The sequence below is a fragment of the Asticcacaulis sp. P2_B1 genome, assembly GCF_056404915.1.
The window spans coordinates 515547-570378 of record NZ_JBFUDD010000002.1; the positions used below are offsets into that span (position 1 = coordinate 515547).

Sequence of the window (54832 nt, forward strand, 5' to 3'; positions counted from 1 at the left end):
GACTTAAACGCGCTATAACAATCCCGAGATCCAGAACAAACATGGATCCGGGGAAACACCAGATTGTCACACACACCGATCGATGCCGCGCGTTCGCGCCGGCGCTTCATGGCGGGCAGCCTTGCCCTAGCCGCCTTGCCCGTGGCCGCTAAGGCCCAGCAAATCACCGCCAATGCCACGCTGCAAACCGCACCGGACCACGACACGGCGAGTCTGGCCGCGCGTACCGATGCCGCCAACCACCTGACGGTGCAAGTCGGGGTCAATGACGCGCTCTACCACTTCGTCGTCGATACCGGCGCGGAACGGTCCGTTATCGCCGACAATGTTGCGGCGGAGCTTGCCCTGCCGCTGGGTCCGATGGTGATGGTCGACGGCATTTCCCGCCGGATCGAAGCCCAGACCGCGAAAATCGCCGACCTTCGCTTCGGTCCTTTCAGCCGCCAAAACCTGACCATCCCGATCCTGCCGCGCACCTCCCTGGTCGCCGACGGCTATCTCGGTCTCGACGCCATCAACGGCAGTCGCGTGACCTTCGATTTTCGCGACCACACCGTAACCATTGAACAACCCAAAAATGCCTTCGTCCCGGACGATCCGGTAGCTGGGTCGGCGCACATCAAGGCGCGCGGCTCGGCCGGCCACCTGCGCGTCGTCGACTGCCTGGTCGACAGCGTCGCCGCTACCGCCTTTATCGACACAGGCGCCGAGGTCTCGGTCGGCAATCCGGCCCTGTACGAGGCGTTAAAGTCACGCAACAAGGGCTTGAAAGAAACAAGCGCCATGGTGCTGACCGGGGTTACCGGCGGCGAAGTCACCGGCCAGGTCGTTCCCGTTACGCGCATCCGGCTTCAGGGCCTGGCGTTCACCAATGGTACGCTGGTCATGGCCGATGTGCCGGACTTCGACAACTGGGGTCTGAGCGAACGTCCGGCTCTGCTGATCGGCATGGATTATCTGCGCCAGTTTTCGCGCGTCTCGATCGATTATCGTGCCAAGATCATTCGCTTCGAGCTCAGCATGGCGCCGCCGAACCCGACACCGGGGGTCGAGATCGGGACGAACGCCTGATTTTGTAAGGATAAGGCCGATGTCGCCAGGTAAGTCATTGCTAGAGGTCACGTATAGGGGATCGCGCCGGCATTTCATGACCATCGCCGCTGCCTTGACCGCCCTGCCCGTCACAGTTCGGGGACAAGAGATCACCGCCAACCCGACACCCCCGACGCCGGACCAGGACGCGGCCAGCCTGGCCGCCCAAACCGACGCCGCCAGCCATCTGACGGTGGCCGTGACCGTCAACGGCAGGTCCTACAACTTCGTGGTCGATACCGGCGCCGAAAAATCCGTCATTGCCGACGACATCGTGGCGGCGCTCGGCTTGCCGCTCGGGCCGTCCGTCGTCGTCGATGGGATTGCACGGCGCATCGTCGCGCCGACCGTCATGGTCGACAGGCTGGGCTTCGGTCCCTTCAGTCTTGAAAACGTCGACATGCCGATCCTGCCGCGGATCTCGCTGGTCGCCGACGGCTATCTCGGCCTCGATGCCGTTAACGCCAGCCGCGTCATTTTCGATTTCAAACACCACACCCTGACGATCGAACAACCGAAACAGGCGTTTGTGCCGGACGAGGATGCCGCCGAATCGACGCGGATCAAGGCACGCGGCTCGGCCGGCCACCTGCGCGTCGTCGATTGCGTGGTCGATGGGGTCGCGGCCAGCGCTTTTATCGATTCCGGCGCCGAGGTGTCGATCGGCAATCCGGCGCTGTACGCCGCCCTGAAAGCGCGCGATCCGGCCTTGCAGGGGCGCGACGGCATGGTGTTGTCCGGCGCGACCGGCGGCGAGATGATCGGCCAGGCCATACCGGTATCGCGCATCCGGCTGCAGAAACTGACCTTTACCGATGGCACGCTGGTCATTGCCGACGTGCCCGATTTCGGCAATTGGGACCTGCACGACCATCCGGCCCTGCTGATCGGCATGGACTACCTACGGCAGTTTTCGCGGGTCTCGATCGACTACCGCGCCAAACTTATTCGCTTCGAACTCGCCCTGGCGCCTCCGAACCCGACGCCGGGTGTGGAGATAGCGACGGCTTAACCCTGAAGGTCGAGCGAATAACCGGCCGAACGCACGGTACGGATCGGGTCGAAGTCCTGGTCTTCGTTGAGCGCCTTGCGCAAGCGGCCGATATGGACGTCGACCGTGCGGGCTTCGACATAGACGTCGTTACCCCAGACGGCGTCGAGCAGTTGCTCGCGGCTGAAGACACGCTTCGGATACTGGATCAGGTAGTCGAGGAGCTTGTATTCCGTCGGCCCCAGATGGATGTCGCGGCCGGCGCGCTGGACGCGGTGGGACATGCGGTCGACGCTGATTTCGCCGAATTCGACGCGGTCATCGCTGAGCGCCGGGCGGATACGGCGCAGGACGGCGCGGATGCGCGCCATCAGCTCGACCATGGAGAACGGTTTGACGACATAATCGTCGGCGCCGGTGTCGAGACCGCGGATACGGTCTGTTTCTTCCGAGCGGGCGGTCAGCATGACGATCGGCAGGTTACGGGTTGTCGACTGCTGGCGCAGGCGGCGGCATACCTCTATGCCCGAGACCTTCGGCATCATCCAGTCGCACACCAAAAGGTCGGGCTGGCGCTCCTTGATCATCATCAAGGCGTCATCGCCATCGGCCGCGGTGCCGACATCATAACCTTCTTTTTCAAGGTTATAGGCCAACAGGGTCGACAGTGCGTCTTCGTCTTCGGCGATAATGATATAGGGCTTCATAAAGTGTCCGTAGATTATCTCCAAATCTCGAAGAGATTTGGCAAGGGCGACCGCCCGCCCGAGCTTTGCGAGGAGCCTCGCGGCGCTTGAGCGCTAAGGCTCAATCGAGCTTAGCGTATTACCCTTCGGGCGATCTTCGACATAGTCTTCGCCCGTCAGTTCGTAATGGATGTGTTCGGCCATATTGGTGGCGTGGTCGCCGATGCGTTCCAGGTTCTTGGCCATGAAAAGCAGATGCGTGCAGGCCGAAATGGTGCGCGGATCGCCCATCATATAGGTCAGGAGTTCGCGGAACAGGGCGTTGTAGTGTTCGTCCACCTCGGTGTCCGAGACCCACACGCTTTGTGCCAAATCCTTCTTGCCGCCCTTATAGGCGTCCAGGACGTCACGCAGACGTGACGATACCAGCTTGCCCATGCGCTCGATCGAACGCGTCAGGACCGACATGGGCTCGGCTTCGGAAATAACGATGGCGCGCTTGGCGATATTTTTGGCGAGGTCGCCGGTCCGCTCCAGCGAGGTCGCCAGCTTCATGGCGGCCACCGTCTTGCGCAGGTCGTCGGCCATGGGTTGGCGCAGCGCGATCAGACGGATGCACTTGCGCTCGATGTCTTTTTCGAGCTCGTCGAGACGGTGATCGCGTTGCACGACGCTTTGGGCGAGGGCGACATCACGGCGGGCGACGGCTTCGACGGCGTCGGCCACCTGGGCTTCCGCCAGGCCACCCATCAGAACGACCTCGGCCGATAACTGGTCGAGTTCATCGCCGTAGGTTTTCACGATGTGGGAGTTCATCTTGTATACCACCTGAAAAATCCTTCTTCCTGACGTCCGTGACATCGCTGCTGATTCGTCCGCGCGATACCGAAGTGTATTCAGGAATTATAGGCCGTGTAGGGGAATTTTGTGACAGTTTTATTTATGAAAGAAAAATAGCTTAGCCGGCGTCTTTCAAAGTGTTTCCATTAACCAAACGGGGCCCTGCCTGACCCGCGCCATAGGCGTGCTTTTGCGGGAAATAGGCGCTGAAGGCGGTAAAGGTCTGCGGCGTCGGCGCCGGTATGGCGGAGACATTGTCGCGTTCCAGGACATCGTCACCCGACGCCGTCACCTGACCCTGGCTTTCGACGACCAGGCCGCCGCGGTGACGATTGACGATGTGCTTGACGATGGCGAGGCCGAGGCCGGTACCGAGACGGTCGCCGCTCTTTTGGCCCTCGACGCGATAGAAGCGCTCGGCCAGGCGCGGCAGGAATTCGCGTCGGATACCCGGGCCGTTGTCGCGCACGGTGACCTTGGCATAAAACTCGTGAACATTGCGGTCGGGCCTAAGCAGGACCAGTTTGGCGGCCTGGGTGTCGGAGGTTGCCAGGGCCTGTTGCAAGGTCAGGTCATAGGCGATGTCGATGGAGACTTCGGAACCCGCCGGCGCGTATTTCAAGGCGTTGTCGGCCAGGTTCTGCACGACCTGGAGGATTTGATCGCGGTCGCCGATAATCGGATAGAGGCCAGGTTTCGGTCCGGTCACCGTCAGGCGAACATTTTTCTGCTGAGCCATCAGGGTCAGACCGTCGACGACATCACGCACAGCCAGGGTCAGGTCAGCCTCGCCCGACGGTGGCACATGTTCGTTGAGTTCGATGCGGCTGAGCGACAGCAAATCGTTGATCAGCCGGCCCATGCGGTCGGCCTGGGCCGCCATGATGGCGAGGAACTTGTCGCGCGCCTTTTCATCGTCTTTAGCCGGGCCACGCAAGGTTTCGACGAAGCCTGTGAGCGAGGCCAGCGGCGTGCGCAACTCATGCGAGGCATTGGCCAGAAAGTCGGCACGCATGCGCTCCATGCGGCGCATATCGGTCTCGTCGCGCACAACCAGCAAGGCCAGGCGTTGGGCGCCGTCATCGACCGGCAAGGGCGAGGAAAAGGCCCGCCAATATTGGTCGCGGGCGCCGCCACTGGTGTCGAAGACGGTCGAAGTGCTGATGCGGCCGAACAAGGCTTCGTCGACGCATTCCAGCACTTCCGGTGTGCGGATGGCGCTGACCAGAAGCGCCCCTTCACGCTCGATCTTGAAGGTGGCCTGGGCGGCGGTATTGGCGAAGACGATCCAGCGGCCGGCGATGTCATTGGGCTCGAAACCGGCAATGATCATGACCGGGTCGGGAATGGCCCGGAGCACTTCCTGAAAGCTCGGACCTTCGGGTTGGACGCGGGCTGGGGCTTCCGGCGCCACGCCTTTCGGCTCGAGATGGAGCAGGCGGCGCCAAGTGTGGAAGACGGTATAACCAAGGACAAGCAGAGCGACGAAGACGACATAAAACTGCAAGGCCGGGACGAACGCCATGGCGATCAGCACAGCTGTACCCAACCAGGTGCCGACGGGGATGATAGCCAGGAGTGAACGGCGGTTGTCCATGGAGGCCAGCTTACCTTATGCGCGTTAATCGTGTGTAACGTAAAGGAACGGCGTCAATAGGCAGTTTTGACGACAGTTGTATGACTGTCCGGGTTAGGAAGATTGTGGAAGCGCTTTTAACGACAGAATATGCGTTTTCTCCAAAGCACACCCCGATTAATGTTGTGTGGTCGTCAGATCCTTCGACAACACGTAACGCTTGTGTTGCAAATTTCCGCCGGTGAAATTCAGCAGCAAACCGGTCGGCAGCCGCGAGACCTTGAGAAAGTTGACAATCTCGGCGTCCTCGGCGGCCGACACCTGAGCCACGGCTTTCACGTCGACGATGACGGAACTGTAACAGACGAAGTCGGCGCGAAACTGGCACGGCAGGACCTCGCCCTTGTACATCACCGATAAGGGCGCATCGCGGACAAAGGGGATATTGCGTACGGCGAATTCGATGCCAAGCGCCTCCTGATAGACCGCTGCGTGAAAGCCGTGACCCAGAACGCGGTAAACCTCCCTGGCGGCCAGGACGATAGCATCGGTTTGCGGATCGCTTTGCTCTAACATGGTTAGGTCCCCGAACTCGGAATACGGCTTGATCTGCGGTTACGGTGACTTTTTTATGACCAGGACTTTAGGGTCGCGCCTGGCCGGAACCGCGGACGATATATTTGAAGGTCGTCAGCTGCTCGGCGCCGACCGGCCCGCGGGCATGCATGCGGTCCGTCGAAATGCCGATCTCCGCGCCCAAACCGAACTCGCCACCATCGGCATATTGTGTCGAGGCGTTCCAGATGACGATCGCGGAATCGACCTCGTTAAGGAAGGTCTCGGCCGCTTCCGGGTTCTCAGTGATGATGGCTTCGGTATGCGAGGTGCCATAGGTCTTGATATGGGCGATGGCCTCGGCCTCGTCCTTTACCACCTTGATTGCGATGATGGGCAACAGGTATTCTGTGCGCCAGTCGTCCTCGGTCGCGGCCGCCATGGGATAGAGACTTTGCGCCGTCGCATCGCCGCGGAGCTCGCAACCGGCATCTTCAAGGGCCCTGGCGATCTGCGGCAGCAAGGTGGGTGCCACAGCCTCATCGATCAGCAGGGTTTCCGTCGCTCCGCATACCGAGACGCGGCGCATCTTGGCGTTCAGCGTAACCTCGACGGCCTTGGCAGGATCCGCGTCCTTATGGATATAGGTGTGGTTGAGACCTTCGAGATGCGCCAGAACCGGGGCGCGGGCCTCAGCCTGGACGCGGGCGACCAGCGACTTGCCACCGCGGGGAATGATCAGGTTGATCGTCTTGTCGAGCCCGCCCAGGATCAGGCCGACGGCGTCGCGGTCCGAGGTCGGCACCAATTGCACGCAATAGGGCGGCAGGCCGGCAGCCTTGAAACCGTCCTCGAACGCCGCATAGATGGCAAGCGCCGAGTTCAAGGCTTCGGAACCGGTGCGCAGAATGGCGGCATTGCTGGAACGCACGCACAGGGCGGCGGCATCGGCGGTGACATTGGGGCGCGATTCATAGATGATGGCGATGACGCCGATCGGGGTCGAGACGCGAGCGATGTCGAGACCGTTGGGGCGGGTCCAGCGCGCCAGTTCACGGCCGACCGGGTCGGGCAAGGCGGCAACCTCTTCCAAACCCTTGGCCATGGCTTCGACACGGGCCGGATTGAGGATCAGGCGCTCGATCATGGCCGGGGTCAGGCCCTTATCGCGGGCAAATTGCTGGTCCTGTTCGTTGGCGGCAAGGATTTGTGCTTCACGCTGGCGGATGGCCTTAGCCGCGGCGAGGATGGCATTCGTGCGCACATCCGGGCCGGCCAGGCGCAGGGCTTCAGCGCCGAGCTTGGCCTTGGCGGCCATGTCGGTCATCAGATCGGTCAGCGAGGTCAGGCGGCTGTGGTCGTCCATGGTCGAAATCCTAAATCACAGCGAGATCATCGCGATGGATGACCTCGTCTCCGGATGTATACCCTAAAATCTGTTCAATGTCGCGGCTACCGCGGCCGCGGATGGCGCGGATAGCGTCGGCCGAATAGGTGACGATGCCACGAGCGATCTCCCCGCCCGACGGCGAGATGATCGAGACGCTGTCGCCTTTTTCGAATTGGCCCAGTACGTCGACAATACCCGATGGCAAAAGCGACTTGCCATTGTGCAGGGCGCGCACGGCGCCGTCGTCGAGCATCAGCTTACCGGCGGGCGCCACGGTGCCGGCGATCCAGGCCTTATAAGCCGCACTGAGCGAGGCCTGAGGCCGGATCAGGGTGAAGCGCTTCAGGTTCGACAGCGGGCGCACGAGCCGGCCGTCGGTGATCAGGGTAGCGCAGCCGGCTGAGCCCGCGATCTTGGCGGCGGCGATCTTGGTCGCCATGCCGCCGGTACCGACGCCAGCCTGGGCATTGGCGCCGCCGGCCATGGCTTCGATGGCGGCGTCCAGCTTGTCGACCAGGGGAATATGATGGGCCTGTGGGTTGCGCCGCGGATCATCCGTGTACAGACCGTCGACATCCGACAGAAGGATCAGGGCTTCGGAGCGCACCAATTGCGCCGTCCGCGCCGCCAGCCGGTCATTGTCGCCATAACGGATTTCTTCGGTCACCACCGTGTCGTTTTCGTTGACGATCGGCACGCAGCCCAGGTCGAACAAGGTCTCGATGGTGGCGCGCGCATTGAGCCAGCGCCGGCGTTTTTCGGTGTCTTCGCGGGTCAGCAGGACCTGAGCTGTCTTCAGCCCGACCGTGGCGAAGGCTTCGTCCCACGCGCTCATCAGACGCGGTTGTCCGGCAGCGGCGGCGGCTTGTTTTTCGTCAAGCTTCAGCTTGGTGCGCTTAAGACCGAGATAGCGGCGACCGAGCGCCACGGCGCCCGACGATACCAGGACGACCGACTTACCGGCCGCGCGAAGTTCGGCGATATCCTGGGCCAGACCCAGCATCCAGCCGGCGTGAGCCGCGCCCGTCGCGGCATCGACAACCAGGGCCGAACCGACCTTGATCGTGACGCGTGTCGCCTGCTCCAGAACGTCGGGCAGTGCAGGTTTTGTGACGGCGGCGGTCATTGGGGGTTTTCTAAAACGGCGGGAAGTGATACGGCGCGCTTTTACGAACTGGCGCCGCCTTCTGCAAGCGGCAAAAATGGTAACAAAATGAACTATGTAGGTACGCGCGGCTTTCGCGAACCCCGCAATTTCGCTGGCGCCCTGCTGGATGGCCTGGCGCCCGACGGCGGTTTGTACGTGCCGGAGGTTTATCCGAAGCCCGATTTCGATCTCGATGCGGCGTCGGCTGGCGATTACGGCGTCCTGACGGAAAAGCTGCTCACCCTGTTCGGCGTCGACGTTCTGGGCTCCGAGGCCGTACAAAAGGCGGCCGCGCGCACCAAGGCTGCCTTCCTCGACAATGGCAAGACACCCCTGGTCCAGGTCGAGGACAATCTGTGGATCCTGGAGCTGTTCCACGGCCCGACCCTGGCCTTCAAGGACATGGCGATGCAGATGATCGCCCCGCTGACCGATGCGGCCCTGGCGCAGAACGGTGAGAAGCTGACCCTGGTCACGGCGACCTCCGGCGATACGGGGGCGGCCGCCGTGCGCGCCTTCGCCGGTTCGGAACATGTGCGGTTGGTGGTGTTCCATCCGCTTGGTCGCGTTTCGCCGGTCCAGCGTCTGCAAATGACAACGGTCGAAGCCGATAATGTGCTCAATGTCGGGGTCGAGGGCGATTTCGACGACTGCCAGCGCATGGTCAAGCGCCTGCTGGGTGAAGAGTCGCTGAAACAAAACGGTCTGGTGTCGAGCGTCAATTCGATCAATTGGGGCCGTTTGCTGGGTCAGGTGCCCTACTATCTCGCCGCGGCCGCCGCTTCGGGGGTCAACCATCCTGACTTCGTTGTGCCGACCGGCAATTTCGGTGACGCCTTCGCCGGCTGGGTAGGGCGCAAGATCGGCGGCAAGGTCGGCCACATCCACGCCGCGGTCAATAGCAACGACGCCCTGGCCCAGGCCATCAATACCGGCCACTATGTCCGCCGTCCGGCCGTTGAAACCGCCTCCGTGTCGATGGACGTCCAGGCACCATCCAACTTCGAACGCCTGGTCTATGAGGCGTCCGGCCGTCAGGGTGAAGGCGTCAAGGGCGTGTTCGACAGCTTCAATGCCACCGGCAAGGTCCATCTGTCCGGCGATTTGCAGGCGGCGCTGAATGCCCAGGTGACGGCGAGCTCGATCTCCGAAGGCGAGACCAAGGCGACGATCAGCTATGCCTATAAGCGCTGGAACCGTGTCATCTGCCCGCATACGGCGGTGGCGGTGGCAGCAGCTTTGAAGCGCGGCGCCGACATGCCGCAGATCGCCCTGGCGACGGCCCATCCGGCCAAGTTCCCGGACTTCGTCGGTAAAGCCCTGGGCTTTGCGCCCGAGGTGCCCGAAGCCATTGCGCGTTTGCACGGCATGAAGGAAACCATCGTTTCGATCCGCAATGACGAGTTCCAAGCGTTGGAAACCGTCAAGGCGTTTGTGCATTAATATCGCCTATACACGTAGGCACCTTACCCCACTCGCGACGAGGTCAAAGTTTTAGTAGGCTGGGATTACCTTATTCTGGCCCTCGACCTACCTCTCGCCTAGAATATGGTGGAAGAGAGACGTGACGTTTCAGCATTCACCATTTTACTTCGGGGCTGGAGGCCATAAGCTGTCAGTGCCATCAACTTCTGTGGTAACGCCGCCTTCTGTCTTAAGAGATCGCATCAATTGTTCATATTGCGCGTTGGTTTGATGCATAGAAACCTGCCGTTGTCGGGCAATAGCTTCCGGATAATAGACACGTCCCAAATCATCAGACCTTAGACTATCGCCCAAACCCAAATCTATCGCCATCGCTTGAAGTAATCGTCTCGTTCGTTCCTCGATAATATAATCAGGCGCACCAGGTCTATAATTTAAAACCTTGAACAGCTCCGCCCAAGCCTCGCGTACAGACACGGATCCATTAAATGCAACATCTATGGAATTAAGCGCACGAACGCAATCCTCTGAAAAAAGGTTAGCCCGCTCCTGCATAATTGCAGCAAATATATTTAACTTAAATCGTCTGGCATCATGGTTGGTTTCAGATTCCTGCCTCATTTTTTCAGCCAATACCGCAATCTTTCTTGGTATAGACCATGCGAAATAAGCAGCCAACATCGTGCCTATTGCAGCAATTGACGATACGGCGATTTCAGGCTTGAGCCAATCTGACATCATGTGGATGCAGACCTTAAATCTCTAATTTTCTTTAATTTCATATTTATTGGCCCCAAAGGAGTCGTCACGGGGATATAGTCCAATTCCCAAAATTTCCGCGGTAACGTCAATAGGACATCATAAGCGATATCGCTATCCTTGGCAGTTACCCCCTGAATGACGGTCCCGCCCTTTGGAACTTTGACGTTCACTGATACACTATAGGAACTTTCCTTTTTTGAAATTTTGTACCAACCATCGAACAACACACCGAGTGGATCAGCACCTGTAATTATTCCGTCCATGAAAAGAACCAAGGCAAATCCTTGGCCTTCTGTTCCGGTCATGTAGGCTGCATAAACACCTTCAATTTTTTCCATAACGACACCCTACCAGACACTCGACATCACGACGAATCGACTCAATCAAAAGAGAGTAATGCCCACAGGTAAGTATAGCTACCGATCAAAAATAAGCGTGGCCCGTCTGGATACCGCGATGAAAATCGAGCCGTCGGTAGAAGGCTTCTGGGTCCTTGGGCTTCACCACCCAGGACGGATCGTGGTTGAGCAGGTCGTAGAGCCGCGTCAGGGTAAAGCGGATGGCCGAGCCGCGCGCAAACAGCGGCAGAGCATTGATCTCCGCCTCGGATAGCGGCCGCGTCTTGTTATAGCCCGTTACAAAGGCGCGAATCATGGCCGGCATGGGCTGGCCGCCCGGCGTAAAGCCCCAGGCATTCAGCGCTACCGCCAGGTCGTAGGCATAGGCGTCGGTACAGGCGTAGTAATAGTCGATGACGCCGGTGACCTGGCCATCGTCGTTCATCAGCACATTATCGGTGAAATAGTCGGCGTGGATGGCGCCGGTCGGCAGGCCTTGCGGCCATTTGGTTTGGAGATAGCCCAGTTCCGTGCGGAAATCTTCCAGGATATCCAACGCCCTTTGCGAGGTCGCGGCCTTGGGGACGCAGCGTTCGATCAGGGCCGGCCACACGGCTATGCCCATGCTGTTGGCGCGAAATTGCGGGAAGTCGCCGCCGACCAGATGCAGCTTGGCGAGATATTCGCCGGCCGAAGCCGCATGGCGTACATCCGGATTGCGCGGCCAGCGACCCGGCAGCCATTTGATCAGGGCGCATGGCTTGCCGCTCAGGCGCCCCAAGCTCTCACCATCGCGTTTCAGGGCCGGGCCCGGAGCGGGATAACCCTTGCGATCGAGATAGAGGGTATAGTCCATGAACCACGGCAAGCCATCTTCCGGGGTCGCCGCTTCGAACAGGGTCAGGGCATAGAGGCCGGTCGTCGTTTCGACCTTGAAATTGGTGTTGGAAACCCCCTCTTCGATGCCTTCGAGGTGCAGCAGGTCGCCGATATCATAAGCGCTGAGATAGGCCCGGGCATCTTCCAGCGAGACCTGCGTAAAGACAGCCATAGTTAAATCAACCCCTGTTCGTCTCCAAATCTTGCCTGCAAGATTTGGCAAGGGCAAGCGCCCGCCCGAGCTTTTGCGAGGAATCCCTTACGCAAAAAGTAAGCCTGCTATAGTGAGACTATAGCAGGCTTACAAGCGAGGATAAGTAAATCCGTGGTTTAGGCGCTTCGGCGTATGGCGCCGAACAGGGCCAGAAGTATAAGTGCCCCGGCCGTCGAGACCAGGATACTGCCGGCAAGGCCATAGAAGGCGATGCCGAAGAAGTTGGCGAGGTAGCCGCCGATGACGGAACCCAACAGACCGACGACCAGGTTGCCGACCAGGCTGCCGCTGCCGCCGGCGATCATGTGGGCCAACCAACCGGCGATCAGGCCGACGATCAGCATAAGCAAAAGTCCTTCAACGTGCATCGTACTTCTCCGGGGTTTGAGGTTTACTGGGTTAAGGTTTTATTAACCGGAACCTTAATCCGATGGTCGTAAGGGGGCGATGTGGGAGTCTGCCGCCATAAATCAGGAAGTACGCCTTGCTCCAGCGTTACAGAATGACTAAATCGCGAGCTTAGAATCCATCGCTTGGTTGAGCTGTACTAATTTGTTAGCAAGCCAGCCGTGATCGCAGGAGCTCTTCCATGTCCAAGACCGTCTCGTCCGTCGTCGATTTGATCGGCGACACGCCGCTGATCCGCCTGAAGGCGGCATCGGAAGCGACCGGCTGCGAGATCTACGGTAAGGCGGAGTTTTTGAACCCAGGTCAATCGATCAAGGACCGCGCCGCCTTGTGGATCATCCGCGCCGCCGAAGCCGACGGCAGCCTGAAGCCCGGCGGCACCATCGTCGAAGGCACCGCCGGCAATACCGGCATCGGGCTGGCCATGGTCGCCAACGCCCTCGGCTACAAGACCAAGATCGTAATCCCGCGCACCCAGGCCCAGGAAAAGAAGGACGCGATACGTGCTTTCGGCGCCGAGCTGATCGAGGTCGACGCCCTGCCCTATGCCAATCCCGGCAACTATGTCCGCTATTCCGGCACCCTGGCGCAGGAGCTGCGTGATGCCGGCGAAAGCGTCATCTGGGCCAATCAATTCGACAATACCGCCAATCGCCAGGCCCATATCGACGCCACAGGTCCGGAAATCTGGGCTCAAACCGACGGCAAGGTCGACGCTTTTATCTGCGCTGTCGGCTCGGGTGGTACCCTGGGCGGTGTCAGCCTCTATCTCAAGTCCAAGAGCCCGGACATCCAGATCGGTCTAGCCGATCCTTACGGCGCTGCGCTTTACAGCTATTACACGACCGGTGAACTGAAGTCGGAAGGCACTTCGATTTCCGAAGGCATCGGTCAGGGCCGCATCACCGCCAATCTCGAAGGTATCGTCGTCGACCGGTCGTACCGCGTCGCCGATGACGAGTGGCTGCCGGTGTTGTATGATTTGATCCAGCAGGAAGGCCTGTGCCTCGGCACTTCGGCGGCGCTCAATATCGTCGGCGCCATGAAAATGGCCAAGGATTTGGGCCCCGGCAAGACCATCGTCACCGTGCTGTGCGACTACGGTAACCGTTACGCATCGAAGATCTTCAATCCGCCGTTCCTGCGCGAAAAGGGCCTGCCCGTCCCGCCCTGGATGTCATAGTGGACGCTTCCCTAAATACCTTCCGCGGCGAAGACCGGGGTCTCGGCAGCGGCCTTGGGCGCGCCGTCGTTACGGGCCGCTTCCAGGCGCAACCACGCCATGAAACGCGCCTGGGCCGGGGTCGGCTCGCGCGTTTGCGGCCACACAAGGTAATAGCCGTATTGCAGCGGCGCGTCCTTTTCGTCGAACAGCACCATCAAACGCCCGGCCAGCAAGTCGGCTTCGGCGATGGTGCGCTTGGCCAGGGCGACGCCGCGGCCGGCGACCGCCGCTTCGATGACCATGGACGATTGGTTGAAACGCGGGCCGCGCGACGCGTCGACGCCTTCAACGCCGTGCGCCTTCAGCCACATCGCCCAATCGGGGCAGCTGGGATCGGTCTCGAAGCCGACATCGTGCAACAGCAGGTGATGGGCCAGATCGGCGGGCTTCTTGATCGGCGCAGCGTCGAACAGGGCCGGCGAGCACACCGGTACCACGGCTTCGGCCAGCAGGTGTTCGACATGCAGGCCGCTATAGTGGCCGTTGCCGTAACGGACGGCCAGGTCGATGTCGGAGACGGCGAAATCGACCGGCGCCATATCGGCGCTGACCCAAACATCGATATCTTCATTAGCGGCGCTAAAGTCATAGAGCCGCGGCATCAGCCACTTGGCGGCGAAGCTGGGGGCGGCCGAGACGGTGACGCGGCCCTTGGTCGTGCCGGCCTTCATCAGGCGCGTTGCCTCGAACATCTTCTCGAACGCTTCACGCAGAATCTGCGCCGACGCCTTGCCGGCATCGCTCAGCACCACGCGGCGGCCATCGCGCACGAACAGCTCGACGCCGACATGTTCCTCCAGCAGACGGATCTGCTGCGACACCGCGCCCGGCGTCACGAACAGCTCTTCGGCCGCCTGCTTGAAGCTTTCATGCCTGGCTGCCGCTTCGAACACCCGAAGCGCCGACAGCGGCGGCAAACGATCACGCGACATAACAATACCTTTAGCCAACCTGTGTTGTGCGCCGTCCTATAGCGCATTTCAGTTTAAATAAACTATCCGGAGAAAAATTTCATGACCCTAGATGCCAATCCGCTACACCACGTGGAAGCGTTGGAATCCGGCCAGACCTGGACGACCGATGTCGTCGTCATCGGCGCCGGCCCGGTCGGGCTGTTCAGCGTCTTCGAACTGGGGCTGCTCGATATCAAATGCCATCTGGTCGACATCCTCGACAAGGTCGGCGGTCAATGCGCCGAGCTCTATCCGGAAAAGCCGATCTACGACATCCCAGCCTGGCCGATCATCTCCGGCGATGATCTGACCAAGCGCTTGCTGGAACAGATCCATCCCTTCGGCGCCAAGTACCATCTCGGCGAAATGGCCGTCGCCGTGCGCAAGATCGAAGAGGGCGAAGAGGGTGCCGGCCTGTGGGAAGTCACCACCGACCAGAAGACCGTCATCCGCGCCAAGGCCATCGTCATCGCCGCCGGCGGCGGCTCTTTCCAACCGAAAAAGCCGCCCATCCCGGGCATCGACGGCTTTGAAAACATCGGGGCCGGCAAGGGCGTTCATTATGCCGTGCGCAAGATGGAAGCCTTCCGCGACAAGACGATCGTTATTTCCGGCGGCGGCGATTCCGCGCTCGACTGGACACTGAACCTGCAACCGATCGCCAAGCGCGTCACCCTGATCCACCGTCGCGACGATTTCCGCGCCGCTCCGCACAGCGTAGCCAAGATGCGCGAGCTGGTCGCCGAGGGCAAGATGGACCTGGTCATTGCCCAGGCGACGTCCTTGAAGGGTGAGACCGGCCATGCGCTGGAAGCCGTCCATATCGAGGACGCCGATGGCAAGGAATCTTACTTGCCGGCCGATGCCTTCCTGCCCTTCTTCGGCCTGACCATGAAGCTGGGTCCGGTGGCGGAGTTCGGCCTCAACCTGCATGAAAACCTGATCCCGGTCGATACCGAGAAGTTCGAGACCTCGACACCGGGCATCTTCGCTATCGGCGATATCAACCACTATCCAGGCAAGCTGAAACTGATCCTCAGCGGCTTCCACGAAGCGGCCCTGATGGCGCAAAAGGCCCACCATTACGTCCACCCGGACCGTAAGCTGCGCTTCCAATATACGACGTCATCGAGCGATCTGCAGAAGAAGCTGGGCGTGAAGTAAGGCTTGGGGCCAGTGCTTTACGTTGTCTGGCCCCAAGCCCCAAAACTGATCCAAATCGTCGCCAATGCTGTACAATGGCAAAAGCTGGGGAGCGGCCATGGCGGCGAAGGATTTTCATCTGGTCACGGAATGGCGTTTGAACGCGCCGGTCGAACGCGTATGGGCCTTGCTCACCGCCGTCGAGCACTGGCCATCGTGGTGGTCGGCGGTCAAATGTGTTGACCTGATCGACGCCGGCGACGAAACCGGCGTCGGGGCCTTGCGGCGCATGACCTGGCGCACCGCCCTGCCCTATGCTTTGACCTTCGATATACGCACGACAAAGGTCGAGCCCATGACTTTGATCGAAGGTCAGGCCAGCGGTGAACTGGACGGCCTGGGCCGCTGGACCATGCGGGCCGAGGGTGAGGTAACCCATGTCCGTTATGACTGGATCGTCGCTGTATCGAAGCCTTGGATGCGATTGTTCGCGCCCGTCCTCAGACCGGTTTTCGCTTGGAACCACGACAAGGTCATGGACTGGGGCCTGACCGGCATCCGCCGTCAGCTCGGCCGATAAAACAGCCCAAGTTTCAGACTTTCGCCGATACGATTGGCGCGGACCATGAAATATTCGACGGCCGCTTCGGTCGGGGCGATGTCGCGCAGAGTCTGTTCGAACAGGTACAGCCATTCGCCAAAATGCGCTGGTTCGATGGCCGGCACGCGCATATGGGCCTGCATCGGCCGGCCGGAATAGGCGCCGGCATTGAGCGCCACCGAGGCCCAGAAGGCCTTCAATTTGTCGAGATGCTCCGGCCAGTCAAACACGGCGCCGTTGAACACAGGTCCGAGATGCGGATGCTCGCGCACCCGGCTGTAGAACTCATCGACCAGTTTTGAAATAAAGGCTTCGTCGATACCGATAGCGGCGGCGTCTTCGCGGATTTTTTGGCGGGCGGCCAAGGCGTGATCTGAACTCATGGCCATAACCTAGGGCTTTTGCCGGGTTTGGCAATGCGACGGATTGTCCGCGATTGTTTTCTTACGATCAGAATGTTTGAATGCGCCAAACAGGAGAGACAACATGTTGCATCAGGGAAGCTGCCATTGCGGCAAGATCGCCTTCGAGGTTGAAGGCGATTTCAACGAAGGCATGGATTGCAATTGCTCTCTATGCCGGCGGCGCGGCGCCTTGTTGGCCTTTGTGCCGGCCGATGCTTTTACGCTGACGACGCCGGAAGAGAACCTGTCGACCTATAATTTCAACAAGCGGGTTTTACACCATCATTTCTGCGCCACCTGTGGGATTGCGCCGTTTTCCGAAGGCAGCGGGCCGGATGGAAAGCCGATGAAGGCCATTAATCTGCGTTGTTTGCCGGATGTTGATCTTGAGAGTTTGAAGATCACAAAGTGGGATGGGAAAAACCACTGATTCCAAGTCGTCTTGACTTGGCAAGGGCGACCGCCCGCCCGAGCCCGTGCGAGGAGCCCAGGGGCGCTTGAGCGGAAACAAAGTAACCATTAGCCGCCCTAAACTCCCGGGCGACAAACCATCGCTTTAAATGGCGGGCGTGAAAGACTACATAAAAGCCTGTCAGGGAGCACCCTTTGTGCGCCCGAATGAGTGATTGCGATGCTGGCACTTCCCTTGTCATGGCCGTTGGCGGACCGTCAGGTGATCCTAATCGGTGCCGGCGCGTGGCTGGTGCGCAAGGTCGCCCTGCTGGCGCGTACGCCGGCCAAATTGGTTGTTTTTGCTCCCTTTGGCGACACTTTCGAAGACATTCAAGTCGAATCCCGTTGGCCGGAAGCCGCCGAACTGACCGAGGCCAGTCTGATGGTCGTGGCTTTCGAAGAACGCCAACTGGCTGAGCGCGGTGCTGCCCTGGCGCGGGCCACCAAGGCGCCGCTCAATGTCGTCGACTATCCCGATATCAGCGATTTCAACTTTCCCGCCATTATCGACCGCGGTCCCTTGAGCATCGGCGTCGCCACCGGCGGCTCGGCCCCGGTTCTGGCGCGCGAGATTCGCCGCAAGATCGAAGCCGCCGTGCCGCCATCGGAAACCCACGTTGCCGAGTTCGCGCAAGCCTTGGGTCCGTATCTGCGTCAGACCTTCGCCAATGTCGACGATCGCCGCCGCGCCTGGGAAGCCGTTCTGGTGTCTCCCGCCGCCGAGCTGGCGCGCGCAGGCAAGATCGAAGAGGCCGTGGCCGCAGCCAAGGCCATGAATTTCGGCGAACGCACGGGTGTCGTCCATCTGGTCGGCGCCGGTCCAGGCGATCCGGAACTGTTGACCCTGAAGGCCCTGCGCCTCCTCAGCGAGGCCGACGTCATCGTCTATGACCGCCTGGTCGGGCAACAGATTATGGACATGGCGCGGCGCGATTGCGAACGCATCTATGTCGGCAAGGAACGCTCGAACCACAGCGTGCCGCAAGAGCAAATCCACGAATTGCTGGTCGAGCAGGCCCGCCTCGGCAAACGCGTGGTGCGCTTGAAGGGCGGCGATCCATTCGTCTTCGGCCGCGGCGGCGAAGAGGTCGAAGCTCTGCGTCAGGCCGGCATCGAAGTCCAGATAACCCCGGGCATCACCGCGGCACTCGGCTGCGCGGCGTCTAGCGGCGTGCCGCTGACCCACCGCGACCATGCCCAAAGCGTTACCTTCGTCACTGGCCACGCCAAAGATGGCGACCACGACAACAATCCTCTGATGCTCGACTGGGCGGCCTTATCGGCGCCGCACCACACCCTGGTCGTCTATATGGGCGTGGCGACCAGCCAGATCATTGCGGACAAGCTGCTGCATCACGGCCGCATGCCCGACACCCCGGCGCTGATCATCGAAAACGGCACGCGTCCGGACGAGAAGCGCACCCTGACCGATCTGCAATCCCTCGCCGACACCGTCGCCGGCGCGCCACCGAAGGGCCCGACCCTGGTCATTATCGGCGAGGTCGCCTCGCTGTACCAGTCCGGCGCCGCCGTCACCGAAATCTATGAGAGACTGAACGCATGAAGTTGCTGACCGCCAACCGGTTAACCGATGGCCTCACGCTGTGGTATGGAGAGGCCGGCTGGGTCGAGGACGCGGCCAAGGCCGTGCGCCTGGATGACGCCGCCGCCGAGGACCTGCTGCTGACCTGGAAAGGCCGCGAGACCGAGGTCGTCGCCCCCTATCTCATCCCCCTGACCGATGCCGGCACGCCGGTGCAGCGCGAGCACGTGCGCGAATTCGTCCGCGCCAACGGCCCGACGATCGGTCAAACCGCCGACGCCCTGTCCCAAGCTTTCGGCCGCGCCGACGTTTTCGAGGCCTGAACCATGTACCAATACGACGCCTTCGACCACGCCTTCGTCCGTGACCGGAACAACGAGTTTTCCGATCAGGTCGCCCGCCGCCTGTCCGGCGAGATCACCGAGGATCAGTTCAAGCCGCTGCGCCTGATGAACGGCCTGTATCTGCAATTGCACGCCTACATGCTGCGCATCGCCATTCCTTACGGCGTGCTGTCGTCGAACCAGGTCCGCCGGCTGGCCCACATCGCCCGCACCTATGACCGCGATTTCGGCCACTTCACCACGCGCCAGAACTTGCAATTCAACTGGATCAAATTGGCCGACGCGCCGAAGATCCTGGAAGAGCTGGCCGAGGTCGAGATGCACGCCCTGCAGACCTCGGGCAACTGCATCCGCAACACCACGACCGACCAGTTCGCCGGCGCCGCCGCCGACGAACATGACGATCCGCGTCCGTGGGCCGAGATTATCCGCCAGTGGTCGAGCAACCATCCGGAATTCACCTTCCTGCCGCGCAAGTTTAAGATCGCCATCACCGGCGCTGCCCGCGACCGTGCCGCCATCCGCGTTCACGATATCGGTTTGCACCTGAAGCCCGAAGGATTCGACGTCTATGTCGGCGGCGGCATGGGCCGCACGCCGTCGCTGGGGCACCTGATCAAGACCGGCCTGCCGGGCGAACAGCTGCTCAGCTATCTCGAAGCCTGTTTGCGCGTCTATAACCGTTACGGCCGGCGCGACAATATCTACAAGGCGCGCATCAAGATCCTGGTCGCCGCGCTGGGCGCCGAAGAGTATAAGCGCCAGGTCGAGGACGAGCTGAGCACCATGGATGCGGCACGTATCGATGCCCCGGTGGCCGAGATCGTCCGTGTCCGGAGTTTCTTCCCCGAACCGGCCTATAAGACCGCCGCTTTCGACCGCGTGGCGTTTGAACGGGCGAAGACCGCCGATGCCGCCTTTGCGCGTTGGGTCAGGAACAACACCCACGCCCACAAGCGCGACGACCATATTTCGGTGACCATTTCGTTGAAGCCGGTCGGCCTGCCGCCGGGCGACGCCTCGTCCGAACAGATGGACGTCATGGCCGACGTCGCCGACGCCTATGCCTATGGCGAGCTGCGCGTGTCACACGAACAGAACATCATCCTGCCCCACGTAGCGAAGGCCGATCTCTATGAGCTGTATCGCCGCCTCGATGCCGTCAATCTCAGCACGGCCAATGGCGGCAAGATCACCGATATGATCGTCTGCCCGGGGCTCGACTATTGCTCCCTGGCCAATGCCCGGTCGATCCCCTTGGCCCAGGACATTTCGCGCCGCTTCGAAGACGCCAACCTGACCGACAAGATCGGTGATTTGCAGATCAAGATTTCAGGCTGCATCAATGCCTGCGGCCACCACCATGTCGGCCATATCGGCATACTGGGTGTCGACAAGCAGGGCATCGAATTCTACCAGATCCTGCTGGGCGGCCGCGCCGACGAAAGCGCCGCGCTTGGCGTTATCACCGGCAAGGGCCTGCCCGCCGAAGCCGTGCCGGCCGCCATCGAGCGCGTCGTCCAGCTTTATCTTGAACTGCGCACCGGCCCGGATGAGCGTTTTATCGACGCCCTGGAACGCCTCGGCCGCAACACTTTCGCGGAGGCCCTGCATGAGCCAGCCTAATTCGAGTTTTGAACCGGCTGTGGTTACCCGCGACGGCGCCGTCATCCCAGACGGCTGGACGTTACTGGCCGACGATGAGACGACTGGCGCCGATGGGCCCTATATCCTCGGTTTCGACCGCGCGCTCAGCGAGCTGGACGGTCTCAACGGCCATTACGGTGTCCGCATCAAGCCGGGCGACGATGTCCGGCTGCTGGAGCCTTATCTAGAGAAACTGACCCTGATCGAGGTCAGCTTTCCGGGCTTTCGTGACGGCCGTGGCTATTCGACCGCCCGCATCCTGCGCGAGGACCTGAAGTTCACCGGCATCATTCGCGCCGTCGGCGACGTCTTGCGCGACCAGCTGTTCTACATGCTGCGCTGCGGTTTCGACGAATTCGCCGTCAAGGACCGCGATCCGTCCGAGGCCATCCTGTCCGCGGCCACGCGCTTCTCGACGACCTATCAGGGCGCCGCCGATGCCGCGCGGCCCACATGGGCATTGAGGCATACTGAGGCTGCGTCATGACCGTCCTGATCGATACACTGCAACGCGCGCCCAGCGAGGGCGCCACCCGTGCCGAAGCCCTGAGCGCGCGTTATGAGACCATGACGGCGCAAGAGATCCTGCGCGACGCCATCCGCAACGAATTCTTCGGCGACATCACCTTGTCGTCGTCGTTCGGCGCCGATTCGGCCGTGCTGCTGCACATGGTGTCGGAGATCGATCCGGCCCTGCCCGTGCTGTTCCTCGACACCGACCGCCACTTCTTTCAGACCCTGCAATATCGCGATGAATTGGCCGCCCGGTTGGGTTTGACCAATATCGTGGTGTTGAAGGCCGATGCCGATGAGGCCGCGATGGAAGATGCCAAGGGCACGCTATGGCGGACCCATCCGGATCAGTGCTGCGACCTGCGCAAGGTGCGGCCACTGAACCGGCTGATGGAAAATTACGGCGCCTGGATTTCCGGCCGCAAGCGCCATCAGAGCGCAACGCGGACACGCCTGCCGATCGTCGAATATGACGGCCAACACTTCAAGGTCAATCCTCTGGCCACGTGGACCCAGGCCGATATCGAAGCCTATTTCGCCGAACACGACCTGCCGCCGCATCCCCTGGTCGAACAGGGCTTTCCGTCGATCGGCTGCTTTACCTGCACCAAGCCGGTGGCCGCCGGAGAAGACGCGCGCTCGGGCCGATGGGCCGGCACCGAAAAGGTCGAATGCGGCATCCACAACCCGATCTATGGCGGCGACGGGATTTAAGTATTGTCCTTTGATGGGGTTTAACGCAGGTTCGGCGGCATGATCAAAGCCGCCGCCCTTTTCCTCGCCATCGCCCTTTCGTCGTGTGCTACGGCGCCGGAAGCCTCCCACGACATCGTCCTGCCGTCAGCCTTTCGCGATGGCGCCGCCTTTATCCAGGTCTCGGTCAACGGCGCGCCGCCGCGCTGGATGGGACTGGATGACGGCACCTCGCCGTCGGTGCTCGATCTCGACTATGCCAAGAGCCTGGGTTTGACACTCAAACCGGGTGCCGGCGCGGGAACCGGTTTCGGCACGCAGAAGATCCAGTTTTTCAACACGGTCGTCGATATCGCCAGCGGTGATGCGACGCGTAGCCATGTCGACTTTTCCGCCGCGCCCTTGACCGGCATGACCGGACCGGATGGTCAGCCTCTGGCCGGTGTTGTCGGCTACAGCCTGCTTAAAGATCGTATTCTGGTCATCGACTATAAGGCAGCCACCATCGCCTTCGTGGCGTCGTCCGAACGCCGCGATAGCGATATCCCAATGGGTATGGACAACCTCATTCCAACCGTGCCGATCACGGTGGCCGGCCATACATTGAGCGCCCTGATCGATACCGGCGGCGCATATGAACTGCTGGTTACGCCCAAGGGTGTCGCCGCGGCGGGTTTGCAGGCCTATGTCGACCAGGCCCAGCGGGTCACCGGTTATGGTTATGCCGGCGCGCAGGCCGTGAGGATCGGCTCCGCGCCGGATGTGACGGTGGGTCCTTTCAGCCATGCCAATCCGGTCACGGTCTATTCGACCTTCGGCACAGCGCCTTTGAAATCCCAGGCGGCCATCGGCTATCAGTTCCTGCGCCATTACAGGGTGACGCTGAACTACCGCGCCCGGACGGTGCGATTGGAACCTTAATTGGCGGACAGAGTCTTGAGCTGTTCGGCCGCCCAGGTATTGCCGCCTGCGGCCGCCTGCTGATACCAAGTACGCGCCTGGGTCAGATCCATTGCTCCGCCCAGGCCGTTTTGGAACATCAGGCCGATATTGGCCATGGCGCCGTTATTGCCGGCCTGGGCGGCCGCCAGGAAAAGCCGCCGCGCCACCACCAAATCCTGGGTCACGCCGTGGCCGTTATAGTAGAGCGTGCCCAAAGACGCCGTTGCCGAAACATCGCCGGCCGCCATGGCCTGTTCGTACCAGTGCCGCGCGGTGCCGTAATCCTGGGTCGTGCCGTAGCCGTTCTCGTACATGAAGCCGGTCGACACCATGGCCGTGACGTCACCCTTTTCGGCGGCCAGCTTGTACCAGACCAGGGCCTGGCCATAGTCTTGGGCACCGCCGATGCCGTGGAAATACATGGCGGCAAGATCGGTCATGGCAGTGGTTTGGCCGGCCGCCGCGGCCTTCAGCGCCAGAGGCCGCGCCTTGGTCGCGTCGGTAAAGCCGGTGTTGGGGGTCAAGTACATTTCCGCCAGAAGGGCCGAGGCGTCGCCATTGCCCATGTCGGAGGCCTTTTGGAACCAGTCGCGCGCCGCGGCATAGCCGGCGGGATCGAGGTTGAGGCGGGCTGTGACCAGGCCCATGCCGACCATCGCTTCGCTATTGCCGGCGGCGGCCGATTTGGCGAACCAGGCACCGGCCTTGTCGAGGACATTGCCAGCCAGATAGGCACGGCCGAGATTGAGCTGGAGGCGGCGGTTATTCGGGTCCTGGTCGACGGCCTTTTGACAGGCTTCGACGGCATCGGGCGAGGAGATGCTGGCCAGGTGAATAAAGGGCGCGCTTGCAGGGCGGTCCTGGTCGAACTCGGAGCCCGCCTTGATATCGCACAGGCCGATGACGCCAGCATTGATGGCAGGCGCCAGGCCGGCGTCGAACGAAGTCGGGTTGTGCGAGATATTGCACAGGGGATCGCCCAGGCGCGCCTGGGCCAGGCCGGCAAAATCGCCATTGGGATATTTGTTGAGATAGGCGCGGTAGTCGCCGCAGTCCTTGGCCGAAGCCCAGAAGGTCTGTTCGACGCTTGGGCCCGCGGTGATATTCGTGGTGTTGATATTGATCGTGCAGCCAGCCAGGCAGATGGTGTCGTAGATGCGGTTGTTGGACCACGGGCGCTGCTTGCGGCCAGTCTGGTTTGCGACCTGGACTTGCACAGAATCGAAGACCTGGGTGACGGTCTTGCCCGGCTTGACCAGTTCGGCCGCGAGGATTGGGGCATAGACGCCTACGCCGGCAATGTCGCCGAGATCGGTCGAATAGGCGACGAGCGTATTGGGGTCGGCAGCGACGGCGACCAGGCCTTTCGACGCGCCCTTGCCCAGACTTGGGGTATTGCGGCAGGCGTCGACGACGATGATCACGGCCTGGGCATTGGTATTGGCCATGCCATCCATCAGGTCGCCCAGCTTGATACCCGACGACGGCAGGTCGGCAGCAACCTGGACGTCGGCATCGATGCTAAGGAGATAGTTGTCGCCCTTTTCGTCGGTCGGATCGGCCATGCCGTGACCGGTATAATAGATGAAGCCGATGGCGCCGGGTGACGCGGCCAGTTTACGGCGGAAGTCCTTGATGACCTGGCGGAGATTGGGGTGACCGCCGGAACCATCGAGCGTGGCGTCGCGCACAGAGGTGACGTCGAAGCCGACCTTGGTCAGGGCGTTTTTCATCTGTGCCGCTTCGCCGTCGGTGTCGGGCAAGGGTGTCAGGGACTGGTAATCGACCTGGTTAATGACCAGGGCCATCTTGGCGCCGTCGGCGGCATGGGCCTGGGTGCTGAAGCACAACAGGGCTGAGACCAGTAGTATCGACCACAGTTTCATTGCCGCCTCCCCGTTTCGCGAACCTTGTTACGATCCTTGCATTTAGGGTGACACAAGCGGAGCCGGTATTCAAGTTACAGCTCTTGTCAGGCAGAGGAGGCAGGGGCCAGCAGGTAGTGGCCGATGCCCCATTCAGAGCCGCCGGCATGACCGAACAGGCCTGCAGTCGCCAGGAAAAACAGGCGCCAGCGTCGGCGCCACAAGCCGGCATCGGCACCATAAACGTCGCGCAGGATCGGATCGATACGGGCGAGATTGTCGTCGAAGTTTTCCAGCCAATCGAGGGCGGTTTGGCGATAGTGGCTGCCCGACCAACGCCATTCCTGCTCGACCGTAAACAGGTGCGGGAAACGGTGCGGCAGGTCATGGGCCGGCATGATACCGCCGGTGAAGAAGTAGCGGCCGATCCAGTCGGCCGGGTCGGTATGGTCGAAACGGTAGGAATGCGATTTGTGGGTGAAGATGTGGAAGAACAGGCGGCCGTCACGCTTCAGCCAGGTGCGGGCGTGCGCCAGCAGGTCGTGCCAGTTTGACATGTGCTCGAACATCTCGACGCTCACGATACGGTCGAAGCTGTTCGTGGTGGCGAAGTCGTTCATGTCGGCAGTGACGACGGTCAGGTTGTCGAGGCCACGCAGCGCCGCCTCGCCCATGATATATTCGCGCTGGGAGTGGGAATTCGACACCGAGGTGATGCGGGCATGAGGATAGGTCTTGGCCATGTGCAGGGACAGCGAGCCCCAGCCGCAGCCGAGTTCGAGGATATCCATGCCGTCCTTCAGGCCGGCGCGGTGGCAGGTTTCCAGCAGGGCGAAAGTTTCGGCTTCGGCAAGCGTCGTATCGGGCGTCGGATAGAGGCAGCACGAATATTTGCGTTGCGGCCCAAGGATCAGGCCGAAAAATTCATCGGGAATTTCATAGTGTTGCGCGTTGGCGGCATCGGCATGGGCGGCGATGGGATAATCGCGCATCTCGGCGAGGAACGCCTCTTCGTCCGATTGCGGGGCGTGGGCCAGTTGCTTGCGCGTGCGGCCGACCAACCAGTCGATACCGGCCAGCGTCAGGCCGTCGGGAAGCGGGGCGCGCTCGGCGGCGCCGATGGTACTGGCGATGAGGTTCATGAGTTTCGCTCCTTGTGTTGGGGACCGGGGAAGAAGGCATTGACCCTGGCCTGATAGGCTTTGAAGGCCTGCGGGCGGGTCGCGAGCATGTGTTTTTCGAGCGGCGGGATGCCGGAGATATAGACCAGCAGGATGTACATCCAGACGGGGGCGATCAGGGCTGCCCAGGCGTAGGGCGCAGGCCCGATGGCGAGGACGGCCCAGGCGCACCAGCCCAGCCATTCGAAGAAATAGTTGGGGTGGCGCGACCATTGCCACAGGCCGATATCGCAGACGGTGGAGCGGCCGGGATTCGACTTGCTGAAACGGGCCAGCTGGGCGTCGGCGGTGGCTTCGCCGGCAAAGGCGATCAGCAGCAGGGCGATGCCGGCAAAGTCCCAGACTTGTGGAAAGGGAGCTGGATTGGTGGCAGCCAGGCGGACGGCAAAGACCAGGACGAAGGCGGCCAGGGCCTGAACCTGCAACATGAAAAAGAGATAGGTCGGCCAGGCCTTTCCCTGTTCCTCTTGCAGGGCGGCGTAGCGCGGATCGTCCCCGCCGCCGTGGGTGCGGCCGGCGATGTGCAGGCCCAGCCGTACCGCCCAGATGGCGACCAGAACCGCGACCGCTATGCGGCGGCTGGGGTTGGCGGCGGCGTCCGGCAGCAGGGCGGAAGCGACGCCACCGGCACCGACGGCAAAGGTCCAGAGCGTGTCGATCCAGCCGCTTTTGCGGGTGATCAGCTGCACGGCCCAGGCCACCATCATGACTAGGCTGACGCCGGCGGCAAGCGAGATGAGAGTGATGGGGTCCATGGGGCGCCTTTGGTTTCCTGATGGGGATTACGGCGCGAAAGGTCTTCCGGTTCATGGGAGGGCGAAAATTCCTGATCCGGATGGATGCGTTGCGCGTATCGCTTATGGGGCCGGCACAGGAGACGAATATGAAACGATATTTATGGACGGCTTTGTTGCTTATGGCGGTCGGTGGCGCCCAGGCGGCGGAGCCGTCACCTCAGGGGCAATGGGCGCGTGGCGACGGCAAGGCCAGGGTCATCGTCGAACCGTGCGGTAGCGACCTGTGCGCTATCAATACCTGGATCAAGCCCGGTACGCCCGATGAGAAGGTCGGGGACAAGCTGGTCATGGCGGTCAGGCGTAGCGGCACGGCGTTGTGGAAGGGCAAGGCCTTCGATCCGCAACGCAACCAGACCTATGGTTTTACCATGAAGGTGCAGGACCGCACCATGACGACGACCGGGTGCATTCTGGGGGTCTTGTGCAAGGATATGGGCTGGACAAGGCTGGAGTAAATCGCCGTCGCTATGCAGTAGTCAAGGCGCTGCATAGAGACCGCGATATCATTGAATTTATTCAGTTTATCAGGATTAATGCAGAGGGTGTCGTTGCGGCAATAGGCTACCGAATCATTTTTGGCCAGAGCAAGAGCGGTGATGAAAAAAACGGCCCCTTGCGGAGCCGTTTTTCGTTAGGCGGTTTTGGCTTCCAGTTTTTGCTGGATGGCCAGGATTTCGTTGGGCATGACCTCGACGAAGGCCTTTAGCGAGTTGTCCCAGTCGTCGAGAATGGCCTGGGCACGTGGCGACAGGGTCTTGTCGAGGTGCGACTGGATCAGCGACTTCAGGTTGGCGACGTTTATCTCCGGCACGTGGCGCAGGGTGACGCCTTCGCCGTTGACGAATTGCGCCGCTTTTTTTGACGGGTCGTAGACATAGGCGATACCGCCGGTCATGCCGGCAGCGAAGTTCGCCCCGATATCACCCAGCACCACGACCTGGCCGCCGGTCATATATTCGCAGCCGTGAGCGCCGACGCCTTCGACGACCGCCGTAGCACCGGAATTGCGCACGGCGAAGCGTTCACCGGCGGTGCCGGCGACATAAAGCTGGCCCGAGGTCGCGCCATAGAGGATGGTGTTGCCGGCCAGGGCCTGATGTTCGGCCCAGGCCTTGGGACGGATGACGATGGTGGCGCCGGACAGGCCCTTGCCGACATAGTCGTTGGATTCGCCGATCAGGTTGATGAACAGGCCCTTGACGGCGAAGGCGCCGAGCGATTGCCCGGCCGAACCGCGCAGTTCCAGGGTCAAATGGCCTTCGTCGAGCGTGTCCTTGAAGGTCTTGACCAGCGCCGACGAGGTGCGGGTACCGACGGCACGCATGGTGTTGCGCACGTCGTAGGTCAGCTGCATCTTTTCGCCGCGTTCGAGCAAGGGCGCTGCGTCCTTGACGATCTGGGCGTCGAGGGTGTCGGCCACCGCATTGCGTTCGTTGGCCGGGGTGATGATGGCGTGCGGGTCCATTTCCACCTTGACCAGCAACGGGTTGAGGTCGAGGTCGTCGAGGTGGACGCCGCCGCGCGACATCTGATGCAGCATGTCCGTACGGCCAACGGCTTCTTCGAGGGTGCGCAGGCCGAGGCTGGCCAGGATCTCGCGCACCTCTTCGGCGATGAAGGTGAACAGGTTGATGACCTTGTCCGGCGTGCCGGTGAACTTGGCGCGCAGGCGCTCGTCCTGGACGCAGACACCGACCGGGCAGGTGTTCGACTGGCACTGACGGACCAGCAGGCAACCCATGGCGATCAGGGACGCCGTGCCGATACCGAACTCTTCGGCGCCGAGCATGGCGGCGATGACGATGTCGCGGCCGGTACGCATGCCGCCGTCGGCGCGCAGACGGATCTGACCGCGCAGGTTGTTGAGCGTCAGGACCTGGTGGGCTTCGGACAGGCCCAGTTCGAACGGCAGGCCGGCGAACTTGATCGAAGACAGGGGCGAGGCGCCGGTGCCGCCGACATTGCCGGCGACCAGGATGGCGTCGGCCTTGGCCTTGGCGACGCCGGCCGCGACCGCGCCGATGCCCGATTGCGACACCAGTTTGACGGTGACGCGGGCGATCGGGTTGATCTGCTTCAGGTCGTAGATCAGCTGGGCCAAGTCTTCGATCGAATAGATGTCGTGGTGCGGCGGCGGGGAGATCAGGCCGACACCCGGCGTCGAGTGACGCATGCGGGCGATGAATTCTGTGACCTTGAAGCCGGGCAATTGCCCGCCCTCACCCGGCTTGGCGCCCTGGGCGACCTTGATTTCGATTTCGCGGCAGTTGTTGAGATATTCCGCCGTGACGCCGAAGCGGCCGGACGCGATCTGCTTGATCGCCGAGTTCGGGTTGTCGCCGTTGGGGCGGCGGACATAGCGTTCCGGATCCTCGCCGCCTTCACCCGACACCGAACGGGCGCCGATACGGTTCATGGCGATGTTCAGGGTCTCGTGGGCTTCGGGGCTCAAGGCGCCGAGCGACATGCCGGGCGTGACGAAACGCTTGCGGATTTCGTTGACGCTTTCGACCTCTTCGATCGGCACGGCGGTCAGTTTGGATTGCCAGTTGAGCAGGTCGCGCGGCGCGGTCGGGTGCTCCTTCGACATCTTCGCGACCAGGTTTGAATAGGTCTTGAAGGTTTCGTAGTCGCGGCGCGTCGTGGCGTCCTGCAGCAGATGGATCAGCTTGGGCTGGTAATAGTGGGTCTCGCCGGCCGAGCGCATCTTGTAGAAGCCGCCGATCGGTAGGGACGGACGCTTGGCCGCCCAGGCGGTCTTGTGTAGGGCGGCGAGCTTTTGCTCGATACCCGACAGGCCGATGCCGGAAATGCGCGAGGTGACGCCCGGGAAATATTCGGCGACCAGGGCGCGCGACAGGCCGAGCGCTTCGAATTCGTAACCGCCGCGATAGGAGGAGATGACGCTGATGCCCTTCTTGGCCAGGATCTTCATCAGGCCGGCTTCGATCGACTTCTTGTAGTTGAGGAAGGCCTTGTGTTCGTTGAGGCCTTCATAGCGGCCCTGTTCGAGTCGTTCCTGCAGCAGTTCGAGCGACAGATAGGGGTTGATCGCCGTGGCGCCGACACCGACGAGGACGGCGAAGGCGTGCGGGTCCATGGTCTCGCTGGAGCGGACGATGATCGAGACGAAGGAGCGCAGGCCCTGTTGCACCAGGCGCGAATGGACGGCGGCAGCCGCCAGGATCATCGGCATGCCGATGCGGGTGGCGCACAGGGCTTCGTCGCTGAGGACGATCATCGAGGCGCCGCCTTCGGCCGCGGCAACGGCCTGGGCACGCAGGTTTTCCAACGCGGCCTTCAGCCCGGCGCCAGCAGTATCGTCCGCAGACGGAACATCGAAGGTGCAATCGAGATGAGCGACCTTGCCGGCGCTGTCGAACGTCACCATGCGTTCGTACATGAGCGTCGTCAGAAACGGGCTTTCGAGCACGAAGACATTGGTCTGGGCTTCGTCTTCGGCCAGGATATTGCCGAGGTTCTTGAAGCGCGTACGCAGGGACATGCCCGAGGCTTCGCGCAGCGGGTCGATCGGCGGGTTGGTGACCTGGGCGAAGTTCTGGCGGAAATAGTGGGCCAGCGGGCGCCATTGATCCGACAGAACGGCGAGCGGGGTGTCGTCGCCCATCGAGCCGATGGCTTCCTTGCCGTCCTTGACCATCGAGTCGAGAACGGTGTCGAGGTCTTCGTGGGTGAAGCCGGCGGCGATCTGGCGGCGGTGCAGGTCTTCGCCGCGATAGGCGCGCGGTTCGGGGCCAGGCGCGATCAGCGGCTCAAGCTCGATCATGTTTTCCAGCCAGCCGCTATAGTCGTGCTTGTTGGCCAGTGAATCGAGGATGTCGCTTTCGCCGTAGAACTTGCCTTCTTCGAGGTCGACGGCGATCATGCGGCCGGGGCCGATGTGCAGGCGGCGGGTGACGCGTTCCTCGGCGACACCGGTCATGCCGGCTTCGGAGCCGACGATGAGCAGACCGTCCTTGGTTTCGGTGACGCGCAAGGGGCGCAGGCCGTTGCGGTCCTTGCCGGCGATAACCCAGCGGCCGTCGGTGGCGCAGATGGCGGCTGGGCCGTCCCACGGCTCCATGACGGCATTGCAATAGGCGTAGAGCGCCTTGTGCTTCGGCGACATGGTGTTGTCGGCGCCGGCGGCTTCGGGGATCAGCAGGGCCTTGGTCATCGGCGCCGAACGGCCGGCGCGGACCAGCAGTTCGAAGACGTTGTCGAGCGCGGCGGAGTCGGAGCCGCGCGGTTGGATGACCGGCTTGACGTCGTGGGCTTCGTCGCCGAAGGTCGCGGCCGCCATGCGAATTTCGTGCGACTTCATCCAGTTGACATTGCCGCGCAGGGTGTTGATTTCACCGTTATGCGCCAGCATGCGGAAGGGCTGGGCCAGGCGCCATTCGGGGAAGGTGTTGGTCGAGAAACGCTGGTGGAAGATGGCCACCGACGAGACGAAACGCGGGTCTTTCAGATCGAGATAGAAGTCGTCGACCAGTTCGGCACGGAACATGCCCTTATAGATCAGGGTCTTGGCCGAGAAGGAACAGAGGTAGCAGTCAAGATTGGCTTCGTCGACGCGCTTTTCGATGCGGCGGCGACAGAGGAACATGGCGCGTTCCAGGGCTTCGCCGGAGAGGCCGTCGGGGGCCGCCATCATGATCTGTTCGATTTCCGGGCGCGTCGAATTGGCGCGCGTGCCCAGTTGCGAGACGTCGACCGGCGCCTGACGCCAGCCATAGAGGAAGAAGCCCGAGCGCAGGATTTCCGATTCGACGATGGTGCGGGCGGCTTCCTGGGCGCCGAGATCGGTGCGCGGCAGGAAGACCTGACCGACGAGGACCGGGCCCGGACGCGGGTTGTGGCCGATATTGCGCACCTGGTCGCGGAAGAAGTCTTGCGGGACATTGACCATGATGCCGGCGCCGTCGCCCGACTTGCCGTCGGCGTCGACCGCACCGCGGTGGAACAGGGCTTTGAGCGCCTTGACGGCCAGTTCGACGACATCGCGGCGGGGTGCGCCGTCGATGGCGCAGACGATACCGACGCCGCAAGCGGAGATTTCCGACTCCGGATCGTAGGCGTGGCCGTCGATCAGGCGCTGGCGTTGGTCCTGGTAGTGCTTATACGAGTCAAATTCGGTCATGATTATTCCGCGGCTCCCAACTGAAGGGCCTGTTCGTCATTGGCGGCGACCGCCAGCAACTGCGTTTGCAGATAGTGGTGAATGTCGGCGGCGGCGTCCTGGCCTTCGCGTACGGCCCAGACAACCAGGGACGCACCACGGACGATGTCGCCGGCGGCGAAGACGCCGTCCAGCATGGTGCGGAACTCGCCGGTATGGACGCGGATCGTGCCCCAGCGCGAGACTTCGAGCTTGGGTTCGTTGAACATGACCGGGATATTTTCCGGCTCGAAGCCGAGGGCTTCGATGACCAGGTCAGCCGGCAGGTCGGCTTCCGAATCGGCGATCTCTTCGATGCCCTGGCGGCCTTGCGCGTCAGGCGTGGTCAGGCGCATGCGCTGGACGCGCAGGCCGGTGACGGCGCTGGCGTCGCCGAGGATGGCCTTTGGGGCGGACAGCCATTCGAAGCGCACGCCTTCTTCTTCGGCATTGGAGACTTCGCGGTCGGAGCCCGGCATGTTGGCGCGGTCGCGGCGGTAGACGCAGGAGACCGACTTGGCGCCCTGACGGACGGCGGTGCGGACGCAGTCCATGGCCGTGTCGCCGCCGCCGATGACCACGACGTTCTTACCCGATGCGTCGAGATGGGATTCGGCGTCGGCCTCGACCTCATAGCCGAAGCCCTTGCGGTTCGACATGGTGAGATAGTCGAGGGCGGCGACGACGCCTGTGGAGCCGCAGCCGGGGACGGTGAGTTCGCGGCTCTTATAGACGCCCGTGGCGATCAGGATGGCGTCGTGCTTACTGCGCAGCTCTTCGAAGGTGATGTCATTACCGATGTCGCAGTTCAGGACATATTCGACGCCGGACGCCGCCAGGCGATCGGTGCGGCGGGCGACGACGTGCTTTTCGAGCTTGAACGACGGGATGCCGTAGACCAGCAGACCACCCGGGCGGTCGTAGCGGTCATAGATGGTGATCTTATATCCGAGCGTACGCAGGCGGTCGGCCGCGGCGATGCCGGCCGGGCCGGCGCCGATGATGGCGACGCTCTGTTCGCGCTCGAATTCGGGGGTGATCGGTTCGATCCAGCCGTTTTCAAACGCCATGTCGCCGAGATAACGTTCCACCGAGCCGATGGTGACGTTTTGCCAGCCCGATTGTTCGAGGACGCAGCTGCCTTCGCACAGGCGGTCCTGGGGGCAGATGCGGCCGCAGATCTCCGGCAGGGTCGAGGTGGCGGCGGACAGCTCCCAGGCTTCCTGGGGGCGGCCTTCGGCGGTCAGGCGCAGCCAGTCGGGGATATTGTTCTGCAAGGGGCAGCCGTGCTGGCAGAAGGGTACGCCGCATTGCGCACAGCGCGACGCCTGATGCGCCGCTTCTGTGGGTTTGAAGTCGGCATAGATTTCATTGAAGTTGCCGGTGCGAGTCTTCGCACCCGACTTCGCCGGCGTCTTTTTGACCTCTATCACGAAACGGTTCGTATCCATGGCTTAACCCTTGTACGCGTTATGTCCTGCGCGCCGGCTTCAAAGCGGAAAAGCCCCGGCAGGAAAAGAAAAATCGTTACTCTTGTCACCTTTGCCCGCCGGTTTTTCCGGTCTATGGCAAAAATGCCGTGATGGTATCGAATGATACCGGTTTAGTCAGCTCAAGACGGCATAAACCGTCGCGAAATTGCCTTTACGCGAAACTTTTAACCGCAAAGGCCAGCTATTGACAGCCTCGACGCTTAAAAACTTCTAATACCAATGGCCATAAGAATGGCCCTTGGTATCCTTTCTTTAGCTCAAGCGCCGCATGGCTCGCCGCATCGACGGCGGCGGGCGGTCGCCCTTGCCAACGGCCTTGGCCGTTGGAATATGCCCTGACATGCAAACCCCCTCGACGGGCGAACCAGCGAGGGGGGAGAAGATCGGCACCGATGTCTGTCTTAGATCATCCGTGCAGGGTCTCCCCGTGCTGTGTCATATCGAGGCCCTCGATCTCATTCTCCTCGCTTACTCGCAGACCTGTTGTGTATTTGCAGACCATGAGAATGAGGAAGGTTACCACCGCGCTCCACGCGATCACGCAACCCAGACCGATCAGCTGATTCAGTACGCTGGCATTGGCGCCGAGCGCATTGATGTCCTTGTTGGCGAATACGGCGGTCAGGATGGCGCCGGTGAAGCCGCCGACACCGTGGACGCCGAAAGCATCGAGGCTGTCGTCATATTTGAACATGTTCTTGACGTAGGTGCTGGCGAAATAGCAGATCGGGCCGGCGATCAGGCCGATCAGGAGGGCTCCGCCCGGCGTCACGAAGCCGGCCGCCGGGGTGATGGCGACGAGGCCCACGACCATGCCCGAAACCATGCCTAGCAGGGTCGGTTGCTTGCGTTCGATCCATTCCGGCACGATCCAGCCAATGGCGCCGGTCATGGTGGCGACGATGGTGTTGAGCATGGCGACCGAGGCGATCGAATCGGCGGCCCATTCCGAGCCGGCATTGAAGCCGATCCAACCGACCAGCAGCATCGAAGCGCCGATCATGGTGTAGCCGAGATTATGCGGCGCCATGTTGTCGCGGCCGAAACCGCGGCGTTTGCCCAAAACCAGGCAGGCAACGAGGCCGGCGACACCGGAATTGACGTGGACGACCGAACCGCCGGCAAAATCGAGCACGCCCAGTTGGCCGAGGAAACCGCCGCCCCATACCCAGTGACAGACCGGAGCATAGACCAGCAGGCTCCACAGGGCGGTAAACAGGCAGAAGGCCGAGAATTTCATGCGTTCGGCGATCGAACCGGCGATCAGGGCCGGCGTGATGATGGCAAAGGTCATCTGATAGGCGACCCAGAGATATTCCGGCAGCTGCGGCGCCGCGCTATAGGCCGTCGCCATGCCGACATGGTCGAGCAGAAGGACGTCGAAGCCGCCCAGGACCTTGTTCCAGCCGCTGGCCGCGGCGCCGCCTCCGACGGTGAAGGACAGGCTGTAACCGACCAGGATCCACAGGACGGTGACGATGACCGTGACGGCGACCGATTGGGCAAGCGTCGCCAGAAGGTTCTTCTTGCGCACCATGCCGCCGTAAAACAGGGCCAGGCCGGGCAAGGTCATGAACAGGACCAGGGCAGTGGCGACGATCATCCAGCCGGCGTCGCCGCTGTTGAGGTCGAGAGTCGCCTGATGGGCCAGCAGGTGCGGTGCACTGTCTGCCGTGGTTGAAACCGCCATCACGCTGCTCGGAGCCACTGTCATTCGTTTTTAAGTCCGTCTTGTTGTTAAGTCCGTTCGGGCACGCAGGTCATCACGCGGATTGCTCCGTGTGCAGATGCGAAATGTCACGCTGTGAATTTTGCATAGCAAGAGATGTCCGACTTTAAAAGTCGAATTTTTCGCGCAGATGCATAATTATTCGGAAAATTTCCGACGAGCTGACAAATTTGCGTCATTTCTTGTTACACCGTGTGAACACAGTGTGTCAACGGGTGTTTTGATGCCAGGCGAATGGTGACCGCAGGGCTTTGCGGTAGCCCACCATCCCCCCTTCCGTCATTTGCTCCGCAAATGCCACCTTCCCCGCAAGCGAGGCAGGAGGAAATTCTTGGAAAATTGTACTATTTAGCCGTTGAAGCTGGTGACGGCCTTGACGATTTCGTCCTGAGTTTCTTCCGACAGGTAGGGGCTGAACGGCAGGGAAATGACGGTCTTCGACTTGGCTTCGGAGACGGCGAGATCGCCCGGGCCGGCATTGAAGGCCGTGTAGCCCGGCTGTTGGTGCAGGGGAATCGGATAATAGACCGCCGAGGGCACGCCCTGGGTGCGCAGGTGGGCCTGCAGGCCGTCGCGATTCGCGTGCTCGATGGTATATTGCGCAAAGGTAGAGATATAGCCGTCCTTGACATAGGGTACGCTGATGACCTTGCCGGAAAGGAGGTCGTTGTAACGCGCGGCGACCTTCTGGCGCAGGGCGATTTCCTCGCCGAAGATGTTGAGCTTTTCGATCAGCACGGCCGCCTGGATGGTGTCGAGGCGCGAATTCATGCCGATGCGGACATTGAGATATTTGGCTTCGTGGTCGAACTTCATGGTGGCGACATCGGTCGCCGTGGCGCCGCCGTGGACGCGGAAGGAGACCATGCGTTCCAGCAGGGCGTCGTCATTGGTGACCACCGCGCCGCCGTCGCCATAGCAGCCCAGCGGCTTGGCGGGATAGAAGCTGGTGGCCGTGGCGACGCACCATTCCAACGGCTGGCGGTTGTCGATGGTGCCGCCGAAGCCTTGCGCCGAGTCGCAGATCAGCGGCAGGCCGTATTTCCTGGCGATGACCGACAGGGCGGGATAGTCGGCCGGTTGGCCGAACAGGTCGACGGCGATGATGGCGGCGGGCTTCAGGCGGCCCTCGGCCTGGACCGCGGCGATGGCGGCGTCGAGCTTCAGCGGATCGAGATTATAGGTGTCGGCCTGGATGTCGACGAAGACCGGTTCGGCGCCGACCATGGGGACGACTTCGGCGGTGGCGACGAAGGTGAAGGACGGGCAGAAGACGGCGTCACCTTTGCCGACACCGAGTCCCAGCAGGATCAGTTCGATGGCGTCGGTGCCGTTGGCGCAGGATAGGCAGTGTTTGGCGCCGGCAAAGGCAGCCATATTGGCCTCAAAAGTTTTGACTTCGGGCCCCATGATATAGGCGCCGTGATGGATCACCTTCAAAACGGCGCTTTCGATGGAGGCGCCGATGCGTTCGCGCTGAATGCCGAGATCGATAAACGGGATAGCCATGGTCAAAGCCTTTACACAGAGGTACCGCAGTGCGGCGTCCTTTGCGCTTTAGCAGCATATGGGATCAATGCATCTCAATTGGCATTTCCCAAAGTTTCAATAAATACCAATAGTAAGGCCGGATTGCACATTGCAGCTGACCTGGGCCCTTCGGTTTGATAGAGAGGGCGAAATAAAAATCCGCCATGGCTTGGCGGGCACCAATTGTCTGACTATATAGTTTGCGTACAACCGCCTTGTGAGCGCTAACATAACAGCCTATACAGCGGGCCAATTCCATAAATGCCAATCTGCCAGGAGAACGACTATGTCGGTTAAGGGTAATCTGATCAACGGTGCGTGGGTCACCACCGAAAAAACTTTCAACGATATCAATCCGTCCGACACCAATGACATTATCGGCGTCTATGCCACGGCCGGCGAGGCCGAGGTCAAGGCCGCCATCGAAGCGGCGCGCGCAGCCTTTGAGACCTGGCAATATTCGACACCGCAACAACGCTTCGACGTTCTGGACGCCGCCGGTACGGAAATCCTGGCCCGCAAGGCCGAGCTCGGCAACCTGCTGTCGCGCGAAGAAGGCAAGAGCCTGCCCGAAGGTATCGGCGAAGCCACCCGCGCCGGCCATATCTTCAAATATTTCGCCGGCGAAGCGCTGCGCGCCCACGGTGAAGTCCTCGATTCGGTCCGTCCGGGCGTCAAGGTCGAAATCACCCGCGAGCCGGTCGGCGTCATCGGTTTGATCTGTCCGTGGAACTTCCCGATCGCCATCCCGACCTGGAAGATCGCCCCGGCCATCGCCTTCGGCAACACGGTCGTGTGCAAGCCGGCCGAGCTGACCCCGGCCTGCGCCTGGGAAATCGCCGACATCCTGAACCGCGCCGGCCTGCCCAAGGGCGTGCTGAACGTGATCTTCGCCCGCGGTTCGGTCGCCGGTCCGCTGATGATCGACGGCTGCGACGCCATCTCGTTCACCGGTTCGGTGCCGACGGGTACGCGCGTGCGTGACCAGGCCGTCGCCAAGGGCAAGCGCGTCCAGTGCGAAATGGGCGGCAAGAACCCGGTCGTCGTGCTGGATGACGCCGACCTCAACATCGCCGTCAATTCGGTAATGAACTCGTCCTTCTTCTCGACCGGCCACCGCTGTACCGCGTCGTCGCGCATCATCGTCACCGAAGGTATCGCCGATACGTTCGTCGCGGCCTTGGCGGCGGCGACCAAGGCGATCAAGGTCGGCGATTCGCGCGCTGACGGCACGCAAATGGGCCCGATCGCGTCGCAGGAACAGCTCGACGTCGCCCGTGACGCCGTGGCCAAGGCCAAGGCCGAAGGCGGCGTCGTTCTGACCGGCGGCGAAGACCTGACGTTCGGCACGCCGGGCTATTATTATGCCCCGACCCTGATCGACAAGACGACGTCGGACATGGCCATCAACCGCGAAGAGGTCTTCGGACCGGTCGCTTCGGTCATCCGCGTCAAGGATCTGGAAGAAGCCATCGCGGTCGCCAACGACACCGAGTTCGGTCTGTCCGCCGGCATCTGCACGACGTCGCTGAAATCGGCCGAGACCTTCAAGCGCCGCATCCAGTCGGGCATGGTGATGGTCAACCTGCCGACCGCCGGCGTCGATTATCACGTGCCGTTCGGCGGCCGTAAGGGCTCATCCTTCGGCCCGCGCGAACAGGGCGCCTATGCGGTGGAGTTCTACACCATCGTCAAGACGGCCTATACCTTGCCGTAACAGGCTGTCCGTGTACGGATAAAAGAAAAGCGGCGCTCGCGGGCGCCGCTTTTTTTATGCCTCGATCGGCTCGCCTTCGGGGGCGCCGCGATGGAGGCGATCGGGCAAGGTGTGGCCTTCGGGCACGAAGTCCATGGCCACCGAATTCATGCAGTAGCGCAGGCCGGTCGGGCGCGGGCCGTCTTCGAAGACGTGGCCGAGGTGGGAATCGCAGCGGGCGCAGCGTATCTCGATGCGGCGCATGCCGTGCGAAGTATCGACGATGTTGCGGATATGATCCTTATCGATGCCCTGATAGAAGCTGGGCCAGCCGGAGCCGGAGTGGAACTTGGCATGGCTGTCGAACAGGGGCAGGCCGCACAGATTGCAGGTATAGGTCCCCTCCTCTTCGTATTCGTCGAACTTGCCGCAGAAGGGGGCTTCGGTGCCGGCATGCAGCAGGATGCGCACCGCGTCGGGATCGAGGCGCGAGGCGAGGTCCTTGATTTGGTCGGCGGTGGGCGGCGTGAGGTCGAAACCGAGGGCAGACTTGGTCATATTGAGCTCCTTATTGCCCCCTATATACGGTGTCCTGGCCCCACCAGTTACGGGTGTCGCGGAATTTTTTGCGGAATTCCGCCCATTCGGCTGCCGATTGCTCGAAAATGTGCAGGTCGTGGCGAACGCCGTCCTTCAGGGTATGGTCTTTGAGTACGCCGACATGGCGGTAACCGTTGAAGGCTTGCGCCCGGACTGTGCGGTCGTTCCAAGCGATGACGTGGTTGACGACCTTGTGCAGGCCCATGGTGAACAGAGCGTGGTTCAAGGTGCCGACGAAATTGTAGACCGTCAGAGCCTTGGGCACTTCCTGGTCGCCGATATAGACGCCGAGTTCGCCGATCTGCGATTGTTTGTCGGTGACGGTGATCGAAGCGTAGCCGACATCCTTGCGTTCGATTTGGATGACGCAGTGGGCGTAATCGTCTCTGGCATTGCTGCGTTCGATCCAGGCTTTCTGCCGCTCGATGTCGTAGGGCACGTCGGTCAGCATGTATTGGCTGATGTGAGGGGCTGTCCGCCAGTCGAGCAGTAACTTGGCGTCGTCGGTCGTAACCGGGCGATAGGACAGGAAACTATACACGGGTCATGGTCTCCACGATGCGACGGGCGCCCTGGCCGTCGATCAGGGCGTGGGCGCCGGCGGCGAGGGATTGACGCAATTCCGGCTCGTCCATCAAGGCGCGGACGCGAGCGCCGAGGTCTTCGGGCAGGCCGTGGCGGGCGTCGATGACGGGATAGGGACAGGCTTTCAGGGCGGCGACCTGGTTATCGACGACGACCAGGACCAGGGCGGCGAGGCCCATGGCGGCGATCTCGCCGACACTGCCGCCGGCTGCGGTGACGACGAGGTCGGAGCCGGCGAGGACTTGGGCGACACTGTCGGGCGCGAGAAAGAGGTGCATGCGGTCGAGGCGCTGCGCGAGTGCGGACAGGGCGTCGCCGTGGACATTGGCCGGGCCGGCAATGACCTTGATCGCAACACCCGGCAAGATGTCGTGGAGGATTTCCGCGCACAGGCCGGTGAAATTCTGAGGATCGCTGCCGCCGAACACGACGGTCACGGATGGTCCGCCGACCAAGGGCAGGTGCGGTTGCAGGAATTCCTGACGGATCTGGGCATAGGCGGCGCCGAGCAAGAGTTTGGCGCGGGTCTTGGCCTTATAAGGCATGGCAAAGGCGGCTTCGGCGGCATTGACGATCAGATCGCAGTCATAGGATTCGAGCAGGCAGAGATCGTCCATAACGGCGACGCGGGCGGCGTTCGACAGGGTACGGATGAAGTTGTCCGTCGCCTGATAGCTGTCGACCAGCAACCAATCGCGGCGCGACAGACCAAGCTCGGCCAGCAGCATGAAGTCGCCTTCATAGCCGAGCGGACCGGCGATTTCGCGGCCGTGGGCGCCGATCGCTTCGATACGGGCAGCGACGGCGTCGCGGATCTCATTGAGCAGGAAGGTGACTTCGATATTTTCAGCCCGGGCGGCTTCTGCAATGGCGAAACAGCGCATGAAATGGCCCATGCCCAGAGCTGTCGAGGCCTCGGTACGGATAAATAGCCTCATGCCGGTAGCCGGACGATATCGTGGCACAGCGGCGCCGGCGTCGTCCACACGGCGGTCGACCACGACCAGCCGACGCCGAAGCCGCACAGCAAGAAGGTGACGGGCGCCGTGGCCGGATGTTGCGTCAGGTGGTCGCAGATGGCCAGAGGGATCGAGGCCGAGGAGGTATTGCCGTAATCGCGGATCGCCTGGACCATCTGGTCGTCGCGCGCCTTGATCTTGTGGCCCAGCGTCTTCAACATCATGGCATTGGCCTGATGCAGGATGACGCGGTCGATATCGCCGATCGTGACACCGGCTGCGTTGAGGGCGCGATCGATCGACGGCGACACCTGTTTCAGCGAGAAGGCCATGACCTGAGTGCCGTCCATGAACAGCTCGGGGGCGCCGGGCTGCGCCAAACCACCGGTTTTGGAGATAAGATAGGGGGCTCCGGAGCCGTCGGTGCCAAGGTCGAAGGCGATTGATCCGTCTTCGGATAGTTCGAGCGCAGAGACCGACACGGCGTCGCCGAACAGGGGCGCCAGGGCGCGGTTGCTGTCGGAAATCATGCGCGTGGTCATGTCGCCGGCGACCAAAAGGGCGCGTTTGATGCCGGCCGTCTGCATCATGGCGGTGGCGATCGACAGGCCATAGACATAGCCCGAGCAACCCAGCGAGATATCGAAGGCGGTGACGTGATGGCCGAGGCCCAGGGCGTTTTGCAAGACAGCGGCGGTCGACGGCAGCGGATAGTCCGGGGTCTGGGTGACGACGATGACCAGGCCGATAGAGTCGCGCGCCCAGTCGAGTTTGGTTAGGAGATGTTCGGCAGCTATGGCGCCGAGCTCGCTGACCGTATGGGCGTCGGCGACGGGGCGGCGTTCGATGCCGGTCGCCTTGATGATCTTGTCCATGACGTCGGCGCCGAAGCCCGAGGCGAGATCGAGATTTTCGGCGATGCGCGGCGGCAGGGCGGTGACGACGCCGCAGAGGACCGGGGCCTGGGTGGTGAAAGTCGTCACGAGGTCAGCCCGCCGTCGACCACCAGGGTTTGACCGGTGATGAAGGCGGCTTCGTCGGACAGGAGGAAGCGCGCCAGGTGGACGATGTCGGTCAGTTCGCACAGCCGGCCCATGGGGGTGCGGCGGACGATTTGGTCCAGCTGTTTGTCGTCGAGGCCGGCGGAGAGGGCGGTTTTCATATAGCCAGGCGCGATCGAATTGACGGTGATGCCAACGCGACCGACTTCGCGGGACAGGGCGCGGGTGAAGCCGTCCATGCCGGCCTTGGAGGCGGCATAAGCGGTCAGGCCGGTATAGCCGCGCAGGCCGGTGATCGAGGAGATGTTGAGGACGCGGCCGGGTTTGCGCACCTTCATCATTTGCCGCAGCGCCGCGCGCGCCAGGACGATGGCACCGGTCAGGTTGACCTGAAGCACCTGTTCGATATCGCCGACCGGCAGGGTCGACAGGATGCCTTCGACCGACATGCCGGCATTGTTGATGACACCCCACAGGCGTTGGCCTTCGAAGGCTTTGACGGCGTCCAGGACGAAGGCGTCGATGGCCTTAGTGTCCGCCATGTCGACAGCGGACCAGAAAAACATGTCGGTGTGGACATCCTTCAGGGCGCTCAGGTCGTCATTGGTCGTGGTGCTGCAACCGGCGACGCCGTAGCCCTGGGCCAGCAGGTCGCGTGCCAGGGCAAGGCCCAGACCGCGCGAGACGCCGCTGACGATCACCCATTTATGCGTTGCATCACTCATGCCGACCTCAACTTCTTTCCGGTCGCGCCGATAGCCAGGCTGTCGACAAACCGCAACGCCGCAGGGCGCGCCGCCCGCGGCAAGGTGGCCATATGTGCCTTGATTTGCGCCGCCGCGTCACCTGAAAAGGGTTTGAGCACGATCTCGGCCACGAGGATGTGACCGGTGATCGGGCTGGGTTTTGGGGTAATGCGCACATCCTGGATGAAAGGGAGTTGCAGGAGGTGGGCTTCGACGGTCTCTGGATAGACTTTGACACCTCCGATATTGACCATGGCATCGAGCCGGCCCTGGAACAGGACCCGGTCGTCGGTGAGCGAGACGACATCGCCGGTGTCGCGGCCTTTGACGGTAAGGGTGTCGTGCGCGGAGACCGACAAATCGTCGTTCAGCCAGGCGCGCGGAAAGCCGGCGCGGCCGTCGCCGACCGAAAAGACGGTGCCGGCCTCGGTGGTGGCATAGATATGGCGCAGGCGGGCATTGGGGAAGCGGACTTTGAGCGCGTCCAATATGCCATGGTCGGGCGCTTCGCCACCGAGGGTCGCGCTTTTGAGGTCGAGGTTTTGCTCGCCGAGCGCCATCAAAAAGGCGCGCCAGAAGGTCGGCGTACCGGAAATATGCGTAGCATTTTGGGCGACAGCAAGATTGGCCATATCGGCGATATCGGCCCCGACCGGCGGGGCAATGAGGGTATGGCCGCCGATCATGGCCGACAGGATGACTTGAAGACCGGCGAAACTACCGGGGTTAAAGGTCAGCAGCCAGCGCGCCGGATCGCCTTTCCCGGCAACGATCTTGGCAGTCAGACCGGCCAGGTCGTGGCGGATCCATTTGGGCTGACCTGTGGTGCCGGAGGTCTGCAACCAGATGGCGGGCGCCGGATCGATGGTTTGCGGCGGTGCGGATGGATCGCGCAGGAGATAGGCGGTCTGACCGGACAGGAGGGCCGCGATCACGCCACGGGCACCCTCCGTAATCACGTCAATGATCGGGCCTGATGGCGCGGCATCGGACTGGCCTTGCGCCCCGTCGATCAGGGTAAATCCGGGCGCGGTCAGGGACATATCATCCATCGAAAGATTTGGCCCCAAACAGCTGGGCGAGTTCGCCGGCGGTATGAAAGAGGACGAAACCGTTGGCGAAGGGCGTCAGGCCCGTCTTTTCTTCCAGGGTCACCACCAGGGTCGCGAGGTCGAGGCTATCGATATCGAGCGGGCCGTTGAGGAGAGCTGTATCGGCCGCGACCTCACCCAAGGGCGAGCCCTTATCGGTCAGGATTTGCGTCAGTTCGGCGCGGATCAGGTCGAGAGCACTCACGATAAAAATTCCTTCAGGGCGGCGACGACTTCGGCCGGCGATTCCATATGCGGCAGGTGGCCGGCGCCGGTGACGACCTGGACCGGCGGCATGGCCTTATGGCTGGACATGGGGATGAGACGGTCGTGATCGCCCCACAGGATCTTGACCGGACAACGGATCTTCGACCAGTCGAAGCCTTCGGGCGACAGGGCCAGACCATAGGCCTTGGCCTGGCCCAGCAGGGCGGACAGGGCGTCGTGGCGCGCGGTATCGGAGGCGGCATCGAGCAGGGACTTGGCGAGGCTGAGGCCGAGGTTTTGCCCTTTGGGACCCAAAAGCGATTGCGCCAGTTGCGTCGCCGAGTCCGGCGTACGGTGACTGAGGAAGGCGTCGAGCGTGTCGTGATGAAATTCCGAGCCGAGGCCGGCGGGACTGATCAGGCCCAGGCTTTGGACGCGTTCGGGATGGGCCAAGGTATAGCCCAAAGCGATCTTGGCGCCCATGGAATGGCCGATGATATGGCCGGCGGGGACGTCGAGGACGTCGAGGGCTTCGTCCAACCATCCGGTCATAAAAGCGAGGTTGGCGGCACCGACATCGGCCGTGGTGCGGCCGTGGCCCGGCAGGTCGATGGCGATGACGCGGTATTTGGCCGCCAAGGGGATCAGGCAGAATTGCCAGGTCAGCAGGTCGGCGCCGAAACCGTGGATCAGTATGACCGGTGGCGCGTCGCCGCGGCCCATTTCGAGATAGTTGAGCGGCCCGTGACTGTGGTCCGGGCTGAGCGTCATGCCGACGCGGCGCGAGGGTTTGATGGCCATCGTCATGCGAGGAACCCGCCGTCGACGTTAAGGATGGAACCGGTGATCCAGCGCGAGGTGTCGGCCAGCAAAAAGGCGATGGCGGCGGCGACGTCGTCGGGGCGGCCGAGGCCGAGCGGGTGCATGTCAACGACGCGCTTGAAATTATCTTCCGACAGGATGGTGCGGAAATGATCCGACATCGGCGTGTCGACCATGGCCGGCGCCACGGCATTGACGCGGACGCCGTCGCGCACCAGTTCGACACCGAGGCCCTTGACGGCGGAAATGATCCCGCCTTTCGACGCCGCATAGACGACATTACCGGGCGCGGTTTTGAGTGCCGCCGAGGATGAGACATAGACCAGCGAGGCCGGGGTGCCGTGACAGGCTTTCAGGCGGAAAGCCTGGGCCAGCATCAGCGAGGCGCCGAGGTTTTGCGTTAGAACATCGGTTACAAAATCGGCGTTGATCGCCTGGATCGGCTTGGTCGCCTGGATGCCGGCGCAATGGGCGATGCCGTTGAGTGGACCCGTTTCCGTACACAGAGCTTTCAGCCAGGGCATGATGGCGGCAAGGTCGGCAAGATCGAAAAGACGGCCGATATGGCCCTCGCCTTCGAGCAGGGCCAGGGTTTCATCTAGGCGGTCCTGATTGCGGCCGGAGGCGATGACGCGGGCGCCGAGTTTCGAGAGATAGACGGCGGTCGCTTTACCGATGCCGCTGGTGGCGCCGGTGACCAGGATGGTGCGGCCGCTCAGATCCATGGGGTTGAAGGTCATGCCGTGGCCTCCATGTATCGGGCATAGGCCTGCTGGAAATGGGTGATGCGGCCTTCCAGCTCGCCGAGCAAGGGCGGGCGCGTGCCAGCCTCGCGCGTGCCTTGTTGGGCGATGGCGCAGATGGCGGCGTCTTCGTTGCGCACCTGGGCGGAGAAGGTTTTCAGGCTATCTATGACCATGTCGCGGGCCATACGGCCATTGTTGCGGGCCAGCCAGGATGTCGAGTTGATACGCAGCGTATCAGGGCCCGTTGGATCGAAGGTTTGGAAGGTCAGGAAGGCACCACTGGAGAAGGTCACGACGATATTGGGGAAGATGAGGAAATTGCCGTATTCGGGATAGCGCGTGCTGGGTTCGAGCTTGATGCTTTTGGCGACATTGGCCCACCATTTCAGCGAGCGCTCCTTGAGCTTGCCGACATAGCGGCTGTGGTCGGCGTCGGTCGAGATGTCGAGATCGATGCTGAGGATCAAGCCGAAACTTTCGGCGTGGACCAGGGGGACGTGGTAGCCTTCGGCGGCATTGTCCATACCGAGCTTCCAATTGGCGGCCCAATCATAGGATTCGCGCTCGAAACGGTCGGGACAGACTTCGCTGACATGGGCAAGGTCGTCGTGGAAACTGCCGAGGAATTCGGCCAGGGTCGGACCGGTTTCGCTCATGCGGACGAAGACGAAATGGCCGACGGTTTCCAGGGCGTAGGCTTGCAGCGACAGGGCGACCTTGTCGGCCTCGGCGAAGCCGAAAGTCTGTTTGTTGAGCGGTATCCCGATCGGCTTGCCGGCGCCATCATAGGTCCAGCCATGATAGGGGCATTGCAGAACCCGGTTGCCGCACGGCGCGGTCTGGATGCGCGAGAAGCGGTGCGAGCAGACATTGCGGAAGGCCTTGAGCTCACCGTTGAAGTTCTGCACGACGATGCTGTGCGGGCCGATCTGGGCGGTGATGAAGTCCTGGTGGTTTTGCAGGTCCTGGGTGAAGCCGACACACAGCCAGGACGGCTTGAAAACCTGCTCGATTTCCCGCGCCAGTATGTCCTCGCGCCAATAATAGTCAGCCGGAATTTGACCGAGGCGGTTTTGGTAGGTCGTGGTGGCGCTTGGGTCATTCACGGCATCGGGCATCAGGCATACTCGACGATCTGAGGCGCCGGCATGGGGCCGATCGTCAGCTTGATGGCGCTCCATGACCAGCCGACGCCGAAGCCCATCATGATCAGGCTTTGCGGTGTGTCGAAGGTGTCGGACAGCTTGGCGGCAATGGTCAAGGGGATCGAGGCCGACGAGGTATTACCGAAGGTTTCCATAGCCACCGGCACCTTGTCTTCGGGCAGACCGGACTTCTTGCGCAGGTGGTTGAGCATGAAGACATTGGCCTGATGGAACAGCACGTAATCGATATCGTCGATCGTCGTGTTGGAGGTCGTGAAGATGGCTTTGACCAGGTTCGGGACGTTTTTCAGGGTGAAATTGAAGACTTCGGTGCCGTTCAGGTGCAGGCGCGATTTGCGGTAAAGCTCTTCGGCCCGCTCAGTGTCGTGAGGCTCTTTCGGCGGCAGGAGTGGATGCTTCAAGCCGCCGGCTTCGACCATGATATGGGGGGCGCCTGAGCCATCGGTCCCGAAGACGCCGTACATATCGTCCGCATCCGGATTCAGTTCCAGGGCCGTGGCCGAACCGGCGTCGCCGAACAACGGAATCGTGCTGCGGTCGCCGTCGAGCAGCTTGGAGGTCGAGACATCGCCGGCGAGGACGAGGCCACGCGCCGGCCGGCCGGCAACCGTCAGGGTCTTCATCAGGGAGGCCGCCGTCCACAGGCCGTAGGCATAGCCGGAACAGCCGAGATTGATATCAAAGGCGAGGCAAGAACCGAGGCCGAGGCGCGATTGCATGGCACAGGCGGTGGCCGGGATGACGAAATCGGCGCTTTGGGTGACCATGATCAGGACGTCGATGCTGTCGCGCGCCCAGCCGAGCTCGTCCAGCAGGCCGTCGGCGGCTTTTTGGCAGAGGTCGGAGGTCAGGATGTCGGGACGGGCAATATGGCGCGAACGCACGCCGATCGAGGCCATCAGGCGTTCGCGTTCGACTTCATCGGGGATCAGGTTTTCAGCTTCGAGGTCGCGCGTTTCCGCCGGCACGCAGGCGCGGATGCCGCGAAGACTGACGCCGCTGAGGATCGCTTCTGTCATGGCCTTGGTCCAGTTGATACGCGCACCGTCGGGTGATTCGTGGTCACGCCGACGTGCGAGACTCGCAGTTAAGCTTTAAGGGAATATTGACGGAATCACGATTGGGTTAACGCTCATGTTTTCAGGAGTTCTCCCCATGGACAAGCCCGCCTTTTTCGCCGCCGTCGCCGAAATTTTGGAAGTCGATTCCGCCGGTTGGACCGGCGATGAAGTCATCAACGATGTCGGCAACTGGGACAGTTTGTCGGTCATTTCCTTCGTCGCCATGGTCGATTCCGACATGGACCAGATCGTCGACGGCGAAAAGCTGAAAGACGCCGAGACCTTGAACGATCTGGCGGCCCTGGTCGGGCTGTAAGCCATGATCGTCTTTAAAGACGCACGGCAGTGTTGGTGACGCGATGAAGAAGGTCGCCATCATTCCGGCGCGCGGCGGGTCGAAGCGCATTCCGCGCAAGAATATCAAGCCGTTCATGGGCCAGCCGATGATCGCCTATTCGATCAAGGCGGCACAAGAGTCGGGCCTGTTCGACAGTATTGTCGTGTCGACCGACGATGAGGAAATCGCCGATGTGGCGCGCGGTTTTGGCGCCGAAGTGCCGTTCATGCGGCCGGCGGATTTGGCCAATGATCACGCCGGCACGGGTGCGGTGATTATCCATGCCTTGCAGTGGTTTAGCGACCAGGGGACGCCGTTCGACGCCGCCTGCTGCATCTATGCGACGGCGCCATTTCTCGATTCAAAACGTTTGGTCGAGGGTTGGAAGAAATTGCAGGCGCCGGGCAAGCGGTTTGCCTTTTCGGTGACGTCCTATGCCTTTCCGATCCAGCGGGCCTTGCGGGCGGCCGGTGACAGCGTCGAGATGTTCTGGCCGGAAAATTTGATGAAGCGGTCGCAGGATCTGGAGCCGGCCTATCATGACGCGGCACAGTTCTACTGGGGCTGGGCGGAGGCGTTTTTGAACGGCGAGGTGACGTTTTCGAAGATCTCGGCGCCGGTGATTTTACCGCGCACCCAAGTGGTCGATATCGACACGCCGGAGGACTGGGAGGTCGCGGAAGTGACCTATCGGGTGTTGAAGGGGCTGTAGGCGGACACGCTTCCGGTGCGATTCGGAGTAGACATGGGTTTGTTCGAGGAAAACCGGCGCTCCGAATGAGGAATAGCCGGTTTCTAAAAGTATTATAATACCCATTTAGCCGTGGTCGGTTTCATGGCCGGCGCCGGGGAAACCTGGCAGGCTCAGATTAAAGACGATGGCGCAAGCGCGTAAGGCAAAGCCCGCTGCGAAGGCGATCAGAGCGGCGGGCCAGAAGTCGAGGCCCAGCAGTTTCAAAACAACGAAGGTGGCGGCGCCCAGCAGGGCCGCTGTGATATAGATTTCGCGGCGGACCAGCAGATTGGGCTCACCGGCCAGAACGTCGCGGATAATGCCGCCGAAGGCCGTCGTCAAAACACCCATGATCATAGCGCTGAACGGGTGGACGCCAAGATTGAGCGCTTTCGCGGTGCCGACGACGGCATAGGCGGCCAGGCCCAGGGCATCGAGCCACAGGAGCGCGCGGAAGCGCCAGCCGCGCTTGCCCAGGCTCCAGACGATGACGGCGGCGATCAGGCAGACAATAATATAGCCGGGCCGCTGTACCCAGAAAACCGGCGCGCCGATCAGCAGGTCGCGCAGGGTGCCGCCACCGACCCCGGTAATGGCGGCGAAGAAGCCGAAGGTGATGATGTCCTGCTTGCGGCGCGCGGCCGCCAGGGCGCCCGATACCGCGAAAACAGCGACGGCGGCGTAGTCGAGCCAATAAAAAGCAGCCAAAAGAGGAGATGAAGAGGCGTCCATGGGCGACGTGCTAGCACAGACCGCGGGACGCGCCTATATGGGCCGTGAAGGAGATTACCATGGCCGTATCCAAACCCGTTGTGCGTCTGCATGAAGCCTATCGCGACGATATCGGCGACCTGGTGACAAGGCGGCCCCTGCCCGGCTTGAAGATCGATCAGTTGGGGGCGTTTCTGTTCCTTAATCATCACGGGCCACAGGTCTATGCGCCCGGGAATAAGGGTTTGCCGTTCGGGCCGCATCCGCACCGCGGTTTCGAGACTGTGACCTTTATTCTTGAGGGTGAGCTGGCGCACCGCGATTCGGCCGGCCACGAGAGCATTATCCGCGAAGGTGGCGTGCAGTGGATGACGGCGGGTTCGGGCCTGGTCCATGCCGAGATATCGCCGGATGGTTTCAAAAAGGTGGGCGGGCCGTTGGAGATCCTGCAATTGTGGGTCAATCTGCCGGCCCGGCTGAAAATGACGGCGCCGCGCTATACCGGCGTGCAGAGGGACGAGATACCGGCGATAGCCGTGGGTAAGGATGTGACCTTAAATCTGGTATCGGGCGAATGGCAGGGCCAGGCGGGCGCGATTACGTCCTTGACCGGTGTGTTTATGACGACCGTGGAGATGAAGGCCGGCGGACGGATTTCTTTCGATGATCTGGCCGGGCGCGATGTGTTTTGTTATGTCGTCAAGGGCGAGGCGGCGATCAACGGCAGCGATATCCGGCACTGGAACCTGGTGGAATTCGGCGCCGGCGATACGGTCGATATCGCAGCTGTCAAGGACACCGTCCTGTTGTTCGGCCACGCTGAGCCGATCTATGAGCCAGTCGTGGCGCACGGGCCGTTTGTCATGAACACGACGGATGAAATTCGCCAAGCCTATGCCGATTATCAGGCCGGGAAGTTTGGTTGATGGCTTCAACATGCCAGTGACGATACGTCACTCAGATAGGGATTGCGGTCGTGACAGAATATGCTTGGTTTGAAATTTGGGTCGATGACACGGCTGAGCCGCCCTATGTCCTCATTCTGCGGTCAGATGCCGAGGAGACCAAATTCGATATCTACGATCCTGGTGAAAAGACCATCCGCGATTCTGTAAGTTCCTATCAGGACGCTATGTTTTGGCTGACCGAGGACGAGTACACGAAAGTCAACGGCAGGATGATGGTGGATTAAGACGAAATGACGTCACATTGAGTTGGCAATCAGAAGAAGTCAGAAAAAAGAACCCCTCACCCGGCAGGCTGAAGCCTGCCACCCTCTCCCCTTGAAAAGGGAGAGGGGGACAAGAACACTCATTTTACAAACAGTTATTCTGTCGGACGCCATAAGTGAGCTTTCCGTCAGCAACAAGCGCGCTGACAGGGCTCAGGCCGCTCCGCTCCCCGTTTCGCCCGCGGGCTGACGAGGGAGGATATCTGGCGTTTTATTCCGTGACGCAGGCGTTAAAGCCGGCGGTCAGGGCGGCTTCGTCAAGATGGCGGCCGATGAAGACGGCGCGCGAGATGCGCTTTTCACCCTCTTTCCATTGGCCTTGCAGGTCGCCTTCGAGGATCATGTGGACGGCCTGGAAGACCAGGCGCTTGTCCTCGCCCTTGACGTCGAGGATGCCCTTGGCGCGCAGGATGTCCTGACCCTTTTCTGCCAGCAGTTTGTCGAGCCAGCGGGTGAATTTGACACCGTCCATGGGGCGGGCGGCGCTCAGTGACACGCTTTTGATCTCTTCGTCGTGGATCGGATTGATGGCGTGGCTGCAATGTTCGTCGTGAACATGGCCCGCTTCGCCGTGGGCCGGGCCATGGTCGTGATGATGATGGTCATGACCGTGATCATGGTCGTGGCCATGGTGGTGATGGTCATGGTCGTGGTCATGATGGTGGTGGTCGTGATGATCATGGTCATGCCCATGATCGTGGTCATGACTGTGATTGTCGATCGATTCCATCTTGCTGAGGTCGAAGCGGTGCTGGTTGAGCAGGCTCTTGATATCGACTCCCGAGCGCGTGGCGCGGGTGATGGTGGCCAGGGGGTTCAGGCCCTTCAGGCGAGCTTCGATCTCATCGAGGCGGGCGGCGTCGACCAGGTCGGTCTTGTTGAGGATGATGTGGTCGGCAAAGGCGACCTGTTCCTTGACGACGCGGTCTTCGCCAAAGGCCTGGTCGAAGAACTTGGCGTCGACCAGGGTGGTGACGGAGTCGAGGTAGGTCTTGGCCTTGATGTCTTCGTCGACGAAGAAGGTCTGGGCTACCGGGCCGGGATCGGCCAGGCCCGTGGTTTCGACGATGATGGCGTCGAAACGGCCCTTGCGCTTCATCAGACCCGACAGGATGCGGATCAGGTCGCCCCGCACCGTGCAGCAGACGCAGCCATTGTTCATTTCGAAGACCTCTTCGTCGGCGCCGACGATCAGGTCGTTGTCGATACCGATCTCGCCGAACTCATTGACGATGACGGCGTATTTCTGACCGTGGTTTTCGCTGAGGATACGGTTGAGCAAGGTCGTCTTGCCGGCGCCGAGATAGCCGGTCAGGACCGTGACGGGAGTTTTCAAAGAGGCGGCAGCGGTATCGGCCATGAGCATGTTACTTTATAAAGGAGAGCGGAATGACGCTTAGTTAAGCCTTCACGCATTGAAATCAAGCCTTGATCTCTATACATCGGCGCAGGCGGTTTGATTTGGTTATAAATTAGACTGGAGCCGTCGTAAAACCCGTTGACTCGTCGGGATATCCTTGTATAAGTCGCCGCCTCTCGCCCGGAGCCTTTGGTTCCCGGGGCGGTTTTCCATTCTCCCGCGCAGAGCTTTCCTTTATAAAGCCCCGTGCCTACGCAAAGGTTCTTGACCATGTACGCGGTCATCAAAACAGGCGGTAAGCAGTACCGTGTATCGGCCGGCGATCTCATCGTGGTCGAAAAGCTCGAAGGCGATGCCGGCGCGGCGTTGAAGTTCAACGAAGTGCTCATGATCGGTGACGAAGCCGGCGCCGTGGTCGGTGCTCCGCTGGTCGACGGCGCTGTCGTCGAAGCCACCCTGATCGAAACCCGCAAGGGCGAAAAGGTTCGCATCTTCAAGAAGACCCGCCGTCAGGGCTATCGCCGTACGCGCGGTCACCGTCAGGTCCAGAGCGTCCTGCGCGTCACCGGTATCACCGGCGCCGGCAAGTCGGCTGCCTGGGAAGGCACCGTGTCGCTGACGACGAAGGCCGAGCTCGATGCCCGCGCCCGTAACCTGGCGCCGCGCAACCTGGCTGCTGCCATGGAAGAGCCCGAAGTCGTGTCGGTCCCGGTCGTCGCTGAAGAAGCCGCGCCCGCGCCGAAGAAGAAGGCCGCTCCCAAGAAGGCCGCTGCTGAAACCACCGCTGACGAAGCGTAAGATCAAAGTTTAAGAGGAGCTCCTCCCATGGCACACAAAAAATCTGGCGGTTCGTCGCGCAACGGTCGCGATTCACAGTCCAAGCGCCTCGGCGTCAAGCGTTTCGGCGGTGAAGCCGTTCTGGCCGGCAACATCCTGGTCCGTCAACGCGGCACCAAGTTCTTCCCCGGTGACAATGTCGGCCTCGGCCGCGACCACACCCTGTTCGCCACGGCGACCGGCAATGTGAAGTTCACCACCAAGCGTGACAATCGCTGTTACGTGTCGATCCTTCCGATGGCGGCAGCCGCCGAATAAGCACGATCGAGATATTCGGATCGTGCTGATACCAGCCGATCCGGACCGAGTTTTGAGCGGGAGTCCGGATTTCACCGGGCTCCCGTTTTCTTTTTTCATGTTGGCATAAACCAAACGTGATCCCGCTCAAAAGCACCATGGTTGAACTGACATAGTTCGACCCTAAATAGGCCCTATCCGTTGGCTTAAGTCGGACCGGGGCAGGAGACCGAGCAATGATCACGCGCATCAATGAAGACTTGACCCATGAAGATTGGGGCCTAAGCCAAAACCGGCCGGATGAAGTCAGCGTCGAAACGACACGCCTCAGCCTCAACGCCTTGCAGCCCGGCGACATCGACGATTTTATCGCCGTCTTCGCCGACAAGAACTCGGCGCGCATGACGCACGCCATCCCGCATCCCTTGAGCCGCGATGAGGCCGAGAAACTGCTGGCCGGCATGGCGGCGGCGAAACTGACCCATTGGGCGATACGCGACGATCATGAGCGATTGATCGGCGTGGTCAGCCTGACCAAGTCGGCCTGTGGCGCGCCCGCCGGAATTCATACCTTCGGGCCGAACCTGAGCGTCTTTATCGCGCCGGCATACCAGGGCCGGGGTTTTGCCCTGGAAGCCGTCGATGGGCTGCTGCGGTGGGTCAAGAAGCGCAAGCTACATCGCATCATCCATGCGGCGCACTTTGCCGACAACGAACCGTCGGGCCGGCTGCTGGTCAATGCCGACTTTCTCTATACGGGGCGGCGGACGATGGAGACATCGCTGGCGCGCGACGGCGAGCATGAAGCCTGGCATATGATACGGATCCTGTAGGGTGGAACTTTTCTAATAGCGACCGGTGGGCGCGGACACCCGGCCCACCCCACCACCCCCGCGCAAAGAGGCGCGGCGGTCCCCCTCCCCGACAAGCGGGGAGGATCAAGATTGGCAACACACTTCAACTTTCAAGCATTCGTGCTTTAAATTTCTACAGGTCCCAACACTTCAACATTCCTTCTGACGCAAGATCATTGATCTTGCGTCCATTTTCGTTCAAGACGTCTTTCGGTAAGACGCGTTTTTTGCGAAAAACCGGTCAACCACTTTTTCGAAAACGCTTTAGCCCCACAATGAAATTCCTCGATCAGTGCAAAATCTATATTCGTTCCGGTAACGGCGGCGCCGGCGCCGTCTCCTTCCGGCGCGAAAAGTTCATCCCCAATGGCGGTCCCGACGGCGGTGACGGCGGCAGGGGCGGCGACGTATGGATCGAAGCCGTCGACGGCCTCAACACGTTGATCGATTACCGCTATCAGCAGCATTTCAAGGCCCAGACCGGCGAGCACGGCAAGGGCCGGCAGATGCACGGCGCCAATTCCGAGGATATCGTGTTGCGCGTGCCGGTCGGCACCGAGGTCTTCGAGGAAGACCATGAAACCCTGATCATCGACCTCGATACCGAGGGCAAGAAGTTCCTGCTGGCCAAGGGCGGCAATGGCGGCTGGGGCAATACCCGTTTCAAGGGCCCGATCAATCAGGCGCCGAAATTCGCCCTGCCCGGCCAGGATGGCGAAGAGCGCTGGATATGGCTGCGCCTGAAACTGATCGCCGATGCCGGTCTGGTTGGATTGCCCAATGCCGGCAAGTCGACCTTTTTGGCGGCGTCGTCGGCCGCCAAGCCGAAGATCGCCGACTATCCGTTTACGACCCTGGTGCCCAATCTCGGGGTTATCGATCTGGGGCCAGAGCAGCGCTTTGTCATGGCCGATATTCCGGGCTTGATCGAAGGCGCGTCGGAAGGCGCCGGGCTCGGCACCAAGTTCCTGGGGCACGTCGAACGCACCAAGGTTTTGATCCACCTGGTCGACGGCACCGGCGAGGACCCGGTCCTGGCCTATAAGGTCATCCGCAAGGAGCTCAAGGCCTATGACGCCATCCTTGGGTCGAAGACCGAACTGGTCGCCATCAACAAGTGCGACTCGCTCGATGCCGATGCGCGCAAGAAGCTGAGCGCCAAGATCAAGAAGGTGTCGGGCCAGACGCCGTTCCTGATTTCCGGTGTCTCCGGCGAAGGCGTCCGCGAACTGTTGTTCGCCGCTTTGGAAACCATCACCGGTGAGAAACAGGCCGAAGCCCGTCCCGCTCCTGAAGTCGCTCCGGCCTATAATCCGATGGATAACCGATAAT

General features: G+C 61.5%; 55 protein-coding genes. 23 read left to right on the top strand and 32 right to left on the bottom strand.

Translation table 11 applies throughout. From position 1 onward, the window contains the following. Positions 1 to 63 precede the first annotated feature (63 nt). Complete coding sequence (locus AC1DX3_RS06630; RefSeq protein WP_476988461.1) at positions 64 to 1071, top strand: aspartyl protease family protein; 1008 nt, start codon at positions 64 to 66, stop codon at positions 1069 to 1071. A gap of 76 nt (positions 1072 to 1147) precedes the next feature. Then, a complete protein-coding gene (locus AC1DX3_RS06635) occupies positions 1148 to 2104 on the top strand; it encodes an aspartyl protease family protein (RefSeq protein ID WP_476988462.1) in 957 nt (318 codons plus the stop codon). Here the strand turns inward: AC1DX3_RS06635 and phoB are convergent. From phoB to proB, 6 genes are all read right to left on the bottom strand, one after another. After that, the gene (gene phoB / locus AC1DX3_RS06640; protein WP_476988463.1) at positions 2101 to 2790 is read right to left on the bottom strand and encodes a phosphate regulon transcriptional regulator PhoB; all 690 of its coding nucleotides are present in this window, start codon (positions 2788 to 2790) and stop codon (positions 2101 to 2103) included. The genes AC1DX3_RS06635 and phoB overlap by 4 nt on opposite strands. 93 nt (positions 2791 to 2883) lie before the next feature. Continuing rightward, positions 2884 to 3585 carry a phosphate signaling complex protein PhoU gene (phoU, locus tag AC1DX3_RS06645; RefSeq protein ID WP_476988464.1) on the bottom strand — a complete coding sequence of 234 codons (702 nt, stop codon included), beginning with the start codon at positions 3583 to 3585 and terminating at the stop codon, positions 2884 to 2886. Between the two features lie 142 nt (positions 3586 to 3727). Beyond that, on the bottom strand, positions 3728 to 5206 hold the full coding sequence (locus AC1DX3_RS06650; RefSeq protein WP_476988465.1) for a sensor histidine kinase: 1479 nt from the start codon (positions 5204 to 5206) through the stop codon (positions 3728 to 3730). A 156-nt stretch (positions 5207 to 5362) separates the two neighbouring features. Continuing rightward, the gene (locus tag AC1DX3_RS06655; protein WP_476988466.1) at positions 5363 to 5761 is read right to left on the bottom strand and encodes a GxxExxY protein; all 399 of its coding nucleotides are present in this window, start codon (positions 5759 to 5761) and stop codon (positions 5363 to 5365) included. Positions 5762 to 5828: 67 nt separating this feature from the next. Then, on the bottom strand, positions 5829 to 7106 hold the full coding sequence (locus tag AC1DX3_RS06660) for a glutamate-5-semialdehyde dehydrogenase (protein WP_476988467.1): 1278 nt from the start codon (positions 7104 to 7106) through the stop codon (positions 5829 to 5831). A 10-nt stretch (positions 7107 to 7116) separates the two neighbouring features. Then, the gene (gene proB / locus AC1DX3_RS06665) at positions 7117 to 8256 is read right to left on the bottom strand and encodes a glutamate 5-kinase (RefSeq protein ID WP_476988468.1); all 1140 of its coding nucleotides are present in this window, start codon (positions 8254 to 8256) and stop codon (positions 7117 to 7119) included. A gap of 87 nt (positions 8257 to 8343) precedes the next feature. Here proB and thrC point away from each other — a divergent pair, with 87 nt between their 5' ends. Next, entirely contained in the window at positions 8344 to 9720 is a 1377-nt protein-coding gene (gene thrC / locus AC1DX3_RS06670; RefSeq protein WP_476988469.1) for a threonine synthase, read from the top strand. Between the two features lie 144 nt (positions 9721 to 9864). On the opposite strand, the gene AC1DX3_RS06675 is transcribed toward thrC, so the two are convergent. The 4 genes from AC1DX3_RS06675 to AC1DX3_RS06690 all read right to left on the bottom strand — a co-directional run bounded on the left by AC1DX3_RS06675 (position 9865) and on the right by AC1DX3_RS06690 (position 12263). After that, the gene (locus tag AC1DX3_RS06675) at positions 9865 to 10443 is read right to left on the bottom strand and encodes a DUF6680 family protein (RefSeq protein WP_476988470.1); all 579 of its coding nucleotides are present in this window, start codon (positions 10441 to 10443) and stop codon (positions 9865 to 9867) included. Next, positions 10440 to 10802: a hypothetical protein gene (locus AC1DX3_RS06680; protein ID WP_476988471.1), complete on the bottom strand. Its 363-nt coding sequence runs from the start codon at positions 10800 to 10802 to the stop codon at positions 10440 to 10442. Before AC1DX3_RS06680 ends, AC1DX3_RS06675 begins: the two co-directional genes overlap by 4 nt. Before the next feature lie 85 nt (positions 10803 to 10887). Next, entirely contained in the window at positions 10888 to 11853 is a 966-nt protein-coding gene (gene thrB, locus AC1DX3_RS06685) for a homoserine kinase (protein ID WP_476988472.1), read from the bottom strand. 158 nt (positions 11854 to 12011) lie between these two features. Next, complete coding sequence (locus tag AC1DX3_RS06690) at positions 12012 to 12263, bottom strand: GlsB/YeaQ/YmgE family stress response membrane protein (RefSeq protein ID WP_476988473.1); 252 nt, start codon at positions 12261 to 12263, stop codon at positions 12012 to 12014. A gap of 221 nt (positions 12264 to 12484) precedes the next feature. On the opposite strand from AC1DX3_RS06690, the gene AC1DX3_RS06695 reads away from it, so the two are divergent. Beyond that, positions 12485 to 13486, top strand: coding sequence for a cysteine synthase A (locus AC1DX3_RS06695; protein ID WP_476988474.1), 1002 nt, complete (start codon positions 12485 to 12487; stop codon positions 13484 to 13486). An 11-nt stretch (positions 13487 to 13497) separates the two neighbouring features. Here AC1DX3_RS06695 and gcvA read toward each other — a convergent pair whose 3' ends face one another. Next, on the bottom strand, positions 13498 to 14460 hold the full coding sequence (gene gcvA, locus AC1DX3_RS06700; RefSeq protein ID WP_476988475.1) for a transcriptional regulator GcvA: 963 nt from the start codon (positions 14458 to 14460) through the stop codon (positions 13498 to 13500). Positions 14461 to 14541: 81 nt separating this feature from the next. On the opposite strand from gcvA, the gene AC1DX3_RS06705 reads away from it, so the two are divergent. Together AC1DX3_RS06705 and AC1DX3_RS06710 are read left to right on the top strand one after the other, a co-directional pair. Then, complete coding sequence (locus AC1DX3_RS06705; protein WP_476988476.1) at positions 14542 to 15645, top strand: NAD(P)/FAD-dependent oxidoreductase; 1104 nt, start codon at positions 14542 to 14544, stop codon at positions 15643 to 15645. A gap of 97 nt (positions 15646 to 15742) precedes the next feature. Then, positions 15743 to 16204 (top strand): SRPBCC family protein, encoded by a 462-nt coding sequence (locus AC1DX3_RS06710; RefSeq protein ID WP_476988477.1) that lies wholly within the window; start codon positions 15743 to 15745, stop codon positions 16202 to 16204. Here AC1DX3_RS06710 and AC1DX3_RS06715 read toward each other — a convergent pair. Then, positions 16189 to 16608: a group III truncated hemoglobin gene (locus AC1DX3_RS06715; RefSeq protein WP_476988478.1), complete on the bottom strand. Its 420-nt coding sequence runs from the start codon at positions 16606 to 16608 to the stop codon at positions 16189 to 16191. The two genes, AC1DX3_RS06710 and AC1DX3_RS06715, sit on opposite strands and share 16 nt — an antisense overlap. Positions 16609 to 16711: 103 nt before the next feature. Between AC1DX3_RS06715 and AC1DX3_RS06720 the strand changes: the two genes are divergently transcribed. The 7 genes from AC1DX3_RS06720 to AC1DX3_RS06750 all read left to right on the top strand — a co-directional run bounded on the left by AC1DX3_RS06720 (position 16712) and on the right by AC1DX3_RS06750 (position 22743). Further along, complete coding sequence (locus AC1DX3_RS06720; protein ID WP_476988479.1) at positions 16712 to 17059, top strand: GFA family protein; 348 nt, start codon at positions 16712 to 16714, stop codon at positions 17057 to 17059. Between the two features lie 201 nt (positions 17060 to 17260). Beyond that, positions 17261 to 18646, top strand: coding sequence for a siroheme synthase CysG (gene cysG / locus AC1DX3_RS06725; protein ID WP_476988480.1), 1386 nt, complete (start codon positions 17261 to 17263; stop codon positions 18644 to 18646). Then, positions 18643 to 18948, top strand: coding sequence for a DUF2849 domain-containing protein (locus AC1DX3_RS06730; RefSeq protein WP_476988481.1), 306 nt, complete (start codon positions 18643 to 18645; stop codon positions 18946 to 18948). Before cysG ends, AC1DX3_RS06730 begins: the two co-directional genes overlap by 4 nt. 3 nt (positions 18949 to 18951) lie before the next feature. Beyond that, a complete protein-coding gene (locus AC1DX3_RS06735; RefSeq protein WP_476988482.1) occupies positions 18952 to 20595 on the top strand; it encodes a nitrite/sulfite reductase in 1644 nt (547 codons plus the stop codon). Then, positions 20582 to 21103 carry a DUF934 domain-containing protein gene (locus tag AC1DX3_RS06740; protein ID WP_476988483.1) on the top strand — a complete coding sequence of 174 codons (522 nt, stop codon included), beginning with the start codon at positions 20582 to 20584 and terminating at the stop codon, positions 21101 to 21103. Before AC1DX3_RS06735 ends, AC1DX3_RS06740 begins: the two co-directional genes overlap by 14 nt. Further along, entirely contained in the window at positions 21100 to 21843 is a 744-nt protein-coding gene (locus tag AC1DX3_RS06745; protein WP_476988484.1) for a phosphoadenylyl-sulfate reductase, read from the top strand. The genes AC1DX3_RS06740 and AC1DX3_RS06745 overlap by 4 nt, the downstream gene beginning before the upstream one ends. Positions 21844 to 21882: 39 nt before the next feature. After that, entirely contained in the window at positions 21883 to 22743 is an 861-nt protein-coding gene (locus tag AC1DX3_RS06750; RefSeq protein ID WP_476988485.1) for an aspartyl protease family protein, read from the top strand. On the opposite strand, the gene AC1DX3_RS06755 is transcribed toward AC1DX3_RS06750, so the two are convergent. From AC1DX3_RS06755 to AC1DX3_RS06765, 3 genes are all read right to left on the bottom strand, one after another. After that, positions 22740 to 24650, bottom strand: a complete 1911-nt coding sequence (locus AC1DX3_RS06755) for a caspase family protein (RefSeq protein ID WP_476988486.1) — start codon at positions 24648 to 24650, stop codon at positions 22740 to 22742. The two genes, AC1DX3_RS06750 and AC1DX3_RS06755, sit on opposite strands and share 4 nt — an antisense overlap. An 86-nt stretch (positions 24651 to 24736) precedes the next feature. Further along, entirely contained in the window at positions 24737 to 25771 is a 1035-nt protein-coding gene (locus AC1DX3_RS06760) for an SAM-dependent methyltransferase (RefSeq protein ID WP_476988487.1), read from the bottom strand. Then, positions 25768 to 26565, bottom strand: coding sequence for a DUF1295 domain-containing protein (locus AC1DX3_RS06765; RefSeq protein ID WP_476988488.1), 798 nt, complete (start codon positions 26563 to 26565; stop codon positions 25768 to 25770). Before AC1DX3_RS06765 ends, AC1DX3_RS06760 begins: the two co-directional genes overlap by 4 nt. 128 nt (positions 26566 to 26693) lie before the next feature. On the opposite strand from AC1DX3_RS06765, the gene AC1DX3_RS06770 reads away from it, so the two are divergent. Continuing rightward, positions 26694 to 27062, top strand: coding sequence for a DUF2147 domain-containing protein (locus AC1DX3_RS06770; RefSeq protein ID WP_476988489.1), 369 nt, complete (start codon positions 26694 to 26696; stop codon positions 27060 to 27062). A 176-nt stretch (positions 27063 to 27238) separates the two neighbouring features. Here the strand turns inward: AC1DX3_RS06770 and gltB are convergent, their stop codons facing one another. From gltB to AC1DX3_RS06790, 4 genes are all read right to left on the bottom strand, one after another. Further along, positions 27239 to 31750 carry a glutamate synthase large subunit gene (gene gltB, locus AC1DX3_RS06775; protein ID WP_476988490.1) on the bottom strand — a complete coding sequence of 1504 codons (4512 nt, stop codon included), beginning with the start codon at positions 31748 to 31750 and terminating at the stop codon, positions 27239 to 27241. A 2-nt stretch (positions 31751 to 31752) separates the two neighbouring features. Then, positions 31753 to 33219 (bottom strand): NAD(P)-dependent oxidoreductase, encoded by a 1467-nt coding sequence (locus tag AC1DX3_RS06780; protein WP_476988491.1) that lies wholly within the window; start codon positions 33217 to 33219, stop codon positions 31753 to 31755. A 448-nt stretch (positions 33220 to 33667) separates the two neighbouring features. Next, positions 33668 to 34951, bottom strand: a complete 1284-nt coding sequence (locus tag AC1DX3_RS06785) for an ammonium transporter (RefSeq protein ID WP_476988492.1) — start codon at positions 34949 to 34951, stop codon at positions 33668 to 33670. Positions 34952 to 35338: 387 nt separating this feature from the next. After that, positions 35339 to 36499, bottom strand: coding sequence for a DegT/DnrJ/EryC1/StrS family aminotransferase (locus tag AC1DX3_RS06790; RefSeq protein WP_476988493.1), 1161 nt, complete (start codon positions 36497 to 36499; stop codon positions 35339 to 35341). Positions 36500 to 36806: 307 nt separating this feature from the next. Between AC1DX3_RS06790 and AC1DX3_RS06795 the strand changes: the two genes are divergently transcribed. Further along, positions 36807 to 38237, top strand: a complete 1431-nt coding sequence (locus AC1DX3_RS06795) for an aldehyde dehydrogenase family protein (protein WP_476988494.1) — start codon at positions 36807 to 36809, stop codon at positions 38235 to 38237. 54 nt (positions 38238 to 38291) lie between these two features. Here the strand turns inward: AC1DX3_RS06795 and msrB are convergent, their stop codons facing one another. From msrB to AC1DX3_RS06850, 11 genes are read right to left on the bottom strand one after another with little or no spacing between them, the layout of a single operon-like run. After that, on the bottom strand, positions 38292 to 38774 hold the full coding sequence (msrB, locus tag AC1DX3_RS06800; RefSeq protein ID WP_476988495.1) for a peptide-methionine (R)-S-oxide reductase MsrB: 483 nt from the start codon (positions 38772 to 38774) through the stop codon (positions 38292 to 38294). Between the two features lie 10 nt (positions 38775 to 38784). Next, positions 38785 to 39357 (bottom strand): GNAT family N-acetyltransferase, encoded by a 573-nt coding sequence (locus tag AC1DX3_RS06805; protein ID WP_476988496.1) that lies wholly within the window; start codon positions 39355 to 39357, stop codon positions 38785 to 38787. After that, positions 39350 to 40339 (bottom strand): UDP-2,4-diacetamido-2,4,6-trideoxy-beta-L-altropyranose hydrolase, encoded by a 990-nt coding sequence (gene pseG, locus AC1DX3_RS06810; protein WP_476988497.1) that lies wholly within the window; start codon positions 40337 to 40339, stop codon positions 39350 to 39352. The genes AC1DX3_RS06805 and pseG overlap by 8 nt, the downstream gene beginning before the upstream one ends. Further along, on the bottom strand, positions 40336 to 41343 hold the full coding sequence (locus AC1DX3_RS06815) for a ketoacyl-ACP synthase III (RefSeq protein WP_476988498.1): 1008 nt from the start codon (positions 41341 to 41343) through the stop codon (positions 40336 to 40338). Before AC1DX3_RS06815 ends, pseG begins: the two co-directional genes overlap by 4 nt. Next, complete coding sequence (locus tag AC1DX3_RS06820) at positions 41340 to 42086, bottom strand: SDR family NAD(P)-dependent oxidoreductase (RefSeq protein WP_476988499.1); 747 nt, start codon at positions 42084 to 42086, stop codon at positions 41340 to 41342. The genes AC1DX3_RS06815 and AC1DX3_RS06820 overlap by 4 nt, the downstream gene beginning before the upstream one ends. Next, positions 42083 to 43159 carry an AMP-binding protein gene (locus AC1DX3_RS06825; protein ID WP_476988500.1) on the bottom strand — a complete coding sequence of 359 codons (1077 nt, stop codon included), beginning with the start codon at positions 43157 to 43159 and terminating at the stop codon, positions 42083 to 42085. The genes AC1DX3_RS06820 and AC1DX3_RS06825 overlap by 4 nt, the downstream gene beginning before the upstream one ends. Continuing rightward, positions 43152 to 43403 (bottom strand): phosphopantetheine-binding protein, encoded by a 252-nt coding sequence (locus tag AC1DX3_RS06830; protein ID WP_476988501.1) that lies wholly within the window; start codon positions 43401 to 43403, stop codon positions 43152 to 43154. Before AC1DX3_RS06830 ends, AC1DX3_RS06825 begins: the two co-directional genes overlap by 8 nt. Further along, positions 43400 to 44212: an alpha/beta fold hydrolase gene (locus AC1DX3_RS06835; RefSeq protein ID WP_476988502.1), complete on the bottom strand. Its 813-nt coding sequence runs from the start codon at positions 44210 to 44212 to the stop codon at positions 43400 to 43402. Before AC1DX3_RS06835 ends, AC1DX3_RS06830 begins: the two co-directional genes overlap by 4 nt. Then, positions 44209 to 44967, bottom strand: coding sequence for an SDR family NAD(P)-dependent oxidoreductase (locus tag AC1DX3_RS06840; RefSeq protein ID WP_476988503.1), 759 nt, complete (start codon positions 44965 to 44967; stop codon positions 44209 to 44211). Before AC1DX3_RS06840 ends, AC1DX3_RS06835 begins: the two co-directional genes overlap by 4 nt. Continuing rightward, positions 44964 to 46091: an aromatic ring-hydroxylating oxygenase subunit alpha gene (locus AC1DX3_RS06845; RefSeq protein WP_476988504.1), complete on the bottom strand. Its 1128-nt coding sequence runs from the start codon at positions 46089 to 46091 to the stop codon at positions 44964 to 44966. Before AC1DX3_RS06845 ends, AC1DX3_RS06840 begins: the two co-directional genes overlap by 4 nt. Continuing rightward, complete coding sequence (locus AC1DX3_RS06850) at positions 46091 to 47158, bottom strand: 3-oxoacyl-ACP synthase III family protein (protein ID WP_476988505.1); 1068 nt, start codon at positions 47156 to 47158, stop codon at positions 46091 to 46093. Before AC1DX3_RS06850 ends, AC1DX3_RS06845 begins: the two co-directional genes overlap by 1 nt. A 136-nt stretch (positions 47159 to 47294) precedes the next feature. On the opposite strand from AC1DX3_RS06850, the gene AC1DX3_RS06855 reads away from it, so the two are divergent. Both AC1DX3_RS06855 and pseF read left to right on the top strand, forming a co-directional pair. Then, on the top strand, positions 47295 to 47516 hold the full coding sequence (locus AC1DX3_RS06855; protein ID WP_476988506.1) for a phosphopantetheine-binding protein: 222 nt from the start codon (positions 47295 to 47297) through the stop codon (positions 47514 to 47516). 43 nt (positions 47517 to 47559) lie between these two features. Next, the gene (gene pseF, locus AC1DX3_RS06860) at positions 47560 to 48249 is read left to right on the top strand and encodes a pseudaminic acid cytidylyltransferase (protein WP_476988507.1); all 690 of its coding nucleotides are present in this window, start codon (positions 47560 to 47562) and stop codon (positions 48247 to 48249) included. Positions 48250 to 48354: 105 nt separating this feature from the next. Here the strand turns inward: pseF and AC1DX3_RS06865 are convergent, their stop codons facing one another. Continuing rightward, a complete protein-coding gene (locus tag AC1DX3_RS06865; RefSeq protein ID WP_476988508.1) occupies positions 48355 to 49002 on the bottom strand; it encodes a trimeric intracellular cation channel family protein in 648 nt (215 codons plus the stop codon). 59 nt (positions 49003 to 49061) lie between these two features. Here AC1DX3_RS06865 and AC1DX3_RS06870 point away from each other — a divergent pair, with 59 nt between their 5' ends. Continuing rightward, entirely contained in the window at positions 49062 to 49907 is an 846-nt protein-coding gene (locus AC1DX3_RS06870; protein ID WP_476988509.1) for a pirin family protein, read from the top strand. Between the two features lie 50 nt (positions 49908 to 49957). Next, entirely contained in the window at positions 49958 to 50173 is a 216-nt protein-coding gene (locus tag AC1DX3_RS06875) for a hypothetical protein (protein WP_476988510.1), read from the top strand. 250 nt (positions 50174 to 50423) lie between these two features. On the opposite strand, the gene AC1DX3_RS06880 is transcribed toward AC1DX3_RS06875, so the two are convergent. Further along, the gene (locus tag AC1DX3_RS06880) at positions 50424 to 51572 is read right to left on the bottom strand and encodes a CobW family GTP-binding protein (RefSeq protein WP_476988511.1); all 1149 of its coding nucleotides are present in this window, start codon (positions 51570 to 51572) and stop codon (positions 50424 to 50426) included. Between the two features lie 270 nt (positions 51573 to 51842). On the opposite strand from AC1DX3_RS06880, the gene rplU reads away from it, so the two are divergent. The 4 genes from rplU (at position 51843) to obgE (ending at position 54831) form a co-directional block, all read left to right on the top strand. Continuing rightward, positions 51843 to 52370, top strand: a complete 528-nt coding sequence (gene rplU, locus AC1DX3_RS06885; RefSeq protein ID WP_476988512.1) for a 50S ribosomal protein L21 — start codon at positions 51843 to 51845, stop codon at positions 52368 to 52370. Positions 52371 to 52397: 27 nt separating this feature from the next. After that, positions 52398 to 52667, top strand: coding sequence for a 50S ribosomal protein L27 (gene rpmA / locus AC1DX3_RS06890; RefSeq protein ID WP_476988513.1), 270 nt, complete (start codon positions 52398 to 52400; stop codon positions 52665 to 52667). Positions 52668 to 52882: 215 nt separating this feature from the next. After that, positions 52883 to 53479: a GNAT family N-acetyltransferase gene (locus AC1DX3_RS06895; protein ID WP_476988514.1), complete on the top strand. Its 597-nt coding sequence runs from the start codon at positions 52883 to 52885 to the stop codon at positions 53477 to 53479. A gap of 296 nt (positions 53480 to 53775) precedes the next feature. Further along, the gene (gene obgE, locus AC1DX3_RS06900; protein WP_476988515.1) at positions 53776 to 54831 is read left to right on the top strand and encodes a GTPase ObgE; all 1056 of its coding nucleotides are present in this window, start codon (positions 53776 to 53778) and stop codon (positions 54829 to 54831) included. Position 54832 lies beyond the last annotated feature (1 nt).

What these genes read in the sequence shown, in the direction of transcription:
- AC1DX3_RS06635 (WP_476988462.1), top strand. Translation starts at nt 1,148, where the DNA reads ATGACCATCGCCGCTGCCTTGACCGCCCTGCCCGTCACAGTTCGGGGA.
- phoB (WP_476988463.1), bottom strand. Translation starts at nt 2,790, where the DNA reads ATGAAGCCCTATATCATTATCGCCGAAGACGAAGACGCACTGTCGACC.
- phoU (WP_476988464.1), bottom strand. Translation starts at nt 3,585, where the DNA reads ATGAACTCCCACATCGTGAAAACCTACGGCGATGAACTCGACCAGTTA.
- AC1DX3_RS06650 (WP_476988465.1), bottom strand. Translation starts at nt 5,206, where the DNA reads ATGGACAACCGCCGTTCACTCCTGGCTATCATCCCCGTCGGCACCTGG.
- AC1DX3_RS06655 (WP_476988466.1), bottom strand. Translation starts at nt 5,761, where the DNA reads ATGTTAGAGCAAAGCGATCCGCAAACCGATGCTATCGTCCTGGCCGCC.
- AC1DX3_RS06660 (WP_476988467.1), bottom strand. Translation starts at nt 7,106, where the DNA reads ATGGACGACCACAGCCGCCTGACCTCGCTGACCGATCTGATGACCGAC.
- proB (WP_476988468.1), bottom strand. Translation starts at nt 8,256, where the DNA reads ATGACCGCCGCCGTCACAAAACCTGCACTGCCCGACGTTCTGGAGCAG.
- thrC (WP_476988469.1), top strand. Translation starts at nt 8,344, where the DNA reads ATGAACTATGTAGGTACGCGCGGCTTTCGCGAACCCCGCAATTTCGCT.
- AC1DX3_RS06675 (WP_476988470.1), bottom strand. Translation starts at nt 10,443, where the DNA reads ATGATGTCAGATTGGCTCAAGCCTGAAATCGCCGTATCGTCAATTGCT.
- AC1DX3_RS06680 (WP_476988471.1), bottom strand. Translation starts at nt 10,802, where the DNA reads ATGGAAAAAATTGAAGGTGTTTATGCAGCCTACATGACCGGAACAGAA.
- thrB (WP_476988472.1), bottom strand. Translation starts at nt 11,853, where the DNA reads ATGGCTGTCTTTACGCAGGTCTCGCTGGAAGATGCCCGGGCCTATCTC.
- AC1DX3_RS06690 (WP_476988473.1), bottom strand. Translation starts at nt 12,263, where the DNA reads ATGCACGTTGAAGGACTTTTGCTTATGCTGATCGTCGGCCTGATCGCC.
- AC1DX3_RS06695 (WP_476988474.1), top strand. Translation starts at nt 12,485, where the DNA reads ATGTCCAAGACCGTCTCGTCCGTCGTCGATTTGATCGGCGACACGCCG.
- gcvA (WP_476988475.1), bottom strand. Translation starts at nt 14,460, where the DNA reads ATGTCGCGTGATCGTTTGCCGCCGCTGTCGGCGCTTCGGGTGTTCGAA.
- AC1DX3_RS06705 (WP_476988476.1), top strand. Translation starts at nt 14,542, where the DNA reads ATGACCCTAGATGCCAATCCGCTACACCACGTGGAAGCGTTGGAATCC.
- AC1DX3_RS06710 (WP_476988477.1), top strand. Translation starts at nt 15,743, where the DNA reads ATGGCGGCGAAGGATTTTCATCTGGTCACGGAATGGCGTTTGAACGCG.
- AC1DX3_RS06715 (WP_476988478.1), bottom strand. Translation starts at nt 16,608, where the DNA reads ATGAGTTCAGATCACGCCTTGGCCGCCCGCCAAAAAATCCGCGAAGAC.
- AC1DX3_RS06720 (WP_476988479.1), top strand. Translation starts at nt 16,712, where the DNA reads ATGTTGCATCAGGGAAGCTGCCATTGCGGCAAGATCGCCTTCGAGGTT.
- cysG (WP_476988480.1), top strand. Translation starts at nt 17,261, where the DNA reads ATGCTGGCACTTCCCTTGTCATGGCCGTTGGCGGACCGTCAGGTGATC.
- AC1DX3_RS06730 (WP_476988481.1), top strand. Translation starts at nt 18,643, where the DNA reads ATGAAGTTGCTGACCGCCAACCGGTTAACCGATGGCCTCACGCTGTGG.
- AC1DX3_RS06735 (WP_476988482.1), top strand. Translation starts at nt 18,952, where the DNA reads ATGTACCAATACGACGCCTTCGACCACGCCTTCGTCCGTGACCGGAAC.
- AC1DX3_RS06740 (WP_476988483.1), top strand. Translation starts at nt 20,582, where the DNA reads ATGAGCCAGCCTAATTCGAGTTTTGAACCGGCTGTGGTTACCCGCGAC.
- AC1DX3_RS06745 (WP_476988484.1), top strand. Translation starts at nt 21,100, where the DNA reads ATGACCGTCCTGATCGATACACTGCAACGCGCGCCCAGCGAGGGCGCC.
- AC1DX3_RS06750 (WP_476988485.1), top strand. Translation starts at nt 21,883, where the DNA reads ATGATCAAAGCCGCCGCCCTTTTCCTCGCCATCGCCCTTTCGTCGTGT.
- AC1DX3_RS06755 (WP_476988486.1), bottom strand. Translation starts at nt 24,650, where the DNA reads ATGAAACTGTGGTCGATACTACTGGTCTCAGCCCTGTTGTGCTTCAGC.
- AC1DX3_RS06760 (WP_476988487.1), bottom strand. Translation starts at nt 25,771, where the DNA reads ATGAACCTCATCGCCAGTACCATCGGCGCCGCCGAGCGCGCCCCGCTT.
- AC1DX3_RS06765 (WP_476988488.1), bottom strand. Translation starts at nt 26,565, where the DNA reads ATGGACCCCATCACTCTCATCTCGCTTGCCGCCGGCGTCAGCCTAGTC.
- AC1DX3_RS06770 (WP_476988489.1), top strand. Translation starts at nt 26,694, where the DNA reads ATGAAACGATATTTATGGACGGCTTTGTTGCTTATGGCGGTCGGTGGC.
- gltB (WP_476988490.1), bottom strand. Translation starts at nt 31,750, where the DNA reads ATGACCGAATTTGACTCGTATAAGCACTACCAGGACCAACGCCAGCGC.
- AC1DX3_RS06780 (WP_476988491.1), bottom strand. Translation starts at nt 33,219, where the DNA reads ATGGATACGAACCGTTTCGTGATAGAGGTCAAAAAGACGCCGGCGAAG.
- AC1DX3_RS06785 (WP_476988492.1), bottom strand. Translation starts at nt 34,951, where the DNA reads ATGGCGGTTTCAACCACGGCAGACAGTGCACCGCACCTGCTGGCCCAT.
- AC1DX3_RS06790 (WP_476988493.1), bottom strand. Translation starts at nt 36,499, where the DNA reads ATGGCTATCCCGTTTATCGATCTCGGCATTCAGCGCGAACGCATCGGC.
- AC1DX3_RS06795 (WP_476988494.1), top strand. Translation starts at nt 36,807, where the DNA reads ATGTCGGTTAAGGGTAATCTGATCAACGGTGCGTGGGTCACCACCGAA.
- msrB (WP_476988495.1), bottom strand. Translation starts at nt 38,774, where the DNA reads ATGACCAAGTCTGCCCTCGGTTTCGACCTCACGCCGCCCACCGCCGAC.
- pseG (WP_476988497.1), bottom strand. Translation starts at nt 40,339, where the DNA reads ATGAGGCTATTTATCCGTACCGAGGCCTCGACAGCTCTGGGCATGGGC.
- AC1DX3_RS06820 (WP_476988499.1), bottom strand. Translation starts at nt 42,086, where the DNA reads ATGAGTGATGCAACGCATAAATGGGTGATCGTCAGCGGCGTCTCGCGC.
- AC1DX3_RS06825 (WP_476988500.1), bottom strand. Translation starts at nt 43,159, where the DNA reads ATGGATGATATGTCCCTGACCGCGCCCGGATTTACCCTGATCGACGGG.
- AC1DX3_RS06835 (WP_476988502.1), bottom strand. Translation starts at nt 44,212, where the DNA reads ATGACGATGGCCATCAAACCCTCGCGCCGCGTCGGCATGACGCTCAGC.
- AC1DX3_RS06840 (WP_476988503.1), bottom strand. Translation starts at nt 44,967, where the DNA reads ATGACCTTCAACCCCATGGATCTGAGCGGCCGCACCATCCTGGTCACC.
- AC1DX3_RS06845 (WP_476988504.1), bottom strand. Translation starts at nt 46,091, where the DNA reads ATGCCCGATGCCGTGAATGACCCAAGCGCCACCACGACCTACCAAAAC.
- AC1DX3_RS06850 (WP_476988505.1), bottom strand. Translation starts at nt 47,158, where the DNA reads ATGACAGAAGCGATCCTCAGCGGCGTCAGTCTTCGCGGCATCCGCGCC.
- AC1DX3_RS06855 (WP_476988506.1), top strand. Translation starts at nt 47,295, where the DNA reads ATGGACAAGCCCGCCTTTTTCGCCGCCGTCGCCGAAATTTTGGAAGTC.
- pseF (WP_476988507.1), top strand. Translation starts at nt 47,560, where the DNA reads ATGAAGAAGGTCGCCATCATTCCGGCGCGCGGCGGGTCGAAGCGCATT.
- AC1DX3_RS06865 (WP_476988508.1), bottom strand. Translation starts at nt 49,002, where the DNA reads ATGGACGCCTCTTCATCTCCTCTTTTGGCTGCTTTTTATTGGCTCGAC.
- AC1DX3_RS06870 (WP_476988509.1), top strand. Translation starts at nt 49,062, where the DNA reads ATGGCCGTATCCAAACCCGTTGTGCGTCTGCATGAAGCCTATCGCGAC.
- AC1DX3_RS06880 (WP_476988511.1), bottom strand. Translation starts at nt 51,572, where the DNA reads ATGGCCGATACCGCTGCCGCCTCTTTGAAAACTCCCGTCACGGTCCTG.
- rplU (WP_476988512.1), top strand. Translation starts at nt 51,843, where the DNA reads ATGTACGCGGTCATCAAAACAGGCGGTAAGCAGTACCGTGTATCGGCC.
- rpmA (WP_476988513.1), top strand. Translation starts at nt 52,398, where the DNA reads ATGGCACACAAAAAATCTGGCGGTTCGTCGCGCAACGGTCGCGATTCA.
- AC1DX3_RS06895 (WP_476988514.1), top strand. Translation starts at nt 52,883, where the DNA reads ATGATCACGCGCATCAATGAAGACTTGACCCATGAAGATTGGGGCCTA.
- obgE (WP_476988515.1), top strand. Translation starts at nt 53,776, where the DNA reads ATGAAATTCCTCGATCAGTGCAAAATCTATATTCGTTCCGGTAACGGC.